Origin of the sequence: Virgibacillus xinjiangensis, assembly GCF_042643145.1 — a bacterium.
Lineage (GTDB): Bacteria > Bacillota > Bacilli > Bacillales > Amphibacillaceae > Virgibacillus_O > Virgibacillus_O xinjiangensis.
On sequence record NZ_JBHRSA010000058.1, the window covers coordinates 1 to 57,671 of the forward strand.

53 protein-coding genes, 1 pseudogene and 2 riboswitches (1 of these 56 running past the window's edge) are annotated in these 57,671 nt (G+C 46.2%); of the genes and pseudogenes, 44 read left to right on the top strand and 10 right to left on the bottom strand.

The annotated features are described in order from the left end of the window. Positions 1-116: 116 nt before the first annotated feature. A complete protein-coding gene (locus ACFOGI_RS16110; RefSeq protein WP_390274812.1) occupies positions 117-1,577 on the bottom strand; it encodes a SulP family inorganic anion transporter in 1,461 nt (486 codons plus the stop codon). 312 nt (positions 1,578-1,889) lie between these two features. On the opposite strand from ACFOGI_RS16110, the gene ACFOGI_RS16115 reads away from it, so the two are divergent. From ACFOGI_RS16115 to ACFOGI_RS16145, 7 genes and pseudogenes are all read left to right on the top strand, one after another. Further along, positions 1,890-2,072, top strand: a complete 183-nt coding sequence (locus tag ACFOGI_RS16115; protein ID WP_390274815.1) for a helix-turn-helix domain-containing protein — start codon at positions 1,890-1,892, stop codon at positions 2,070-2,072. Positions 2,073-2,216: 144 nt separating this feature from the next. Next, a complete protein-coding gene (locus tag ACFOGI_RS16120; RefSeq protein WP_390274817.1) occupies positions 2,217-3,806 on the top strand; it encodes a peptide chain release factor 3 in 1,590 nt (529 codons plus the stop codon). A 373-nt stretch (positions 3,807-4,179) separates the two neighbouring features. Then, on the top strand, positions 4,180-5,640 hold the full coding sequence (locus tag ACFOGI_RS16125) for a SulP family inorganic anion transporter (protein WP_390274820.1): 1,461 nt from the start codon (positions 4,180-4,182) through the stop codon (positions 5,638-5,640). Between the two features lie 37 nt (positions 5,641-5,677). Next, positions 5,678-6,093, top strand: a pseudogene (locus ACFOGI_RS16130) (universal stress protein). A gap of 136 nt (positions 6,094-6,229) precedes the next feature. Beyond that, positions 6,230-7,681, top strand: coding sequence for a SulP family inorganic anion transporter (locus ACFOGI_RS16135; RefSeq protein WP_390274823.1), 1,452 nt, complete (start codon positions 6,230-6,232; stop codon positions 7,679-7,681). A 12-nt stretch (positions 7,682-7,693) separates the two neighbouring features. Beyond that, on the top strand, positions 7,694-8,113 hold the full coding sequence (locus ACFOGI_RS16140) for a universal stress protein (protein WP_390274826.1): 420 nt from the start codon (positions 7,694-7,696) through the stop codon (positions 8,111-8,113). A gap of 348 nt (positions 8,114-8,461) precedes the next feature. Next, the gene (locus ACFOGI_RS16145) at positions 8,462-10,357 is read left to right on the top strand and encodes an LTA synthase family protein (protein WP_390274828.1); all 1,896 of its coding nucleotides are present in this window, start codon (positions 8,462-8,464) and stop codon (positions 10,355-10,357) included. A gap of 133 nt (positions 10,358-10,490) precedes the next feature. Here ACFOGI_RS16145 and ACFOGI_RS16150 read toward each other — a convergent pair whose 3' ends face one another. Together ACFOGI_RS16150 and ACFOGI_RS16155 are read right to left on the bottom strand one after the other, a co-directional pair. Then, positions 10,491-10,751, bottom strand: a complete 261-nt coding sequence (locus ACFOGI_RS16150) for a DUF3006 domain-containing protein (protein ID WP_390274831.1) — start codon at positions 10,749-10,751, stop codon at positions 10,491-10,493. A 15-nt stretch (positions 10,752-10,766) separates the two neighbouring features. Beyond that, positions 10,767-12,083, bottom strand: coding sequence for an MBL fold metallo-hydrolase (locus ACFOGI_RS16155; protein ID WP_390274833.1), 1,317 nt, complete (start codon positions 12,081-12,083; stop codon positions 10,767-10,769). A gap of 229 nt (positions 12,084-12,312) precedes the next feature. Here ACFOGI_RS16155 and ACFOGI_RS16160 point away from each other — a divergent pair, with 229 nt between their 5' ends. The 6 genes from ACFOGI_RS16160 to ACFOGI_RS16185 all read left to right on the top strand — a co-directional run bounded on the left by ACFOGI_RS16160 (position 12,313) and on the right by ACFOGI_RS16185 (position 18,502). Beyond that, a complete protein-coding gene (locus tag ACFOGI_RS16160; RefSeq protein WP_390274836.1) occupies positions 12,313-12,651 on the top strand; it encodes a DUF3006 domain-containing protein in 339 nt (112 codons plus the stop codon). A gap of 270 nt (positions 12,652-12,921) precedes the next feature. Further along, positions 12,922-14,094 carry an N-acetylglucosamine-6-phosphate deacetylase gene (gene nagA / locus ACFOGI_RS16165; protein ID WP_390274838.1) on the top strand — a complete coding sequence of 391 codons (1,173 nt, stop codon included), beginning with the start codon at positions 12,922-12,924 and terminating at the stop codon, positions 14,092-14,094. A gap of 1 nt (position 14,095) precedes the next feature. Continuing rightward, the gene (gene nagB, locus ACFOGI_RS16170; protein ID WP_390274840.1) at positions 14,096-14,818 is read left to right on the top strand and encodes a glucosamine-6-phosphate deaminase; all 723 of its coding nucleotides are present in this window, start codon (positions 14,096-14,098) and stop codon (positions 14,816-14,818) included. Between the two features lie 137 nt (positions 14,819-14,955). Continuing rightward, complete coding sequence (glcT, locus tag ACFOGI_RS16175) at positions 14,956-15,798, top strand: glucose PTS transporter transcription antiterminator GlcT (RefSeq protein WP_390274842.1); 843 nt, start codon at positions 14,956-14,958, stop codon at positions 15,796-15,798. A 198-nt stretch (positions 15,799-15,996) separates the two neighbouring features. Continuing rightward, positions 15,997-18,054: a glucose-specific PTS transporter subunit IIBC gene (gene ptsG / locus ACFOGI_RS16180; RefSeq protein WP_390274843.1), complete on the top strand. Its 2,058-nt coding sequence runs from the start codon at positions 15,997-15,999 to the stop codon at positions 18,052-18,054. 184 nt (positions 18,055-18,238) lie between these two features. Further along, on the top strand, positions 18,239-18,502 hold the full coding sequence (locus tag ACFOGI_RS16185) for a DUF1292 domain-containing protein (protein ID WP_390274846.1): 264 nt from the start codon (positions 18,239-18,241) through the stop codon (positions 18,500-18,502). A gap of 226 nt (positions 18,503-18,728) precedes the next feature. Here ACFOGI_RS16185 and ACFOGI_RS16190 read toward each other — a convergent pair whose 3' ends face one another. Beyond that, entirely contained in the window at positions 18,729-19,277 is a 549-nt protein-coding gene (locus ACFOGI_RS16190) for a LysM peptidoglycan-binding domain-containing protein (protein WP_390274849.1), read from the bottom strand. A gap of 179 nt (positions 19,278-19,456) precedes the next feature. Next, positions 19,457-19,559, top strand: a riboswitch (purine riboswitch). 182 nt (positions 19,560-19,741) lie between these two features. Between ACFOGI_RS16190 and ACFOGI_RS16195 the strand changes: the two genes are divergently transcribed. The 6 genes from ACFOGI_RS16195 to ACFOGI_RS16220 all read left to right on the top strand — a co-directional run bounded on the left by ACFOGI_RS16195 (position 19,742) and on the right by ACFOGI_RS16220 (position 24,969). Beyond that, positions 19,742-20,590, top strand: a complete 849-nt coding sequence (locus tag ACFOGI_RS16195; RefSeq protein ID WP_390275105.1) for a 5'-methylthioadenosine/S-adenosylhomocysteine nucleosidase — start codon at positions 19,742-19,744, stop codon at positions 20,588-20,590. A gap of 123 nt (positions 20,591-20,713) precedes the next feature. After that, positions 20,714-20,926, top strand: a complete 213-nt coding sequence (locus ACFOGI_RS16200; RefSeq protein WP_390274851.1) for a YjzC family protein — start codon at positions 20,714-20,716, stop codon at positions 20,924-20,926. Between the two features lie 137 nt (positions 20,927-21,063). After that, positions 21,064-22,086 (top strand): hypothetical protein, encoded by a 1,023-nt coding sequence (locus ACFOGI_RS16205; protein WP_390274854.1) that lies wholly within the window; start codon positions 21,064-21,066, stop codon positions 22,084-22,086. A gap of 175 nt (positions 22,087-22,261) precedes the next feature. After that, positions 22,262-22,370: riboswitch (SAM riboswitch) on the top strand. Between the two features lie 74 nt (positions 22,371-22,444). After that, positions 22,445-23,464 carry a methionine ABC transporter ATP-binding protein gene (locus ACFOGI_RS16210; protein ID WP_390274856.1) on the top strand — a complete coding sequence of 340 codons (1,020 nt, stop codon included), beginning with the start codon at positions 22,445-22,447 and terminating at the stop codon, positions 23,462-23,464. Continuing rightward, complete coding sequence (locus ACFOGI_RS16215) at positions 23,448-24,107, top strand: methionine ABC transporter permease (protein WP_390274858.1); 660 nt, start codon at positions 23,448-23,450, stop codon at positions 24,105-24,107. The genes ACFOGI_RS16210 and ACFOGI_RS16215 overlap by 17 nt, the downstream gene beginning before the upstream one ends. A gap of 28 nt (positions 24,108-24,135) precedes the next feature. Next, positions 24,136-24,969, top strand: a complete 834-nt coding sequence (locus tag ACFOGI_RS16220; protein WP_390274860.1) for a MetQ/NlpA family ABC transporter substrate-binding protein — start codon at positions 24,136-24,138, stop codon at positions 24,967-24,969. Between the two features lie 71 nt (positions 24,970-25,040). Here the strand turns inward: ACFOGI_RS16220 and ACFOGI_RS16225 are convergent, their stop codons facing one another. From ACFOGI_RS16225 to coaW, 3 genes are all read right to left on the bottom strand, one after another. After that, on the bottom strand, positions 25,041-26,213 hold the full coding sequence (locus ACFOGI_RS16225; protein ID WP_390274863.1) for a pyridoxal phosphate-dependent aminotransferase: 1,173 nt from the start codon (positions 26,211-26,213) through the stop codon (positions 25,041-25,043). Between the two features lie 74 nt (positions 26,214-26,287). Next, complete coding sequence (locus ACFOGI_RS16230; protein WP_390274865.1) at positions 26,288-27,076, bottom strand: carbon-nitrogen family hydrolase; 789 nt, start codon at positions 27,074-27,076, stop codon at positions 26,288-26,290. 178 nt (positions 27,077-27,254) lie between these two features. Continuing rightward, a complete protein-coding gene (coaW, locus tag ACFOGI_RS16235) occupies positions 27,255-28,061 on the bottom strand; it encodes a type II pantothenate kinase (protein WP_390274867.1) in 807 nt (268 codons plus the stop codon). A 265-nt stretch (positions 28,062-28,326) separates the two neighbouring features. Between coaW and ACFOGI_RS16240 the strand changes: the two genes are divergently transcribed. Beyond that, positions 28,327-28,971, top strand: a complete 645-nt coding sequence (locus ACFOGI_RS16240; RefSeq protein WP_390274869.1) for a 5-bromo-4-chloroindolyl phosphate hydrolysis family protein — start codon at positions 28,327-28,329, stop codon at positions 28,969-28,971. Next, entirely contained in the window at positions 28,968-30,134 is a 1,167-nt protein-coding gene (locus tag ACFOGI_RS16245) for a toxic anion resistance protein (RefSeq protein ID WP_390274871.1), read from the top strand. The genes ACFOGI_RS16240 and ACFOGI_RS16245 overlap by 4 nt, the downstream gene beginning before the upstream one ends. Before the next feature lie 77 nt (positions 30,135-30,211). On the opposite strand, the gene ACFOGI_RS16250 is transcribed toward ACFOGI_RS16245, so the two are convergent. Continuing rightward, positions 30,212-30,604 (bottom strand): YidH family protein, encoded by a 393-nt coding sequence (locus ACFOGI_RS16250; RefSeq protein ID WP_390274873.1) that lies wholly within the window; start codon positions 30,602-30,604, stop codon positions 30,212-30,214. 202 nt (positions 30,605-30,806) lie between these two features. Then, positions 30,807-32,186, bottom strand: a complete 1,380-nt coding sequence (locus ACFOGI_RS16800; RefSeq protein WP_449366819.1) for a tetratricopeptide repeat protein — start codon at positions 32,184-32,186, stop codon at positions 30,807-30,809. Between the two features lie 119 nt (positions 32,187-32,305). Here ACFOGI_RS16800 and ACFOGI_RS16255 point away from each other — a divergent pair, with 119 nt between their 5' ends. Further along, on the top strand, positions 32,306-33,160 hold the full coding sequence (locus ACFOGI_RS16255) for a Cof-type HAD-IIB family hydrolase (RefSeq protein ID WP_390274875.1): 855 nt from the start codon (positions 32,306-32,308) through the stop codon (positions 33,158-33,160). Positions 33,161-33,192: 32 nt separating this feature from the next. On the opposite strand, the gene ACFOGI_RS16260 is transcribed toward ACFOGI_RS16255, so the two are convergent. After that, positions 33,193-34,506, bottom strand: coding sequence for an FAD-binding oxidoreductase (locus tag ACFOGI_RS16260; RefSeq protein ID WP_390274877.1), 1,314 nt, complete (start codon positions 34,504-34,506; stop codon positions 33,193-33,195). A gap of 197 nt (positions 34,507-34,703) precedes the next feature. Between ACFOGI_RS16260 and ACFOGI_RS16265 the strand changes: the two genes are divergently transcribed. The 22 genes from ACFOGI_RS16265 to ACFOGI_RS16370 all read left to right on the top strand — a co-directional run. Then, a complete protein-coding gene (locus tag ACFOGI_RS16265) occupies positions 34,704-35,351 on the top strand; it encodes a GntR family transcriptional regulator (protein ID WP_390274879.1) in 648 nt (215 codons plus the stop codon). Between the two features lie 93 nt (positions 35,352-35,444). Continuing rightward, entirely contained in the window at positions 35,445-36,476 is a 1,032-nt protein-coding gene (locus ACFOGI_RS16270; RefSeq protein WP_390274881.1) for a DctP family TRAP transporter solute-binding subunit, read from the top strand. A gap of 59 nt (positions 36,477-36,535) precedes the next feature. Beyond that, positions 36,536-37,030: a TRAP transporter small permease gene (locus ACFOGI_RS16275; protein ID WP_390274884.1), complete on the top strand. Its 495-nt coding sequence runs from the start codon at positions 36,536-36,538 to the stop codon at positions 37,028-37,030. After that, positions 37,027-38,310, top strand: a complete 1,284-nt coding sequence (locus ACFOGI_RS16280; protein ID WP_390274887.1) for a TRAP transporter large permease — start codon at positions 37,027-37,029, stop codon at positions 38,308-38,310. The genes ACFOGI_RS16275 and ACFOGI_RS16280 overlap by 4 nt, the downstream gene beginning before the upstream one ends. 25 nt (positions 38,311-38,335) lie before the next feature. Beyond that, positions 38,336-39,514: an aminotransferase class I/II-fold pyridoxal phosphate-dependent enzyme gene (locus ACFOGI_RS16285; RefSeq protein ID WP_390274889.1), complete on the top strand. Its 1,179-nt coding sequence runs from the start codon at positions 38,336-38,338 to the stop codon at positions 39,512-39,514. A gap of 13 nt (positions 39,515-39,527) precedes the next feature. Next, positions 39,528-41,156, top strand: a complete 1,629-nt coding sequence (locus ACFOGI_RS16290; protein WP_390274893.1) for a M20/M25/M40 family metallo-hydrolase — start codon at positions 39,528-39,530, stop codon at positions 41,154-41,156. Positions 41,157-41,334: 178 nt separating this feature from the next. Further along, positions 41,335-42,078, top strand: coding sequence for a sulfite exporter TauE/SafE family protein (locus ACFOGI_RS16295; RefSeq protein WP_390274896.1), 744 nt, complete (start codon positions 41,335-41,337; stop codon positions 42,076-42,078). A 98-nt stretch (positions 42,079-42,176) separates the two neighbouring features. After that, positions 42,177-42,866 carry a GntR family transcriptional regulator gene (locus ACFOGI_RS16300; protein ID WP_390274898.1) on the top strand — a complete coding sequence of 230 codons (690 nt, stop codon included), beginning with the start codon at positions 42,177-42,179 and terminating at the stop codon, positions 42,864-42,866. Between the two features lie 233 nt (positions 42,867-43,099). Next, positions 43,100-44,014: a methylisocitrate lyase gene (gene prpB, locus ACFOGI_RS16305; protein ID WP_390274900.1), complete on the top strand. Its 915-nt coding sequence runs from the start codon at positions 43,100-43,102 to the stop codon at positions 44,012-44,014. Between the two features lie 120 nt (positions 44,015-44,134). Next, positions 44,135-44,995: a fumarylacetoacetate hydrolase family protein gene (locus ACFOGI_RS16310; protein WP_390274903.1), complete on the top strand. Its 861-nt coding sequence runs from the start codon at positions 44,135-44,137 to the stop codon at positions 44,993-44,995. Between the two features lie 315 nt (positions 44,996-45,310). Next, positions 45,311-46,174: an alpha/beta fold hydrolase gene (locus ACFOGI_RS16315; RefSeq protein ID WP_390274906.1), complete on the top strand. Its 864-nt coding sequence runs from the start codon at positions 45,311-45,313 to the stop codon at positions 46,172-46,174. A 72-nt stretch (positions 46,175-46,246) separates the two neighbouring features. Beyond that, the gene (locus ACFOGI_RS16320) at positions 46,247-46,885 is read left to right on the top strand and encodes a GntR family transcriptional regulator (RefSeq protein ID WP_390274909.1); all 639 of its coding nucleotides are present in this window, start codon (positions 46,247-46,249) and stop codon (positions 46,883-46,885) included. A 19-nt stretch (positions 46,886-46,904) separates the two neighbouring features. After that, positions 46,905-48,095 (top strand): acyl-CoA dehydrogenase family protein, encoded by a 1,191-nt coding sequence (locus ACFOGI_RS16325; protein ID WP_390274911.1) that lies wholly within the window; start codon positions 46,905-46,907, stop codon positions 48,093-48,095. Positions 48,096-48,197: 102 nt separating this feature from the next. After that, a complete protein-coding gene (locus ACFOGI_RS16330; protein WP_390274913.1) occupies positions 48,198-49,151 on the top strand; it encodes a VOC family protein in 954 nt (317 codons plus the stop codon). Positions 49,152-49,328: 177 nt separating this feature from the next. Continuing rightward, positions 49,329-51,176 carry a XylR N-terminal domain-containing protein gene (locus ACFOGI_RS16335; protein ID WP_390274916.1) on the top strand — a complete coding sequence of 616 codons (1,848 nt, stop codon included), beginning with the start codon at positions 49,329-49,331 and terminating at the stop codon, positions 51,174-51,176. Positions 51,177-51,443: 267 nt separating this feature from the next. Beyond that, positions 51,444-51,926 (top strand): flavin reductase family protein, encoded by a 483-nt coding sequence (locus tag ACFOGI_RS16340; RefSeq protein ID WP_390274918.1) that lies wholly within the window; start codon positions 51,444-51,446, stop codon positions 51,924-51,926. A 33-nt stretch (positions 51,927-51,959) separates the two neighbouring features. Then, positions 51,960-52,781 (top strand): riboflavin biosynthesis protein RibF, encoded by an 822-nt coding sequence (locus ACFOGI_RS16345; protein ID WP_390274921.1) that lies wholly within the window; start codon positions 51,960-51,962, stop codon positions 52,779-52,781. A gap of 23 nt (positions 52,782-52,804) precedes the next feature. Further along, positions 52,805-53,587: a 2-keto-4-pentenoate hydratase gene (locus tag ACFOGI_RS16350; RefSeq protein ID WP_390274924.1), complete on the top strand. Its 783-nt coding sequence runs from the start codon at positions 52,805-52,807 to the stop codon at positions 53,585-53,587. Between the two features lie 325 nt (positions 53,588-53,912). Further along, complete coding sequence (locus ACFOGI_RS16355; protein ID WP_390274927.1) at positions 53,913-54,866, top strand: VOC family protein; 954 nt, start codon at positions 53,913-53,915, stop codon at positions 54,864-54,866. Positions 54,867-54,929: 63 nt separating this feature from the next. Then, positions 54,930-56,306: an FAD-dependent oxidoreductase gene (locus tag ACFOGI_RS16360; protein WP_390274929.1), complete on the top strand. Its 1,377-nt coding sequence runs from the start codon at positions 54,930-54,932 to the stop codon at positions 56,304-56,306. A 32-nt stretch (positions 56,307-56,338) separates the two neighbouring features. Beyond that, a complete protein-coding gene (locus tag ACFOGI_RS16365; protein ID WP_390274931.1) occupies positions 56,339-57,205 on the top strand; it encodes an aspartate/glutamate racemase family protein in 867 nt (288 codons plus the stop codon). A 281-nt stretch (positions 57,206-57,486) separates the two neighbouring features. Then, positions 57,487-57,671: the start of an SDR family NAD(P)-dependent oxidoreductase gene (locus tag ACFOGI_RS16370; RefSeq protein WP_390274934.1), read on the top strand. Its footprint extends 592 nt past the window's final position; 185 of the gene's 777 nt are visible here — the first part of the coding sequence; its start codon is at positions 57,487-57,489; the stop codon falls past the right edge of the window.

Below are 57,671 nucleotides of genomic sequence, written 5' to 3' on the forward strand. Positions count from 1 at the left end.
CGGCTACAATGACCTTCACCGCTCGGGACTCGAACCCTAAAGCGTGCGCACATGCCGGGCACACAAAAAGTGGCTGTCACCTTTAGGTGACAGCCACTCGTTTATGGAGCTGTATTTTAGTGCCCGGATGCATTGGAAAGCCCGCCGATTTTACTCTTCAGCTGCTTACTTTCTGCATTCAGACCTGTGTAAGAGACTTTAATACCGTTTTGTTCAAATTTCATTTCAATCTTATCAAGTGCGCCAATCGCAGAATCATCCCAAAGATGGGCATTCGTCAGGTCAATCTCTACTTCCTTGACAGAATCGGCAAAGTCGAACTTTGCTGGGAAATCATTGACGGAAGCAAAGAAAAGCTGTCCATCTACGTAATAGATTTTCTTCTGTTCGGTCCACACGAGTTCCTCAGTCACCTTCACTTTGGATATTTTGGCAGCGAAGAAGATAGCGCTCAGAAGCACACCTGCGAGTACACCAATGGAAAGGTTGTGGGTGACAAGAACAATGACTACTGTAGTGACCATAACAGCTGCATCTGTTTTAGGAAGCTTCCCGAGGTTTTTCACGGAAGACCAGTCAAAGGTACTGATAGACACCATGATCATGACACCAGCCAAGGCTGCCATCGGAATCTGTACTACCAATCCGCCAAGAACAATAATCAGGAACATTAGGAAGACACCTGCGACCAAAGATGACAAACGGCCATTACCACCGGATTTCACATTGATAACCGACTGTCCAATCATCGCACAACCGGCCATGCCGCCAAAGAATCCTGCAACAATATTTGCGATTCCTTGCCCGCGGCTTTCTTTATTTTTGTTACTCTCTGTATCTGTCATATCATCGACTATATTTGCTGTCAGAAGTGACTCCAGAAGACCGACAATGGCAAGCGATAAGGAGTAAGGGAAAATGATCATCAGTGTCTCCAGTGAGAATGGAATGGATGGAATCAGAAATACTGGAAGCTGCTGAGTCAAGGCTCCCATATCACCAACCGTACCCACACCCAGGTTTCCAAAAATAGCAATTGCTGTTACGACAACAATAGCCACCAAGGTAGATGGAATGGATTTGCTTATTTTCGGGAAAAGATAGATGATTGCCAAGGTCAGTGCGACCAATGCGTACATGACCCAAGTTTCCCCGACAAAATGTTGCAGCTGGGAAGCGAAAATCATAATTGCCAAAGCATTGACGAACCCGACCATTACAGAGCGGGGTACGAATTTCATTGCCTTCGCCAGCTTAAAGATACCAAATAAAATCTGAATAATACCTGTAAGAATTGTGGCTGCAAGTAAATACTGCAGGCCATGGTCAGCAATCAGGTCGACCATCAACAGGGCCATCGCACCGGTAGCGGCAGATATCATTCCCGGTCTTCCGCCTACAAATGCGATAACAACCGCAATACAGAAGGATGCATACAGACCGACCATCGGATCGACACCGGCTATAATGGAGAACGCGATCGCTTCCGGAATCAGGGCCAATGCCACAACGATTCCTGCCAAAACATCTCCCCGAACGTTGCCGAACCATTGCCTTTTAATTGTTTGTAAATCCAATCAAAGCACCTCTCTTTAGTTTTTTTATAACAACTTTTACGCGTTGCAAAAGCATTCTTCAATTTGGATACACGAATAATACCACAGGCCTTGTTGATTGCAAAACGTCAAGAAAACGCGACCATTTGGTTTATACTCTAAATTACTGCGTAATTCTCTTGATTTCGGTGGTATTTCAAAAAATATACATTTAATTGAAAGGAGTATAATTACTTATAACTGAGTAAAAATGGGTGACGGCTGATAAGGTTATTAAAAAATAGGTAGGTTTATGGTATCATGAGGGTATGTTATGAATTTGGAGGCACTTTTATGGAAAGGGAAATCATGACGGTCTCGCAAGTCGCAGAATATCTGCAGCTTAGTGAAATGACCACTTATAAACTGGTGCAGGAAGGGAAAATTCCCGGTTTTAAAATAGGCAGGCACTGGAGAGTTAAAAAAGAAGATTTGAATGAATTCATTGAACGGCTGAAAAATGGTGAAAGGATATAACTAAAGACCGGCCCCCATTTGTATGGGGGTTTTCGTTGTGTCGTTAAGGCAAAGATCGCATCCACATGAAATGATGTTAACTTTGCCTGGAATCTGTCAAAAATCCTCTTAAGAGGACTATCATATATAGAAGGGATTTTTTTTATGAGTTTTAAGGATGAAGTCAGCCAGCGGAAAACGTTCGCCATTATATCCCACCCGGATGCCGGTAAAACAACATTGACGGAACGGATCCTGCTGTTCGGTAATCTGATCCGGTCGGCAGGTACGGTAAAAGGGAAGAAATCCGGTAAATTTGCAACATCCGACTGGATGGAAATTGAGAAACAGCGCGGTATTTCCGTCACCTCCAGTGTGATGAACTTCCGCTATGACGGGTACCGTGTCAATATTCTCGATACCCCCGGGCACGAAGACTTCAGTGAGGACACGTACCGGACGCTGACAGCGGTAGACAGTGTCGTAATGATCATTGATGCAACGAAGGGGATCGAGGCACAGACATTGAAACTATTTAAGGTGTGCCGCATGCGCGGAATTCCGATCTTCACCTTCATCAATAAATTGGACAGGGAAGGGAGAGAACCCCTGGAGCTTTTGGAGGAGATTGAGGAAGTGCTCGATATCGGCACATATCCAATGAATTGGCCGGCAGGGATGGGCAAGCGATTCCTCGGCATCTTTGACAGGGAGAACGAGCAGTTCATCCAATATAATGGGAATGAGGAGGAGACCTATATCCCATACAGCGAACTGGATCAACCGGAATATGAGAACTTGGTATCCCAAGGGACATACCAGGCAGCAGCAGATGAGTTTTCCCTTGTCGAGGAAGCAGGGGACGACTTCTCCCTGGATTCTGTGCTGTCCGGTGAGCAGACACCTGTATTCTTCGGCAGTGCATTGGCACCGTTCGGCGTGGATACGTTCTTTGACACCTTCATCTCCATGGCACCTGCTCCCGCCCCGAGAAGATCGACGGAAGGGCTCGTTTCCCCTGATGATCCTGATTTCTCTGGGTTTGTCTTTAAGATTCAGGCAAACATGAACCCGGCCCACCGTGACCGTGTTGCTTTCCTGCGTGTCTGTTCCGGAAAATTCGAGCGGGGGATGAGTGTGACCCTCCCACGGACTGGCAAGCAGTTGAAGCTCGCCCAGTCCCAGCAGTTTGTCGCCTCCTCCCGTGACACCGTAGAGGAAGCCTATGCCGGCGATATTATCGGAATTTATGATCCGAATATGTATCAAATCGGTGATACGCTGGCAGAGGGCAAAGGCGGCTTTGAATACAATGAACTGCCACAGTTCCCGCCGGAGCAGTTCAAGCGTGTGTCTGCCAAAAACGTCATGAAGGCAAAGCAGTTCTATAAAGGGATCGAACAGCTTGTACAGGAAGGAGCCATCCAGCTCTTCCACGGCAGCCGCGGCGGTTCGTATATATTGGGAGCTGTTGGCGAATTGCAGTATGAGGTGTTCCAATACCGGATGAAAAATGAGTATAATGTGGAAGTGCTACTCGAAACGATCGGCGACAGAATCCCCCGCTGGATGAAAGAGGAACAAGTCGACAATTCCCTGTTCGACGAGCGGAACATGCTTGTACGGGACCGGGAAAACAACCCCGTGGTCCTGTTCAAAAATGAATTCTCGCTCAATTGGTTCCGCGACAAGCATCCGGATATTGAATTGATTGATCTGTTTGAAGTGAATGCCTACGATCAGGCGAAGGAATGAAAATAACTACTTGAAGAGAAGGATTCTTCAACTACCCGAGATAATAAGTTCTGAAAAACTGCCTGTGGATTGTGCTATCAGTCCACAGGCAGTTTTTTGTTGTAGGGCGATAATTATTCGGATCCGTGTAAAGGGTTGAATTATACTCAGTTATAATTAATTATAATCATTTATAGTAAATTATATATTATGTAAAATGAGATAGGAAAAAGGAGATAATTTAAGTAAAATTAAGCATGTGGGTAATGATTGCGTTTACTTGCGGTTTTGCACCCGGGAATTCCTATGGTATGATTCGATTTGTTGAAGACGGAGCTTAACTTTTGTGAGAGTCGAAAGTTACTAGATTATAACAATTATAAGAGGTGATAAATTGAAAGCTGATCAATTAAAACAAGCATGGTTTGGTAATGTAAGAGGAGATGTACTGGCGGGGATCGTTGTAGCACTAGCATTGATACCTGAGGCCATTGCCTTCTCGATCATCGCTGGTGTAGATCCAATGGTAGGTCTATATGCATCCTTTTGTATAGCATTAGTTATCGCATTTGTTGGTGGCCGGCCGGGAATGATTTCGGGGGCCACAGGGGCAATGGCATTACTTATGGTGGACTTAATTGCTGATCATGGCCTGCAGTACTTATTGGCAGCGACGATTTTAACGGGATTCATTCAAATATTGTTTGGGGTATTGAAACTGTCCAAAATGATGAAGTTTGTCCCTCGTTCTGTCATGGTCGGGTTTGTCAACGCACTAGCCATCATGATATTCACATCCCAGTTACAGCATTTTGTTGGCGAAACATGGGTAATGTATGCTCTTGTCGGTTTAACCTTGGCGATTATCTATTTGCTGCCACGGATAACCAAGGCCGTACCATCTACCCTTGTAGCAATTGTGGTGGTTACAGCCATAGCTATATACGGAAATATTAATGTAGGGACCGTTGGAGATATGGGAACGCTGACACAGCAGCTGCCCGCATTTTTACTGCCGGATGTTCCCCTGTCATTGGAAACATTTATGATTATTCTTCCATATTCCTTCTCTTTAGCAATTGTCGGATTGATAGAGTCTCTGTTAACAGCCAATATTGTGGATGATATGACAGATACAGAGAGTAATAAGAATAAAGAAAGCCGTGGACAGGGCATCGCGAATATTGTTACCGGGTGCTTTGGCGGAATGGCCGGCTGTGCTATGTTGGGACAGTCCGTCATCAACGTGAAATCCGGCGGGAACAGCCGATTATCATCCCTAGTAGCTGGCGTAGTATTAATGGCCATGATCATGGTATTAGGCGGTGTGGTAGTTCAAATACCTATGGCAGCTCTGGCTGGTGTCATGATCATGGTATCTATCAGCACCTTTGACTGGTCATCTGTGAAAAATCTGGCTAAGCTTCCACGAACAGATGCGGCCGTCATGGTGACCACTGTAGCCATCGTGCTGGTGACGCATAACCTGGCTATTGGTGTTTTTGCTGGTGTACTACTGAGTGCTATTTTCTTTGCTTCTAAAATTTCCAAAGTGAAAGTGACAGAAGAGAATGTGTTAAAAGACGAGAAAAAACTCTATCGTGTGGAAGGTCAATTGTTTTTTGCCTCCGTTAGCGATTTTCCTGACAAGTTCAATTACGAGGATTCTGTAAAAGAAGTCGAAATTGATTTGACGAACGCACATCTTTGGGATGATTCCGCGATCGGGGCATTGGATAAGTTAGAGATGAAGTTTGCTCAGAACAATATAAAAGTAACTTATAGGGGATTGAATGCGGAAAGCAAGCAATTGAAGAGCCAAATAGGCGGCCTTTCCAATGCTTCCGGTCATTAATAAAATTCATTATAAAACTTACAGTGAGGTGGGATTTTTGTTTAAGAAATTACTATTAGCGGTAGATGGCTCAGAGAATTCCGTGCGGGCTGCCTACCATGCAATAGAACTTGCAGAAAAGTTTCAGGGAACAATTGACGTCGTTTATGTCGTCGACAGCAGTACAGCTAAAGAAGATGTTTTACATGCAGCGAATAAATTTGAAATTGAAAAAAGCGGAAAGAAAGACTGGGACCGATAAAAGATTTATTGAAGAATTCAGGAATGAATTTTCATCGCGAAGTACTCCATGGAGATCCGGGTCCGGAGATTGTAGAGTATGCAAATGATAACAAGTTTGACTGTGTGGTAATCGGAAGCAGAGGGTTGAGTGATCTACAATCCTTTATACTGGGCAGTGTCAGTCATAAGGTCGCTAAACGTGCAGAGTGTCCGGTCCTTATTGTGAAATGAAAATGGACAGAAATACGAAACGTGGGTTCAGTTTATAGAACTCACGTTTTATAGTCTGCGGAATATCTAATTTGTAAATGAAACATACTCCCCCTTTATTTTGCACATCCTATGGATGACTAAAGGGAGGATATGTATGGTTAAGTTTACTTATGCACAATCATGGTTTGGTAATATGAAAGCTGATATTTTGTCCGGGTTGGTGGTGGCACTTGCTTTAATCCCTGAAGCCATTGCTTTTGCAATAATTGCAGGAGTCGATCCTATGGTTGGTTTGTATGCTTCTTTTACCATTTCTGTAGTGATTGCATTTGTTGGTGGAAGACCTGCTATGATATCCGGTGCTACCGGAGCGATGGCCTTGCTGTTTATTGATCTGGTTGCAGAGCATGGGCTTCAGTATTTATTGGCAGCTACCATATTAACAGGTATAATACAAGTTATATTCGGTATATTGAAATTAGCGAGATATATGAAGTTTATCCCACGTTCCGTAATGGTAGGTTTTGTAAACGCTTTAGCTATTATGATTTTCATTCCCCAGTTGGAGCACTTTGTTGGGGAGTCATGGGTGATGTACCTGTTAGTAGCTGTGACACTGCTGATTATATACTTGTTCCCGTATATTTCAAAAACGATTCCATCCACATTAGTTGCGTTGGTAGTGGTAACATCCATTGCGATTTTTATGAACCTTGACATGCGCAGTGTTGGGGATATAGGATCCATCTCTCAAACGCTTCCTATATTCCTTGTTCCTGAGATCCCTGTGAACATAGAAACAATTTTAATCATTCTGCCCTATTCCCTTGCACTCTCTGTCGTTGGCTTATTGGAATCTTTATTAACCGCATCTATTGTGGATGATTCTACTGGGACAGAAAGCAATAAAAATGTGGAAAGCAGGGGGCAGGGCATAGCAAATATTGTAACTGGCTTCTTCGGGGGTATGGCGGGCTGTGCGATGATCGGCCAATCCATCATTAATATTAAGTCAAACGGCAGGGGCAGACTTTCTTCATTCGCAGCAGGGGTATTTCTAATGCTGCTGATTGTCATACTTGGAGATATAGTTATCAGGATACCGATGGCAGCATTAGCGGGAGTGATGATCATGGTCGCTATCAGTACATTTGATTGGAATTCCATACGGACCATCCATCTTGTTCCAAGAAGTGATGCCATCGTCATGGTGGTAACCGTTTTAACAGTTGTTCTGACGCATAATTTAGCGATTGGCGTCTTTGCAGGCATCATTTTGAGTTCGATATTTTTCGTATCAAAAATTTCGCAAGTACGTGTGGAAAGTTCTAGGAGCGGGGATAAAAAAGTATATAAGATTAGAGGAGAACTCTTTTTTGCATCTGTTACAGAATTAATTCCTCAATTCGATTATGAAGAAAAAGGCGTTGACCAGGTGGAGCTTAATTTAAAGCGCACCCATATCTGGGATGATTCTGCGGTTGCGGCTATGAAAAAAATCATCGACCGGTTCGAACAGAACGGGAAGGATGTGGAAGTTACAGGTTTGAATGAAGCCAGCACCGAATTAGTAGGTAAATTAGCAAATAAGCTGGAATCACATTAAGGGGGATTTTACGTGTATAAAAAGATATTACTTGCAACTGATGGATCGGAACATTCTGAGCGGGCTGCGGAAAATGCAATAAATCTGGCAAAATGCAATGCAGGGTCAAAAATCGACATAGTGTACGTTATTGATGCGAATAAAGCGAAGACAGATGTGTTGAATAATTGGAATACCATTGATGTGAATGATTCTCGCAAACAGCAAATGAGGAAAGCAGAAAGAATGGCAAAAGAGTCCGGTGTATCACATGAAATAAAAATATTGCACGGAGAACCTGGCCCTGTCATCGTGAATTATGCAAATGAGAACCAAATGGATGTTGTTGTCATTGGAAGTAGGGGACTTAATGGATTACAGGAGTTTGTGTTAGGCAGTGTCAGTCATAAAGTTGCCAAACGAGCCGACTGTCCGGTGCTTATTGTAAAATAACTTTAAAAAATGCATGAAGTGGTTTCTAATCAACCCATATTATAGTTTTATCAAAGGCAAAGTTGTAAGAAGGGACCTGACCATACCTTTTGTTTATAGGAGATTGTCGAATACTACTGTAAGCATGATACCGAATTGCTCCATGCATCATTCGGTATTTTTTTTGTTTTGAGTTTACGTATGAAATATAATTGACTATAATTATGTATATCTACTTATAATAAATTAAGTTTTGTTATAAGTGCCCAGCCGCTCCATTTACCATTGGTAACGTATCATTATCATTCGGGTTGGGTGCGGGTCAATTAATATGAAAATTGTAATAAAGATTAGTGGAGGTCAAGCTTGATGAAAAAGATGCATATCCCCTTGTTTGTAACAGCAACATTACTATTTGGACTGAAAACATACATTGTTTACAGATTCATACTCACTATTGAATTGGAGAACTCCATGCAGGAGTTGATCTTATTTATCAATCCCTTTGTATCGGCTTTTTTAATTTTCGGGCTGAGTGTATGGTTTAAAAAGCCAAAAACACAAATGATGTTTTTGCGTTATACTGCATTATTAGGCACACTGGTTATCTATGCCAATTTAGTATTTTATCGGTCATTCAATGACTTCATTACTATACCTCAACTCTTCCAGGCTAGTAATATGGGGGATTTGGGTTCAAGTATTCTCACATTAATTGAACCGTATGATTTACTGTTATTTGCAGATTTGGTGATTATTTGGTTGTTTAGTAAAAGAAGAGAAAAAGAAAAAGTCAGCTATCCAAAGGGCATAAAAGTCCTCACATTTGTATTTTCCCTTTTATTGCTCGTAGGCAACTTCTTTTTAGCGGAAATGGAGAGACCTCAGTTATTCACCCGTGGGTTCGACCGGGAGTATCTAGTAAAGAATATCGGGTTATTTAACTATCATATCTATGATATTGTCCAGAACACAAGAGCGGAAACAAAAAGGGTTTTTGCAGACGGAAATGAAATACCGGAGATTCAGGATTATGTTGAAAAGCATGTCACTAGTGATGGTGAGTCAGAGCTTTCTGGAATAGCAGAAGATAAAAATATCATTTTGATTAATGCTGAATCCATACAGAGCTTCGTTATTGACAATGAGCTGCATGGTGAGGAGATCACTCCGTTTTTAAACAGTTTAACGGAAGACAAGGACACCTATTATTTCGAAAACTTTTATCATCAGACCGAGCAGGGGAAATCATCAGATGCTGAGTTTATGGTGGATACCTCCCTTTATCCATTATCCAGTGGAGCTGTTTTCTTCACCCATGGGGGAAATGAATATCATGGACTGCCGGAGATCTTGAATGGCAACGGATATACAACAGCGACATTCCATGCAAATAATAAAAGTTTTTGGAATCGGACGCAGATGTATGAGAGCCTTGGCTATGATCACTTTTATGGTGAGGAGTCATACGAGATTAACGAAGAAAATTCGGTGGGATGGGGATTGAAAGATAAACCGTTTTTCGAACAGACTATTAAATATTTGGAGTCAATGGAACAGCCATTTTATTCAAAGATGATTACCCTGACAAATCATTTTCCATTTGAATTGGAAGAAGAAGACAGGTCGATTGAACCTTATGATTCCAACTCGGCTACTTTGAATAATTACTTCCTGACAACCAGATATATGGATGAGGCAATAGAAGAGTTTTTCACCCACTTAAAGGATTCCGGCTTATATGAAGAATCGATTATTGTGATCATGGGCGATCATGATGGGATTAGTCAAAACCATAATAGAGCGATGGCCCAGTACCTGGATAAAGATGAAATAACACCCTATGACTATGTTCAGTTGCAGAGGGTGCCATTATTCATTCACATTCCGGGACATGGAAAAGGTGAGGTGAAGACAGAGGTCAGCGGACAGATTGATCTTAAGCCAACCTTCCTGAACATGACTGGTATAGAAAAAGATGATGATGACATTCACTTTGGCAATGATCTGTTCTCTGATGATAGAAAAGGTTATATCGCTTTGAGAAACGGTGATTTTATCAGCGAAGACTATGTTTCCACAATGGGACAATGCTACGATCGCCAAACTGGTAAACCTATAGATGAAGAAAATGGTTCAGAAACCAATTCATCTGCATCAAATCAATGTACGGCAATAAGTGAAAAGGTAGAAACAGAGTTGCATTATTCAGATGAGTTAGTATATGGAGATTTGTTTCGATTTATGGACTCCGAAGAAAATTGATTAGGACTGTGCTTTATTAGAGGAACATGAAAATGAACCAAAATTAAAGAAGCTGTTTCCAACATAATGGAAGCAGCTTCTTCTCTTTGATATCTGTCTATCTTGTGCTAACAGTCCTAATGCATGGGTGGATCTACTTCTTCTTGAACTTGCTTCCCTTGCTTTTTGCCCGTAATTTGCTCATCAGGTCTGATGTTGTTCCGGACTGTTCATCGGTTTGTGCATCATCCTTTGCTATCACACGGTATTCGCCGTCCTGATCCTCCACCTGCACTACCGTATTAATATCGCTGCCGTCTGGAAGCTCTTCACGGTCGACAATCAGCTCTTCCTTAATTTCTTCCAGAAGAATCACAGCTTTAGTACCCTCGAAGCGGTCGACTATTCCTTTCATCTTCTCCCTCCTATTCTATGCACATGCTTTTCCTTCTTCTTTTATATCATCCACTCTGGCTGGGCCGATACCGTTGATTTTATCCAGGCCATCTACTGATTGGTATGGGCGGAGCTCGATCAGTTCATCGGCACGTTCCGGGCCGATATGGATGATCTCCTGGACGGCTTCCTTAGAGGCCTCATTGATGTTCACACATCCGTCAGTTGCATCCTGTCCGTTGCCGCTCTCTGCGACGTCTTTTGCCTTTTCCGTATCCTCTGAACTAGAGGGCTCTGCATCATCCGTGCTCTCCGGGCTGATGGTACCGTCTTCCCGGGTGGCAATACGGTACTCTTGGCCATCCGTGGTGATTACGATTGTTCCGTGAATATCTGTGCCATACAGATCACTATTCCTGTCCTGAATGAGGGATACGACCTCTGGGCTGGGATGTCCGTAGCTATTACCCTCACCAGCGCTGTAGACAGCTACTTCAGGATCGACGGCATCTATGAAAGATGGATCACTTGATGTGTCAGAACCGTGATGACCGAGCTGCAGGATATCAGCCTCCACACTGGTGCCGCTGTTCATCATGTATTGTTCGCCGTCTTTTTCTGCATCCCCAGTGAACAGAAATTCCATGTCCCCGTAAGTGAATTTCAGGGAAAGGGATTCTTCATTGCTGTTGCCGGTAATACTGGCAGGATAGAGGACATCGATTTCCATCGGCCCTACAGCATATTCATCACCTGCCCGCGGTTCCTCATATCCTGCATCACTTGCAAGCACCGCTTCCATCGCTCCTTGGAAGGTATCGGAGGTGCTTTCATTCCCGGTCATCCACACCTCTCCCACGTCATAGGTGCCGACAATTTCCTCCATCTGTCCGATATGATCTGCATCCGGATGGCTGATCGCCAGCACATCAATCTCAGCAACACCTTGACTGGATAGATAGTGGACCACATCATTGCCGCGCCAGTCCCCCGTATCATAAAGAATCGTGTATTTTTCCTCGCCATCCTGAAACTGAAACAGGGTGGCATCCGCTTGCCCAGCATCTATGAAATGGACTTTCAGGTCTGATAGTGCTTTTCCATTGCTCTTGGTGTTTTCATCTGATTCATTTTTTGCTTCATTGTCTGTCTCTGAGGGCTCCATCTCAGGAACCCCTTGTTCATGTGTTTCTTCTTCCTGAATGTCTTCTGTATTGGTTTTGACTGTGCTGTCTGTTGGATCCTGGGTCGTCTCTTCCCCGCAGCCTGCCAGCAGGAACAGAAGCATAAGGGATGTCAATAAATGGCGGTACAATGTCACTCCTCCGATCGTTGGTCGTGTATGTCTCATAGATTACCAAATTCTGTCGGCAGATTCTATGATGAAGGTAGCGCTCATATTTCTTAACTTATTTTTAAAACAAGTAAAAATGGTTTTTGCACTTGTTTGCACTCCATATTTACCAATTTCCTTGTACGGAAACTGGATTTTTCCATGGTTTTGCGACAAGCAAAACACTGTTTTGGCAAGGTGCACGGACGGTGAATTCCTGAAATAATAGGGGCAAGGAGGTGAAATGATGAGACACCATATAACAGGAAAAGTACTGCTGACTACTCTTCTATATGTATCTACCATGATGTTCGGTCATACAGTGGAAGGAGAAGGTACATGGACCGAAGCAGTGGTCGACCGCTTGGAAGGGGAGTACGCTGTCCTGCTGGTTGAACCGGATGAAGCAGAGTTGATGATCCCTATAACAGAGTTGCCAGAAGGAGTGAGGGACGGCGTCTGGCTTGATGTCCGATTGGAAGGAGACATGGTGTTGGATGCAGCCATTGACCAGGAACATACGGAAGAAAGAGAGCGGAAAGCGAGGGATCTTCTAGAAAGACTGAAGGCTAAATGGAATGAATAGCAGTGAAGCTTGATAGCATCATCTCTTTTCCATGAAACATATCCTCTCTTTCTATTAAATCATCCCCTTTTGTGCAGAAACTACAAATTTATCTCCTCTCGGTGACCACCCACCCGCTTCCCCCGGTCGTTTTACCCTCCCAGTCCATGCGAAAACCCCTTTGAATAAATAGGCGGTGATATTATCTGTCTCTCCAATCACTTGATAGAAATGTTACTCCGGTATAGACTTTAAGTAATAGGAATAGAGCGTGTTTGAAGGGAAGGGTGCATGCTGGTGGGAAAGCTGTTCATTCATAATACAACAATCCATTCGGAAAACGGAGTCATTGATCATGGTTCTCTCCTTTTGGAGAACGGCAGGATTGCCCAAATTTATCCGGAGGCACCTGCTGTGTTTCCAAAGGATGCCCACTTTATTGATGGTCATGGTTGGCATGCTATTCCAGGATTCATTGATGGACATATTCATGGAGCAAATGGAGCGGATGTCATGGATGCCACGGAAGAAGCATTCGACACCATGGCAGGTGTCCTGCCGGAAGAAGGTACCACCTGCTTTCTGGCGACGACCATCACCCAGTCCCCGGAAGCGATTGAACAGGCACTTGCTACCACTGCTTCCTATCGGACGAAGGCTGGGCATGCAGAAATGGCCGGTGTTCATTTAGAAGGTCCCTTTATCGACGGGGAACGGGCAGGTGCCCAGCCTGTGGAGCATATCATCAAGCCCGACATCTCCCTTTTCCGCAAATGGCAGAAGCTTTCCGGCGGCCGCATCAAAACAGTCACATTGGCACCGGAGCATGACCTTGACGGGGAATTTATCCGTGCGCTGGTGCGAGATGGTGTAAATGTCTCGGCAGGCCATACTGGAACAGACTTTGCCGGGATGAAACGGGCGGCCGAGGCAGGTGTCCGTCAGGTTACCCATCTATGCAATGCCATGTCAGGTATCCATCACAGGGACATAGGAGTGGTCGGGGCAGTATTTCTAATGAAGGAGCTCCGGGCGGAACTGATTGCTGACGGTATTCACGTAGCTCCCGAGATGCTGGAACTTATTTATCGAAATGCCGGAGCAGAGCGGCTGATGCTCATTACAGATGCAATGAGGGCGAAATGTCTTCCAGCAGGTGACTATGACCTCGGCGGTCAGCCGGTGAGGGTCGCCGATGACCGTGCGGTCCTGGAAGACGGTACCTTGGCAGGGAGTATTCTGAAACTGAAAGACGGGGCCAAAAGGATGCATGGACTGGATGGTGTGTCCATGGAAGATATCATTCAAATGGCATCCGTCAATCCGGCCAAGCAGATAGGCCTTTTCGATCGGAAGGGAAGTATTGCAGCTGGAAAGGATGCCGATATCCTGTTGGTGGATGACGGTTTGGATGTGAAATATACGATTTGTCGTGGTGTAGTCGGCTATCAGGGGGGCGGATAAAATGGAATGGATGGAAGCTGAAGATTATCAGGATATGAGTGAAAAGGCCGGTGAAATTGTCTTGGAAGAGATGAGAGCGAGGTCTCTTCCGACATTGGGACTTGCAACAGGATCAACGCCCGAGGGACTGTACCAGTATTTGATCATGCAGTACCAGCGGGGAAAGGTTTCTTATAGGAAGACCAGAACATTCAATCTGGATGAATATGTGGATTTGCCGTGGGAACATCCCAATAGTTATTATCACTATATGAAGGAGAAGTTCTTCAGCCATGTCGACGTCCAGGACAAGAATACCTATCTGCCGGATGGGATGGCGGAAAACCTCGAGAAGGAGTGTATGAAATACGAGTCGGAAATCGCCGCTGCCGGCGGGGTGGTGACGCAGGTGCTGGGCCTTGGAGGAAACGGCCATATCGGCTTCAATGAACCGGGTACTCCCTTTGACAGCAGGACCCATGTAGTGGATTTGAAAGAGTCCACACGCCGGGCGAATGCCAGGTTTTTCCCTTCCTTGGAGGAGGTGCCAAAGCAGGCGATCACGATGGGAATTGAGACCATAATGGAAAGCAAGCGGATTCTCCTGCTGGTTTCCGGCCGCAATAAAAGGGAGGCGTTGGCCCGATTGATGGAAGGCGAAGTGAGCGAAGAATTTCCTGCCTCCGTTCTTTGGCGCCACCCCAATGTCCAAGTTATAGCTGATCGGGAAGCATTGGGAAAATAACCATGAAAATCCGGAATTCGTTCCGGATTTTTTATATGCCTTCCATACGGAAGAGCCAGCAACCTGCTGGAAAAATCGCTTACATCGTGATACGATCAATCAGTAATCCGAGAGGTTCAATTAAGGGGACAAGAAACGTGAATACCTATACCATCAAGAAAGTGTTGAATAATAACGTACTGATCGCCGAGGATGAAGGCCAGCAGGAAGTCATCCTGATTGGCAAAGGAATCGGCTTCCATAAAAAAAGAAGGGATACCATCCGAGAGGAGACCGTTGAAAAGCTGTTCGTGCTCCGCAGCCAGAAAGAGCAGGAGCAGTACATGGAGCTGGTGCCGCAGATGGAGGAAGGGACATTGGATGCCATTATCGCCTCGATCGAGATGATCCGCAGACGGGCGGAAACCATGCTCAATGAGCAGGTGCATGTGGCATTGACCGACCACTTGATGTTTGCGATTCATCGGTTGAACCGTGGGTTGGAAATCAGGAACCCATTCCTCAAAGAGACCAAAGCATTGTATCCGGCTGAGTATGAGATTGCCTCGGAAGTGGTCGATTATATCAATCAATCCCTGGGAATTTCGCTGCCGGAAGGAGAGGTCGGCTTTGTGGCCCTCCATGTCCACAGTGCGATTGCCAATAAAACGATATCCGATATCAATCAGTATTCACAGCTTGTCAGTGAATTGATTGATTTGACGGAGAAACAGTTGGATATCACCATGGATCGTGAAGGGGTCGAATATGTGCGGTTGGTCCGGCATCTCCGTTATACGATTGAACGGGTCCTCCAAGGAGAAAAGCTGGAGGAGCCGACAAAAATAGCAAGCCTCTTGAAAACGGAATATCCAGTATGCTATAATTTGTCCTGGAAGCTGATTAAAGTGATGCAACAAGCACTCAAGAAACCTGTATATGATGCGGAAGCAGTATATCTGACCATGCATCTGCAGCGACTCAGCACTAAATTTGAATAATTACGTTCTTACGTGTAACTGATACGATCAGGCATGAGTGAGAAATCATCAATCACAGGATGCGGGAGAAGACTATCTCCTGTCCCTGCTGTTGACTGGTTTTTTACTCATGCCTTTTTATGTTTTCCAAGGGAAAACTCCTTAATCTGTGCTGTCTCATTTTAAGCGCTTACTACTCATCCATTGGAGGTTTTATTTATGAAAAAGGCTTTTGGCGTGCTTCAAAAAGTCGGTAAGGCATTGATGCTGCCAGTTGCTCTGCTGCCGGCTGCTGGTCTTCTACTCGGATTCGGTAATGCGGCCCAGCAGGACACCATGCTCAATTATCTTCCGTTTCTGGGAGCAGACTGGATCCAGCTGCTCGCTACGGTAATGGAAGACGCCGGCGGGATTATTTTTGACAACCTGCCGCTCATTTTTGCTATTGGTGTAGCAATCGGGTTGGCAGCAGACGGTGCAGCCGGGCTTGCTGCGCTCGTAGGCTACCTGGTACTCAACCAGGTAATGGGCTCCTGGATTGGAGTGACACCGGATATGGTGGCTGACGATCCGGGCTATGCAAATGTGCTAGGAATACCAACCCTGCAGACAGGGGTGTTCGGCGGAATCATCGCCGGACTGATTGCCGCATTCTGTTACCAGCGCTACCATGACATCGAAATGCCGTCCTTCCTCGGGTTCTTTGCCGGTAAACGGTTTGTTCCGATCATGACGGCGGCTGTATCGTTTGTTGTTGGCTTGCTGCTGATGGTCATTTGGCCTCCGATCCAGGAAGCTATGAACAGTGCATCCCATTGGCTGATGGAGGAAAGCACCTATCTTGCTGTTTTCTTCTTCGGGTTTATCAAACGCTTGCTGATTCCATTCGGTCTGCATCACATTTTCCATGCACCGTTCTGGTATGAGTTCGGTTCATATACTACTGCGGCTGGGGACATTGTCCGCGGTGACATGACCATTTTCTTTGCTCAATTGCGGGAAGGTGTAGAAATTACGGCAGGTAACTTCATGGCCGGTGAATTCCCGATCATGATGTTCGGTCTGCCGGCAGCAGCACTTGCCATGTACCATGCAGCACGTCCTGAAAGGAAGAAGGCTGTTGCCGGACTGCTTGGTTCAGCTGCATTGACCTCATTCCTGACAGGGATTACGGAACCATTGGAATTCTCATTCCTATTCATTGCACCGGTATTATTCTTTATCCATGCCGTTCTTGATGGCCTGGCATTCGTACTGATGGCCATGTTCGATGTGAATATCGGGTATACTTTCTCTGGTGGTGCGATCGACTTTGCACTATTTGGAATTCTGCCGGGTCAAGAACCATGGTGGATTGCCATTGTGCTCGGTCTCATCTTCGCGGTTGTCTATTATTTCCTTTTCCGTTTCTTCATTTATAAATTCAACTTGATGACACCAGGACGTGAAAAGGCTGATGAAGAGCAGGAGAAGGAAATGGAAGGAAAAGCAGGCAAAGGCGAACTTGCCTATAACGTTCTGAACGCGATGGGCGGGCAGGAGAATATTTCCCATTTAGATGCATGTATCACCCGTCTCCGTGTATCAGTGAATTCCATCGCTGATGTCGATAAAGCGGAGCTGAAAAACCTGGGAGCTTCCGGAGTATTGGAAGTTGGGGATAATATCCAAGCCATTTTCGGGCCTCGTTCCGAAACAATTAAAGGACAGATGCAGGACATTATATCCGGCAAGACACCTCGCCCGGTCGAAACGGATCAGCAGAAAGAAGTCCAGCAACAGGTAGAGGAAGTCAATCCGGGAGCATTGCAGAATGAATTCGTTGATGAAGAGATCATCTCTCCATTGAAAGGGAAAATCCTCCCAATCACTGATGTGCCGGACGAAGTCTTCTCCGGCAAAATGATGGGGGATGGCTTTGCTATCGAGCCTGTAGAGGGACAGGTCGTTTCCCCGGTCAATGGTAAAATAGTGAATGTATTCCCGACGAAGCATGCAATCGGTATCCAGTCCGATGGCGGCAGGGAAGTCCTTGTCCATGTCGGACTCGATACCGTCAACCTGAAAGGCGAAGGGTTCGAACTGCTGATAGAAGAAGGCGACTTTGTGGAAGCTGGTCAGCCGCTATTGCAAGCAGACTTGAATTTCATTGAAAAGAATGCCAAATCGATCATTACGCCGGTTGTGTTCACCAACCTGAAGGATGGCGAAAAAGTTGTTCTTCAACAGGAAGGTACCATCGACCGGAAGCAGAAAGATATTATCCGTATAGAATAGAAGGCATTCGAAGTTTGTTCATGACGCACGTGAATCACCCATGGAGATGTCCCACTCTCCATGGGTGATTTTTTGTTTGTCTTGTTTAAAAGGAAATCCGCCTTCCCTGCATGAAGCCCCCATTTTTAGGAAATATAAATAGTAGAAACTAAATGAAGATCTTTGAAAGGAGCAGTGATGCTGTATGGACAAGGAACATGTTGAAGTGGGAGAGATTTTTACTATTACGGAAGAAAGTGAGCAGGAACATCAGGCAGAAGTATTGGCAAAGCAAGATATAGACGGCACGCAGTATGTAGCTGTAGGATTTGTGGAGGACATCCAGGAAGAAAGTGATGAAGACATTGATATTTTCTTTTTAAAGGTCGATGAGGATGGAGACTTCACCCCTCTTGATAGTGATGAGGAATTTGATAAAGTTTCTGCTGCTTTCAGAGAAACGATTTAGTCCTACAGGATCAAAGAGGCTGGGTCAAAAATGATATAACCAAAGGAAATTCCGAACAAACAAAGGACTCGCTCCGAAAATAATTGATTGTTCATATTTGGAATGGAGCCCAGTCTTCAGGCTGTCGAAAATGTCTCGGCAGCCTGATTTTTTTCATAGTGGTTAAACTATTAGCCCGTTTTGCGGCCTGAGAGTCTTCTTTGCTCGTGGAAGGCCAGGAAGAAAATCAGCCATTCGTGTGACTAGGAGGTATGTAGATGATCTGGCCGGCATGAATCCTATTTGGATTGGTGATTTGCGGATTGATTCGCATGATTTCTTCTATTGTAGTGCCAAACCACAGAGAAATCTGGAATAGGCTGCTGCCGGGACGGACGGTATAGGGGATAATGGATGGTCTGGGTTCGCATTGTGCGCCAAGTGATGTCCATGTTTCTTCATCCACGACACCTGTCACATCCAATTCCTTGATGGAACGCTGCCACATCAGCAAAGCCTGCTGTGTCCTTAGGCCATAGAGGCCGTCAATGGCGCTGGTATATAATCCTACAAAGCAAAGCAGATATTGGAGCCTTCTGACGGAAGGTCCCCGATCCCCTTGCACCAAGAATGGACATAATGAAAGCGCGTTAGCGGGGAGGTTGATGAGTTGGCCAGGATAGATGACATCTGGATCCTGAATGTGAGGGTTGATGGAGAGAAGATGGCTGACGGTCGTACGGAATCTGCGGGCGATCCTGTACAGGGAGTCGCCAGGCTGTACGGTGTAATTCATGAAACCCACCTCAATCTTCATAGTTACCATACCATATTCGTACTAGGCGGTAAATGTGCTCATCTCCGCCAAATGAACCATAAGTTTTTCTGTAAAACACGAACATTATTTGAGTATAAGCAAAAAAAGTTCATATTTTCATTGATTTCCTCTACCTTGTCTGATATATTTGCACAGTAAAACAATTTACATTAAATACTCGTATATACTTGGTAATATGGTCCGAGAGTCTCTACCTGGTTCCCGCAAAAGAACCGGACTACGAGTTGAAGTACACGGTATTTTCCGGATATTGCCATCTGGATAGTGCTTCGTGTACTTTGACTTTTCAAATGGTCCTGAAGGTGGAGGCAACTCCGTACTTTCTGGACCTTTTTATATTAACGAGTAAATCAGACAACTGGGAGGAATACAGAATGGATCAGAAATGGAGGAAATCAAGGAATCATATTATTTTTGCATGCATGATGGCTTTAGTATTACTGATGGCCGCGGGCTGCAGTTCTGCATCCCAATCGGAAGCGGAAACAGAGGATAATGAATCACAACGGCCGATCATTGTTCAAGGACCAATGCCGATCGAGGCGGAGGAATTTGCAGGACGCCTGGAAAACGTAGAAGAAGAAACCTCTGGCAACTTTGTGTTTTATAAGGGTACGGTGGATGATTATCCTGTGATTGTCACCCAAACCGGCAAGGGAATGGAAAATTCAGCTGCAGCTACAGCAATCGCGATAGAGAAATTTAATCCAATCGCCATTATCAATCAGGGAACCTCTGGCGGACATGATCCTGAATTGAATGTATATGATATTGTGCTTGGAAAAAGAACGGTCAATATTGGAGCATTGAAAACAGGTGACCGGGACGAAGGCGAAGGAATCGAGGTAACCGAATGGATTCCGATGGATTTGATGGCCTCTGAAGGTAGCGCTGGGGAAGACCCTGACGCAGAAAAGGCCCGTTACTATGAAGGAGACGAGGATCTCCTGGCAGCTGCCCATGCAGTGAAAGATACCCATACAAAAGGGAAGGTCGTGGAAGGCACGATAGGCTCTGCGGACTTTTGGAACAATGAGGTCGATCGCATTGAATGGATTCATGAGAACTTCGGCACATCGGTAGAGGAGATGGAAACTGCCTCGGCGGCGCAGATTTCCAAGGCATATGATACAGCTTTCCTCGGTATCAGGATTCTCTCCAATAATAAAACCAACGGCGGGGAATATGATCCAAACACCGCTACAGCAAATCAGGACTATGTGTATGAGGTAGTGAGCGAATACATTTCCACCATTACAAGTGAAAAATAAATTGTACAAACGAACACTTCCGTGCGTATGGAGGTGTTCTTTTTCGTTGTATCGCTAGCCTTCCATTCATAATTATTCCTCCGGTAATCCATACTAAGGAAAAGTCCAGAAGGAGGAAATCAAATGGGTGAACAGTCAAGATTCAAAGCAGGAGATAAAGCACCGAATAATGGCATATATATAGAAAAAGGTGAAACGGGAAGCAACGTGGAAGACCCGCGCCAGTTGGAGATGGAAGCAGGCCAGGAGTTTCCTCAGAATACCAACCAGGACCGGGTGTGGATCAAGAAACGCGACCTTCATAAACCAGGTGTCCAGGGAAGAAGCAACAACTAGTGTCAGGCTGCTCTGTAAATGGAGCGGCTTTTTTATGGAGCAAGGTCTCCAATAAATAAATCACTTCCATTTTTAATCGATCGATCATGCAAACCAGGTACATAAAGAAGAAAACCCTACAGGAGGAGAGATGCTGAATGAATCCGTTATTTGTCAGTCAGGAGGAAGTTTTCAGCTTTTATAAGAATGGCGATAGGGTAGAGCAGAAGACAGAGGTGCGATTCGACCCGCTCACCGGGGAATCTTCCAGGTTGGTCGTTGATCCCGGGATGCAACCGGCTAAAACGGACTATTTCGAGGAAGGGGTAGAGACCGGCGGTGACCAATGCCCGTTCTGCCCCGAGAATCTGGAGGCATTCACGCCGGTATTCCCGAAAGAGATATCCCCGGAAGGAAGGATTCGGAAGGGAGAATCGGTCGTATTTCCAAATCTCTTTCCTTACAGCAAGCATAATGGGGTAGTCGTACTCTCCGAAGAACATTATGTCACCCTGAAGAACTTTACAATCCCAATGATGCGGGATGCATTCCAGGCAGCACAACAATATATTCAGCAGGTACTCCGGTCGGAAGAGGAAGTAATGTATGCTTCGATCAATTGGAATTACCTGCCGGAAGCGGGAGGGAGCATTCTGCATCCGCATCTCCATGTGGTCGTGTCGGAAGCAGCAACCAATTACCAGAGTCTATTTGACCGCAAGTCCAGGGCTTTTCAGGAAAACCATGGCATCGAGTATCTTGCCTGGCTGTATGATCAAGAAAAGGATGGAGAGCGTTGGATCGGGGAAAAAGGAAATACAGCATGGATGCATTCATTTGCTCCAAAAAGCCATTATGATTTTCAAGCGATTTTTAAAGGGCTGACAGACATTACTGAATTTAAGCAGCAGGATTGGGAGGACTTTGCTAGCGGCCTGCAGGCAGTATTTCTCACCTTGCAAGAAGAGGGACTGGCCAGTTTCAATATGTCGCTGACCTTTTCCAATGAAGGATCTCCGGCCCATGCCCGGGTCATCCCCAGACTTTCCTACAGCGGAGTTGGCACCAGTGATATGAACTTTTTCCACACCCTTCATCAGGAACCAATCGTTTATAAAAATCCGGAAAAGGCTGCTGCAAAGGTAAGGAAGAACTTCGAAGGAGACAATGCCCTTCCATGATCGGCAGGGAGTCCTAAATTATAGCTCTCCTGTATGACGTTTTATTCCTAGTACGCGCACGCCACTGCAAGAAAGATGCGATTTTGCGGAATTACACCATTAACTGTAAAATTCTAAAATTGTGTTGACATTGTTGTCGAACCCATATAGTATTAAGTCTATGAAAATTGTATACAGCTTATCAAGAGTGACTGAGGGAACAGGCCTGAAGACGTCACAGCAACCTTCCATGACGGAGTGGTGCTACCTCCTGCGGAATGAGTATCCATTCTGGAAGATAAGGTATTGAATCAGTAATCAACCTCTCTTTCACATATGGAAAGAGGTTTTTTTGTTTTAGGCGATATGGGGGAACAGCATGATTGAGCTGCGTAATCTGGAGAAAGTATTTAAAGTGAAGAACAAGCAGGTCACGGGTGTGGATCAGGTAGACCTGCGTATCGACCGTGGAGAGATTTATGGGATTGTCGGGTACAGCGGAGCAGGTAAAAGCACACTCCTCCGCTGCATCAATATTCTGGAGCGGCCGACAGCAGGGGAAGTGCTGATTGATGGTACCGATCTGCTAAAACTGCCGGCCAAAGAACTAAGACAGGCGCGCCAGTCGATCGGCATGATTTTTCAAGGATTCCATCTTGTCTCTTCCAAAACGGTGGCGGAGAATGTAGCGTTCGCCCTGAAGGCTGCAGGCCTTGGCAGGACAGAACAACAGAAGCGGGTGGCGGAGCTGTTGGAACTTGTTGGTCTAGCCGATAAGGCCGACACTTATCCAGCCCAACTCAGCGGGGGACAGAAACAGCGGGTGAGCATTGCCAGGGCGCTGGCCAACAACCCGAAAGTGCTGTTGTGTGACGAAGCGACTTCCGCCTTGGATCCAAGCACCACCAAATCGATTCTCCGGCTGCTGAAAAAGATCAATGAGGAGCTTGGAATCACGATTGTCATCATCACCCATGAAATGGAAGTCGTCAAAGAAATCTGCCACCGTTGTGCCGTGATGCAGGCTGGCAAAGTGGTGGAAGAAGGAAAGGTTTTCGATATCTTCGCGAACCCCAAAGAAGAATTGACCAAGGATTTCATTCAGACCGTCCTGCAATTTACATTGCCGGAAAAGCTTTTGAGAGAGTGCAAGGGCACCTTGGTAAAATTGCAATTCCGCGGGGATCTGGCCAAGGAAGCGGTGGTTTCCGATATGCTGCAGGCCTATCCGGTGAGCGGCAACATCCTTCATGGGAAAGTGGAGTACATACGGGACATGCCTCTCGGCGTGTTCATGATGGAACTAACTGGTGCAAAAGATCAGATTGACGGAGCGATTGCTTACTTGGAAGAACGAATTGAACAAGTGGAGGTGGTGCAGCATGGATCGGTTGATTGAACTGCTTCCGGAGCTGAATCAAGCATTCTTTGAAACTTTGTATATGGTAGGCATCTCCCTTGGAATCGCCATTCTCGTCGGACTGCCGCTAGGAATCCTTTTATTTGTCACGGATCGCGGAGTATTCCTGGAGAACCGCTTCGTAAAGGTGACAGCAGGGATCATTACCAACCTGGTACGCTCGATCCCGTTTATCATACTGTTGGTTTTTCTGTTGCCTGTTACAGATGCACTGCTTGGCACCACGATCGGGCCGACGGCAGCAGCAGTGCCTCTATCGGTGGCAGCCATTCCATTTTTCGCTCGGATTGTAGAAACGTCAGCAAGAGAGATTGACCAAGGTGTGATAGAAGCAGCTGTATCTGTCGGTGCATCCCCATGGATGATCATTAAGGATGTCATCCTACCAGAGGCAAAACCAGGAATCATCAGCGGATTGACCATCACGACCATCAGCCTGATCGGTTTTTCTGCAATGGCAGGGACAGTCGGCGGTGGCGGTATAGGTGATTTGGCCATCCGTTATGGGTATTACCGCTATGACGATTTGATCATGTATACGACAGTCATTGTCCTGATCGTGCTTGTCCAAGTTATCCAATATGCCGGCGACTTCATTGCCAAGGCAGTTAACAAACGCTAAAAAATACACCCACTGAGGAGGAAATTAAATGAAAAGACAACTGGGAATTATTCTTACATTACTCGCATTATTAGTATTGGCTGCATGCGGCGGAGGAGAAGAAAGTGCTTCAGGTGCCGATGAAGGTGGAAAGGACACCATACGCTTCGGTGCCACATCCGGACCGTACAGTGATATGGTCAATAAAGCGCTGAAACCATTGCTGGAAGAAAAAGGGTACACTGTCGAGAATACAGAATTCAGTGACTATATCCAGCCGAACAATGCCTTGCATAACGGAGATATTGATGCCAACCTGTTCCAGCACAAGCTATATTATGAATCGTTTGCAGAAGAAAACGGCATGGACTTGTCTGAAGTGAAAATCGTGCCGACTGCACCGATGGGACTGTATTCCAACACTTATGATTCCATCGAGGATATTGAGGATGGAAGCAACATCACGATTGCCAATGACCCTACGAATTTGGCACGTACACTGATCATGCTGGAAGATGAAGGGCTGATCACTCTCGATGAGGAGGTCGACCAGTTGCGGGCAAGTCTTGACGATATCGCCGAGAACCCGAAGGATCTGCAGTTCAAAGAAATTGAAGCAGGCCAATTACCACGTACAGCTGATAGTGAAGACTTGGCAACCGTGCCAGGCAACTTCGCCCTTGCTGCTGGTATGGATCTGCTTGACGCCCTCGCGCTGGAAGATATGCCTGATGACTACCGCAATCGTGTGGTAGTGAATACAGAGGATCTTGACAGTGAATGGATTCAGGATATCAAGGAAGTCATCGAATCACCAGAATTTGAAGAAATCATTGATGAGGAATTCAAAGGATTTGGCAAACCACAATGGATGACGGAATAAAGAAATGAAAGAGGCTGTGTTTCCCTTGGAGGGGGAGCACAGCCTTTCTATTGGATATATGGATGGGATTACTAGAACAGACCGAGTTTGCCAATCCGTTCTGCCGCTTCAGCAAGCCTTTCTTCGCTGTCGAGGAGGCCGACTCGAACATAACCTTCTCCCTGTTCCCCGAAACCATTACCTGGAGCGACCGCCACATGGGCTTTTTCCAACAGGAGGTCGGCGAATTGCTGGGAGGTATAACCTTCCGGAATGGGCAGCCAAGAGAAGAATGTACCTTTTGGTGCTTCCACCTTCCAGCCGATGGAATGAAGTTTGTCCACAAAAACATCTCTTCTTTTTTCATAGGTTTCCACCAGTTGATCGACTGCTGTCTGGTCAGCCGTCAGTGCTTTCTCTGCAGCCTGTTGGATGGAACTGAACAGACTTACATATAAATGGTCCTGTATGAGATTGATGCTCTCGATGACCGATGGATTTCCGACAGCGAAAGCGACACGCCACCCGGCCATATTATACGTTTTCGACAAGGTGTACATCTCGACACCGACATCCTTGGCACCGTCAAATTGAAGGAAGCTGAGGGGTTTTTTGCCGTCAAACCCGATGGCACCATAGGCAAAGTCATGGACCACACAGATGTTATGCTTGTTGGCAACCTCTATGGTTTCCTGGAAAAACTCTTCTGTAGCTGTACCAGAAGTCGGGTTGTTCGGGTAATTTAAAAACATCAGTTTGGCTTTCTCGAGATCCTCGTTACTCAATGCCTCGTAATCGGGTAAAAAGCCGTTCTCTGCCGTCAATGGCATGAACGCAGATTCAGCGCCTGCCAGGGCAATTCCTGACATATAATCCGGATAACCGGGGTCAGGCAGGAGAGCGGTATCCCCAGGATTCAACAGGCATTGGCTGATTTCCACCAACCCTGTTTTGGCCCCGGCCATGATCGCGACCTCACTCTCAGGATCCAGCTCCACTCCATATTCCCGCTGATAGAACTCAGCGATCGCTTTTTTCAGGAAGGGCTGCCCGCGGAATGGGGAATATTTATGGTATTCCGGAATCCCGGCAGATTGCTTCAGCTCTTCCACAATATGATCCGGTGTCGGCAAATCGGGATTTCCCTGCCCGAGGTTGATGACATCATGGCCTTGGTCTTTCAGCCGCTGTACTTTTTTAACCAAGCTGGCAAAAAACTGCTCCGGCAGCCGTTTCAATGTCTCTGATTGTTCGAATTGCTGCATGATTTCACTCTCCTAAACGGTGTACATGGTTCTTTTCACTTTCTATCATCATTCCTTTCAGGGGGGACTTGCCGTCAGTCATACATCTCTGGCACACGGCTATCGAATACAGGTACATCCTCCCTGATTTTTTCGACGGATGAAAGGTCCAGTTCTGCTCTGAGGGTCTCTATTCCGCTGTTGCTTCCAACAGCAAGTTCATTGCCCCACGGATCGGTGACCATCGAGTTCCCTGCAAAATCAGTTCCTTCGTGGGAGCCGACTACATTGCAGGAGACGACGAAGAATTGATTTTCAATCGCTCGTGCCAGTTGGAGGTACTTCCAGTGATCCGTTCTCGCTGATGGCCATTCCGCTACAATGTGCAGCACCTGTGCATCCAATAATGCCAGCTGACGTGCAAGCTCCGGGAAGCGGAGGTCATAGCAGATGATCAGTCCCATTTTCACGCCATCCAGTTCAAATGTCTGCACTTTTTCCCGTCCACCTGCCAAGTACTTCGGTTCATTCAACATCGGGACAAGGTGGATTTTATCATACTGATAGACCCGTTCCCCCGCACGATTGAAGACAAGGTTGGTGTTATAGAATCGACCGTCTTTTTTATTGCCAATGGAACCGCCGATGATATTGACCTGATGCTTTTTCGCCAACTCGCTCAGAAAAGATGCACTTGGTTCTTCCTTACGATCCGCCGTCTCTTCCAGCTTATCCAGCGCATATCCGGTATTCCACATTTCAGGAAGGACAAGTGTATCAGGATCCCCCCGCTTAACCGTCTCTGTCACCCACTCTTCTACACGGCGACGGTTCTCCTCAGGATCTGCCGCCACCACTTCCATCTGATAGATTGCGTATTTCATAAACCATCCGCCTTTCCATTCAATTGTTCAAGTAACTATGTAATAGTATCTTACTCGGGCGTCAATGCACCGCACTCGTGCCGCAACACGCTCACTCGGGCCCCAGCACCCGCCACTCGTGCCGCAACGCCGCATACTCGGGCGTCAATGCACCGCACTCGTGCGCCGCCAGCCCGACTTACACCAGCAAGCATCCGATAGCACCGGCATGTCCGCCGCGGTCAAGAAAGACCGGATCATATGGCAGCATGTCCTGAAATCCCGAGAGAACATTCTTCAGCGGGATGTTCCCGTTAAGCGTGCTGCCGGTGAAGACGATGGTTTCAACTTCCTGAGCGGCCGCTGCCTGGCCGGCGAGCATGATGAGCGTCTCTCCGACAAACTGGGTCAAACTGGCCATATGATCTGCAGGTGTGGCATCTTCCATGATATGCGCCTTGCCGAAATTAGCTGCGGTCAGTTCCCCGGAAATAGGCGGTGCCTCTCCACCGGAATAGATATCCTTGACCAATAAATCATTCCTGCTTCTGTCACCGTCTTTCGCAAGTTTCACCAGTTCCGGAAACTTCCGCTCACCCGTCAGCCGGATACTCAACCCATACCAGGTTCCGCCACCGATTCCACTGCCAAGCAGCCGTTCATAGCTATCAGGGGTCACCCGGAATATGGAAGTTCCGGTCCCGATGCTGACCAGGATGAAGTCTTTTATGGCATCCAGCTTCTCTTCTGTCAGCAAGTAGCGTGTTCCATCTGTCAATGCGGTGAATTCATCAACAGTTTCCACCTGGTGACCGGAATTCTCTTTGATTAGGCTGCTGTTCCCTCCGGTCACTACCAACCGGGTCTCGGGAAAGGTGAACTGCAGCCAGTGTAGGAGGCGTTCCATCTGCCCATTCGGGTAGGTTTTGACATGGATTCGCTCCTTTTCTTCATAGGCTACCTTTGTCAGTGTTCCTCCTGCATCAATGCCGATTCGGACAGCCATCATTCCACCTCCATGAAGAGTATAGTGGTCCATTCAGTTATTATCCATTTTAAAGGAATTTTCCGGATATTTATATGTTTTTCTCTGTCTGTTTCCGGAAAAACTGGATATAAGCTCGTACTGAGAAATTTGTTGGGGCTTTCGTCGGTTTGTTTTATAATAGAAGTGAAACCTTTTCCCTGTTTGCTCCGTATGAATAGGGGAAGAGGAAATTAAAGGAGAACACACCTACGTGTTTTATATACCCCACGGGAGTGAAGCGAAAATGAAGGCATTTTTCCAGTTTATGCTCCGTTCCACATTTGCCGCGTCTGCTGCGGTTCTCACTGCTCTGATCAGTTTCTTCGGCTTTGAGGCTGCAATGCTGATGTCAGGGGCATACGGGTTACTAGGCGGCGGAACCGCCTATCTGTCAGCCAAACAAATCACCGATTACCGCGGATTGAAGCGGCAAGGTCTGAGCCGGAAGGAATATAAATATATCAAAGAGAATTTGAAGGAAGCCAAACCGAAAATAGCAAGACTGCAACGGTCGCTTAAAAGTGTGCGCAGCATTGGACAGGCTAAGGAAAACTTGGAAATCCTCCTCACCGTCCGCAAGATCTATTCCAATACGAAGAAAGAGCCGAGACGCTTCTACCAGGCTGAATCATTCTTTTATAAGCACCTGGATTCCCTCGTTGCTTTAACGGAAAAATATGCCTATCTATCCTCCCAGCCGGCAAAATCGAGGGAGATGGTTCAATCGTTGAAGGAGACGCGCCGAACGGTTAGGGAGATGGGAGAGATGGTGAAAAAGGATTTGCATGTCATGCTGGATGATGATATGGATACATTGAATTTCGAACTCGATGTCGCCAGACAATCCTATAAACAGGTGAAGAAAAACGATAGGAGGGTGCTTAAATGAATCAGCCGGATAACAATAGAAGAGAGTCGCCAGAGATGGAGGACTTGCTCGCAAACCCTTTTGGAGCACAGGATGCTTCGGAGGATATCAGCACAAATGAACTGCAGGAGGACAAGCCTGCAAAACTGATGGACAGGCTGCCGGAAGAAAGCAAAGAAAAGGCACGCCAGATGGCACGGCAGATCGATCCGAACAACTATCAGGCCATCACCCAGTACGGGACAGAAGCACAGTCCAAACTGCTGGACTTCTCCCATGCGATGCTGGAACACGTCCAACAAAATGATGCCGGGGAAGTCGGCAGGATACTAGAAGATCTGATGAAACGGCTGGAACAAGTGAACCCAGATGAACTGCAGCCGGAAAAACGCGGGATTCTGGCTCGCATGTTTGGCAAAGTCTCAGGTTCTATTAATGAAATTCTTTCGAAATACCAGAAGACAGGTGCACAAATCGACCGGATCAGTGTGAAATTGGATCATCACAAAAGTACACTGACCAAGGATAATGAAATGCTCCAGCAGGTATTTGAGAAGAACAAGGACTATTTTGATGCCTTGAATATCTATATTGCGGCTGGTGAGTTGAAACTGGAGGAATTGGAAACCGAACTGATTCCCGAATTGAAACGGAAAGCAGACCATACCGGCAATCAGATGGATGTCCAGGCAGTCAATGACATGATGCAGTTTGCCGAGCGCCTGGATAAGCGGATGCATGACCTCAAGCTGAGCCGTCAAATCACGACCCAGAGTGCCCCGCAAATCCGATTGATCCAAAACACCAACCAGGCATTGGTAGAGAAAATCCAATCGTCCATTTTGACTGCCATTCCATTATGGAAAAATCAGATTGCCATTGCTATGACACTTCTTCGCCAGCGCAATGCTGTGGAGGCACAGAAGCAAGTTTCCAAGACGACCAATGAACTGCTTGTCAAAAACTCGGAAATGCTGAAAAGCAATTCAATCGAGACTGCCAAGGAAAATGAACGAGGGTTGGTCGACATTGATACATTGAAACAGACACAGGAAAATCTGATGTCTACCATTGAAGAAACCTTGCAAATCCAGTCGGAAGGTCGTCAAAAACGCAATGAGGCTGAAAAAGAGCTGCTCGGTATGGAGAATGAATTAAAAAATAAACTATTGGAATTGAAGTAACTTCATCCAAAACCATCCATCCTGTTCAGTACCATTTCACAAATTTAGTCGCCCAACTTCACCGAGTTGGGCGTCTTTCAATTCAACATCAAAAAATAAGCCGCAAATATCAAGGCAATAATAATTATCAATATGCCAGTCAGGACAAGGGTCTTCTTCGAGCTGTGGAATGTCTGGTCATTGATGGATTTCGCTTTTTTAATATATCCGAGCAAAGCGAGCACGATTGTAAACATGCCAAAACTGACAGAAGCCAGTCCGATGATGTTTGCCAACATATCTGTTCTTGGGGAATGTTGAACATCTGTCGCATAATGCATATTTGTGACCAGAAAACCGACCCCTATGATTGCTATGGCTGTTCGCAGCCAAGCCAAGTATGTACGTTCATTTGCCAGATGCTGTTGGATATACTTTGATTCCGAAGATTGTCCTTCTCTATTGGTCTGTTTTGTTTTCTGGCTTTTCATCCTATCACCTCTATATTTGAGAAAGCGTATAGCCAATAACGCTGATTTAGAACGGTTATTAACTTCGTAAAATAATGGTGCGTTAACCATTATTCCTTTAATGTCTCAAAATCATTATCCTTTATTATTCGACTCCTAGATCATTACGATACTTATCTCCTTATGATTAAAGAAAGCGGGCGAGAATGAACCCCATCCCTGACTATTTCTGTATCTGCCCCAGTAGCTGTTGATAGGCAGATGCTTCTTCTTTTTCACCTTTTTCCATACATATTTTCACTAAGTGGTGGACCGGATTGGGGTCTTTCGGGTACAGTTCCATCACCCAGGTAAAGCAATCCATTGCGTGATCTAACTGGCGGAAATGAAGGTATAATTCCCCAAGGTCATATTGCCGGTCCGGATCTTCCTCCAATTCCTGCATTCTCTTTAATTTTTGGATAGTCGTGATCTGATGGTCGGCCCGTTGAATCGGTTCCAGCCAATCAAGGATCTCGGTAGGGGAGTGATTTTCTAAAAATGTTGTGACTAACGGAGAAACCAATTGTTCCAGCAAATGGGGATCATGCGCACTTATCTCCAAAAGCCGGCTGCTGGGATGGCTTAGAATAGATAGAAGCACTTCATCATCTGCTTGTTCAAGTGCCTTAATAAGGAGAGGGATATGTTCTTGTTGGATGGGAATGTCGGTGGTCATCACATAATGGACGATTGTGTCAGGGGTGCCTGTTGTAAACAGGGAGCACGACAACTGCTCTGCCACTGCAGGGTGGGCACATGACTGATACAGGTCCATTACAATCTCCAGTTGCTGTGCTTCCGTAAAATGCTCAGTCAAATCCTGTACAGTAGAAAAGTTATCTTCAGAGAACTGGGTGCGGAGTAAGTGAATCCTTACAGCAAGTTCATCAATTCGGCGATTCTGCTGCTTATAGTAGAACAAGAGCTTTTCAGCCTTTCCAGCATCGGACATCCCATCAAAGCAGATGGCTTCGTACTGGAACGGATCCTTATCTGCAATCTTATCTAAATCATGATACATCTTTTCATAGGGTTTGAAAGCTAATTTATGGATCATATCCGAAGCAAATTTATCATTCGGGTCCCTTTGGACACTTAACAGGAGAACCTGGTAGGCCTTCAAGACTTGGCCTTTGCGTTGATAATGATAGAATGCTTCCTTGAGAAGGGAGCTGACTTCGCTGTCAGGTAAAAAGGTGTCGGAGAATGTGGCAATCAGAGCCGTTTCGATATGGGAGCGTGTTTCCTTGAGTTTTTCAAAACATAAGTGGGAGGGGATAAAGGGGTAGATGTTCCGTTTATGGAGCAGTTCGGCAGTAAGCGGATGAGAACCATCCAGATGGATGCCATGTTTCCATGTGCGATGAATATGGCTTCCCAGCTTGATGTGATCAGCAGATGCACCATGTAGAAATTGATCCTTATAAAACAATAAATAGTAATACCTTCCATTTCTATCAACTGCTTCTACCACTTTACTTTGTCTATAGTGAATCATTCGCTTGGCGATTAATGGAAATTCCTTCTTATTGACCTTTACTTGCATGGTTTGATCTGTCATTGTCCATTCCCCCTTTATTATTTATCCTATCATAAATGATCAATCACTATCATTCCATACAAGCCCTCAGGGATCTTTTGCGTTATAATCGGAAGATGAGTAAAGAGAGGTGGTATAGTATGCAATTGATTGCGATAGATTTGGACGGTACCCTGCTTTCCAGTGACGGAACGATCAGTACGGGTAACCGGCAAGCGATCCGGGATGCTCAGAGTCTAGGGCATATTGTGGTGATTTCCTCGGGGCGTTCGTTACATGATACAAAAGAACTTCTCGACCATGCAGGTCTGGATTGTCCAATTATCACTGGTAATGGAGCAGTAGCCTTTCATTCTGGTGAAGTGATCCAACACCTGCAGCTCCCGGTACATATTTCAGAGGAAATGATGGAGCTTGCAGAAAGATACCATCTCTATTATGAAGTCTATACCAATGAAGGAGTGTATATCGAAGAGAATGGCAGGAACTTCCTGGAACAGGAGGCTCGTCAGCTTTATGAAAAGACGGGAAAACCTGAACCGGACGAAGCGGCATATATCATTGATACCCAGCACAAGCAACGGGGGCTTTCCTATGTCCCTAATTACCGAAGCATCGATTATGATAACTTGGGAGTCTATAAAATCTTCGTCCTGACTTTTGACCCGGAAAAACTGAAAAATTTGAGGCAGGAGTTGTCCGGCCGGGTGGATATCTCCATCACTACGTCGGGTGTGCAGAAATTGGAGGTCGGCAACCCGCAATCAACTAAAGGTAATGCCTTGTCATTCATTGCTGATTACTTTGGTGTATCTCCAAGCGAAACGGTTGCTATTGGTGATAACTTGAATGATCTGTCGATGTTTGAAGTGGCCGGTACTTCCATTGCCATGGAGAATGCGGAATTGGAAGTGAAGGAAGCGGCAGACCATATGACCAAAGACCACAATCAGGATGGGGTGGCCTACGGGCTGTACAAATGGGTACTTACCTAAAAGCATGGGGCAGAGCACCCATGCTTTTACATTTATTCAAAGATCTTCCCCGGATTGAGGAGTCCTTCAGGATCCAACAATCCCTTCATTTCCTTCATTACTTCAAGTGCAGGACCATGCTCTTTCTTCTGAAACTTCCTCTTGCCTATACCGACCCCGTGTTCACCTGTACAGGTGCCACCGACCTCGATTGCTCTGATTGTCAATTTTTCGAGTATTTGTTCCGCTGCTTCCTGCTCCTCTGATATTTTTGGGTCGTACACGATCAACGTATGAAAATTTCCGTCCCCGACATGCCCAAAGATACCTGCCTTCATACCGGCTCTCTCGGCCAACTCCCTAGAATAGTCGATGAGATCGGGCAGATGGGAAATCGGTACACAAACATCCCCGCCGAGCACCTCTTTCCCGACAGTATGACGATAGGCATAGGAAAGTTCATGGCGGGCTTTCCATAGCAGAGCCCTCTCTTTGGAGTCCTCCGCGGTCTCCCAGTCACCGCAGCCGGCATCCGCCATCAATTCTTCTACTAATCCTGCCTGATGAACCACTGCCTTCCTTTCTCCTGCAAACTCCAAGAATAAGGAATGCTTCTCTGGAAAGTGGTAGTCACCAAACCGGTTCACTTCACACACACTTACTGCATCGACCAGTTCCATCCGCATGACAGGAATATCATGCAACAGCACCAATCTGGCTGCTTCTGCACAGGCCTTTGGGGTAGGGAAGGTGCATCTTGCTGAAACAGTATGTTCGGGAATGCCGTGAAGTTGCAGCGTTATTTCTGACACAATGCCCAATGTACCTTCTGATCCTGCTAGCAGCCCATTCAAGTTATAGCCGGATGAGGACTTCTTTGCCCGGCTGCCGGTATGAATGACTCTGCCATCGGCCAGTACAACTTCCAGGTCGAGAATCTGATCACGCATCGACCCATATCTGACTGCGGTCGTACCGCTTGCATTGGTGGAAACCATTCCACCGATTGATGCGTCGGCTCCCGGATCGATCGGGAACATCAACCCATGCTTATTGATGAAATGATTCAATTCCTTACGAGTCACTCCGGGGGCCACGGTTACTGTGAAGTCCTCCGGAGAAAAATCAATAATCTGCTTCATCCGCTCCGTATTCAAGACGATGCCTCCAGAAACTGGGATACTCCCCCCCTCAAGACCACTGCCTGCACCGAATGTTGTAACCGGAACTCTTTGCTGACGGGCTGTTTGCAGAATGCGTTCGATATCTTCGCGGTTTTCTGGAAAACAGACGATCGATGGATCTGCTGAAGGGTGGCAGGACTCATCCCGGCTGTGGCGGCTCAGCTCTGTGTCGTTTGTACTCACTTTGTCTGTGCCTATTATCCGTTTAAGTTTTTCTATAATGCGTAGGACCCCCTTTTGATATAATATAAATATTTATACAACAAAATCGATATTTATGCAGCAAATTTCGTCAAAATGTAAAGTTTTTATTTACAAATACTGTATCATAGTTTAAAGTTAGTGTATACAGTATACAGAAAATTACGAGGAGAGTGATTATGGGGAAAATTAAACAGGCGGAATCCCTTGCTGATCAGGCTTATCACTTGTTAAGAAACGAAATCATCTCCGGAGAGTTGCTGCCGGAAGAGGACCTGCCGGAAGAAAGGCTCGCTAAAGAACTGGGCATCAGCAGAACGCCGTTAAGGGACGCCCTGCGTAGACTGGAGATGGATGGCCTCGTCGATTTGAGGAAAGGAAAATCTGCGAGAGTGGCTTCTTTCACCATGGAAGATTCTTTACAATCAATGGAAATCCGGCGACTACTGGAAATACATAACATCGAGAAAACCGCCGCCAGATTCAATGAAGAAACAATGGCTAGTGTCCAAGCAATCATGGCTGCGCAATGGAAGGCCGTTGAACAGGAGGATTACCATACGTTCATTGAATTGGACAGGGAATTCCATTTGATGCTGGCTGCCCCTAATCCGAACAACAAGCTGAAAGAATTGATTTATCAAATGAACACAGGTGCCTATCGGGCATTCCTGATTTTATCCAATACACTGCATGAGAGTGCCGGATTGGCCTGTGAGGAACATGAAGATATCATAAAGGCACTGGCAAAACAGGATATTTCCTTGGCGGTGAAGCAAATGTCTGTCCATATGGAAAACATCGAAACCCGTATTTTGGCAAGATAAATGTCCAATCGACATGAAAGCACTTTATAAGGAGAACACGGCATGCTGCAGTTGCTCAGGCCGAATGTTCCATAAAAATTCAGGAGGCATACTATGAAGAAACTATTATTGATGCTGTTAGCAGGAATATTATTACTTTCGGCATGCGGTCGGCCGTCAGGCGGAGAGTCCGCTAGTGGGGAGGAAGGCAGTGAAGGGAGTTCCGAACAGTATACCATCAGGATTCCCCACCTAGTATCCGAAGAACAGTCCTCCCATATTGCTGCCGAGGAGTTCAAAAAGAAGTTGGAAGAAGAATCGGACGGCCGTTTAAAAGTAGAAATCTATCCAAATGGTCAGCTCTTCCCATCAGACAGGGAAGCCATTGAAGCAGTGCAGCTTGGGAATGTGGAAATGACCATCCCAGCGATTGCACCGTTGGCTTCTTTCAACCCAGACTTTTCCGTTTTCGATCTGCCATTCTTATTTGATGATTACGAAGCAGCCTATGCCGCACTTGACGGAGAATTGGGACAAGGACTTCTTGACAGTCTCGAAGAAGAAGGCATGAAAGGCTTGGTATTTGGGGAAAATGGTTTCCGCCATCTATCCAATAATGAAGGGCCGGTCACTTCCCTTGAAGATATCCAGGGGCTTAAAATGCGCACATTGGAAAGCCCGCTGCACACCGACACCTTCAAACAGTTGGGGATGAACGCGTCACCATTCGCTTTCGGTGAATTATACACTGCCTTGCAGCAGGGAACCTATGATGCGATGGAGGCTCCTATATCGCTCTTCTACACCAATAAATTCTATGAAGTTCAGGATTATCTGACACTTACCGGCCATGTCTATCAGGCTACGATTCTACTGATGAACAATGACTTCTATCAAAGCCTTCCGGAGGATCTTCAGAAGCTAGTGATGGAAGCTGCTGAAGAATTCAGGGAGGAGCAGCGTGAACTTGCTCAACAGCAGGACACCGAGTTCCTTGAGGATCTGAAAGAGAACGGCATGGAAGTTAATGAGCTTACAGAAGAACAGCGTCAGGAATTCATTGATGCCGTTCAACCTGTCTATGAAAAATATGAAGAAGAAATCGGACAGGATTTGATTGAACAAGCCCAGTCCGCAAATGAATAAAAATTGGGGAAACCAAGCCATTGGCTTGGTTTCCCCGTTCCTAAAAGGATGTGAACAGCATGGCGAAGAAGTTCGCTAGATTTGAAGAAATATTCCTGGTCTTTACCCTCGTGGCCATGGTTGCCCTCATTTTCGGCCAAGTGGTCGGCCGCTATATCTTCCAATCAGCTCCCAGCTGGACCGAAGAAATTGCCCGTTACCTGCATATTTTGCAGGTTTGGATCGGAGCAAGTTATGCCGTGAAGCTGCAGGAGCACATCCGTGTCGATGCATTCGTTACAAGGCTATCAGGTAAACCGAGGAAGGTGTTGGAATCTATAAATGTCATCATCTGGTTTAGTCTGGTTCTATTCCTCGCAGTCTTCGGAACACAGCTCGTCCTTCAGACCATCCAATTCGGTCAGGTTTCTCCGGCAATGCAAATACCGATGTGGATTCCTATGGTGGCTGTTCCGCTTGGGTCCATTGGCATGACTATCCGCCTGTTGTATCAGTTGAAAGAGGTTTGGAAGGGAAACTATGGCAAAGAGGATAGTGGGGGGGTTACAATATGAGTGTAGGACTGTTGTTTGGAACATTATTCATCTGTCTGCTGATTGGAGTCCCAATTGCATTTTCCCTTGGCGTCTCCGCATTGGTAGCCATCTACTTCGGTTCCACCCTGCCCCTTGATATTATCGTCCAAAAAGCTTTCACCTCACTCGATTCGTTTCCGTTGCTGGCAATTCCTTTCTTTATGCTTGCCGGGGTACTTATGGGAAAAGGCGGTGTATCCAAGCGGCTATTGGATCTGGCTACTGCCATGGTCGGATGGATGACCGGCGGTTTGTCGATGGTAACCATTGTGGCATGTATGTTTTTCGCGGCCATCTCCGGTTCAGGTCCAGCAACCGTAGCGGCTATAGGTGGTTTTATGATTCCGGCAATGATCGCCAGGAATTATGGCAGCGGTTTTGCCGCAGCTGTACCGGCAGCTGCCGGTTCCATCGGTGTCATCATCCCGCCAAGTATTCCATTTGTCATTTATGGAGTGACTGCCAGCGTATCTGTCGGTGATATGTTCCTTGCGGGCATATTTCCGGGTGTCATCATTACATTGGGATTGATGCTTACCGCTTACATAATTGCCAAGAAGAATGACTATAAGCCGCAGGAAGAGACAAAGGCAACCTTCAAAGATGTGCTCAAGGCCTTCAATGAAGCAAAATGGGCCCTGCTGATACCAGTCATCATCCTTGGGGGGATTTACGGCGGTATTTTCTCCCCGACTGAGGCGGCGGTAGTATCCGTTGTCTATGCGCTGCTCATTGGGGCATTCGTCTATAAAGAGTTGAATTTGCAGAACATATATGAGGCATTCAGGCAAACCATTGTCATCAATGCAACGACCATGATTATCATCGGGTTGTCTGTTTCGTTTGCCTATTTCATGACATTGGAACAAATACCCACACAGATATCGGCTTTTCTGACGGATTTGTCGTCGAGCCCGATTCTCATTTTGCTGGTCATCAATGTACTGTTGCTTGTGACAGGCATGTTCATTGATACCATTTCAGCAGTGGTGATCTTGACCCCTGTATTGCTGCCTGTCGTGACGGAACTTGGAGTGGATCCGGTTCATTTCGGTGTCATTCTGGTAGCCAATCTGGCTATAGGATTTGTTACTCCACCACTGGGTGTGAATCTGTTTGTAGCCTCTACGGTGGGGAAAGTGAAGTTTGAAAAAATTGTTACGGCAGTCATTCCGTTCATCATATCGATGATTATCTGTCTTCTGGTAATCACCTATATCCCAGAACTATCTCTATGGCTGCCGGAGCAGTCCGAGTAACTTTGAAGGAAAGAAGGGGAAACATATGGCATTATCTATTAATCAACAAGCAGAAAAGCTGGTAGTACCAGGGATCAGGCAATTCTCCAACCAGTTGGTGGATTATCCGGAGGCGGTGAATTTGACCATCGGACAGCCGGACTTTCCGACACCGGAATCGGTGAAAAGGGCGGGAGTAAAAGCGATTGAATCTAACCAGACAGGCTACTCGCATAACGCAGGGTTATTGGAACTGCGTCAAGCTGCCTCCAGATTCTTCCTGGATACGTATGGTTTCCGTTATGATCCCGAGACTGAAATAGTCATTACCAATGGCGCCAGTGAAGCATTGGACTCCGTGTTCCGTACGATTCTCTCAGATGGAGATGAAGTCATTCTTACAGCTCCCATCTATACAGCCTACGAGTCGAATATTGAACTTTGCGGGGCAAAGGTTGTATACTTGGATACTTCGGATACGGATTTTCTGCCATCCCCAGAACGTTTGGAAAATATGATAACGCCACGGACAAAAGCTGTTCTGCTCAACTATCCGTCCAATCCGACGGGGGTGACGATACCGCCACAGTTGATGGATCAGCTGGTGGAAGTGCTTGAGAAACATGATATATTTATCGTCAGCGATGAAATCTACAGTGAGAACACCTTTGCCGGACAGCATATGTCCTTCGCGGCCTACCACCAGCTTCGGGACCGTTTCTTTCTTGTTCATGGACTCTCCAAATCCCATTCAATGACCGGTTGGAGAATCGGGTTCCTCCTGGGGCCTGCCCAATGGATGAAACATGTACTGAAGGTTCACTTATATAATTCCATTTGTGCTTCCTTGCCGAGTCAATATGCTGGTATCGAGGCCCTGGATAACTGCCGTGATGTCCCTGCAGCCATGAACAAGGAATATATCAGGAGACGAGATTTTGTCTACCGACGATTGACGGAGATGGGACTGGACGCTGTCAAACCGAACGGTGCTTTCTACATTTTCCCATCCATCGAAAAGTTCGGGATTCCTTCTTTTGAATTCTGTACCAGACTCCTCAAAGAAGCTGGAGTCGCTGCAGTTCCGGGAAGCGCCTTTACTGATTATGGTGAAGGATTCATCCGTATTTCTTATGCTTATTCCATGGACATTCTGGAGGAAGGCATGAATCGTCTGGAGAAGTTTATCGAATCGTTGAGCGGCTCACCCATGGGCAACAGGTAAAAGGAGGTATTTGATGGGAAAGTTGATGTGGAATACACCGGAAGCGTTAAAAGACTTGCTGTATGAGCTGGTCAGTTGGCAGAGTCGGAGCCTTACGGAAGGAGAAAGGACATTCCCGGATAAATTGGAAGCAAAGTTATCCTGCCTGGAATATTTCAAGCAGCATCCGGAACAGCTTGAGCTTCAGGGAACAGGGGATGGCCGTCATGCGGTGACAGCACTGTACAAACATGAATCAGCTGTTGACACGGTTGTGCTGATCAGCCATTTTGATACCGTGAATACAGAGGAATATGGCCACTTGGAGGAACTTGCATGTGAACCTGCAGCTCTGACAAAAGCCTTGATGGATCACCGGAATGAATTGCCGGAAGAAGCACTCCGTGACCTCGACTCAGGTGATTACCTGTTTGGCCGCGGAACAATGGACATGAAGACAGGCCTAGCCCTGCATATGTCCCTTCTGGAGAAGGCAAGCACGGAAGACTGGCCGGTGAATCTTCTGTTGATTACGGTTCCGGATGAAGAGGTGGATTCTGTCGGCATGCGGGCAGTTGTGCCACAACTGGTCAGATTGAAGGAAGAATATGGCCTGGATTATCGTTTATTTCTTAATAGTGAACCGACTTTCCAGCGGCCTGGTGACGAAAATTATTACATATATACCGGGTCCATCGGCAAGATCATGCCTGCAGCTTTGTTGTATGGACAGGAGACTCATGTAGGAAATCCATTAAGCGGTCTGACAGCCAATTATATGGCTACTTTTCTGACCCAGCAAATGGAATGGAATCCGGCGTTCCGGGAAACGGATCTCGGGGAGGAAACACCACTCCCGATTTCCTTAAGGCAAAAGGATCTGATGACCATGGAATATTCTACCCAGACCCCTTACAGAGCGCAGATCTTGTATAATGTGTTTCTGATGCGGCGAAGTGCTTCGGAAGTCATGGATATTTTCCGTCAAGAAGCAGCGGAAGCAGCTGCGGAATGCAATCGGAGGTATCAAGCCATCTGCAAACGGGAGAAGGTGGAACCGGTTGGGGAGGTTCAAGTTCTCCTGTATGAAGAACTGATCGCCTATGCAGAGAAAAAGTTGGGGAAAGAACAGGTAATGGAATTCAGGCAGGATGCTCTCAGACATCCGGAGTGGGATGATCGGGAAACATCCATCCGGATTGTCGACAAGCTTATGCTGCACTGCCAGGAACTCGGACCGGCAATGGTTCTGCTGTATGCAACACCTTATTATCCACCGGTCAATTCGTCAGGGCACCAGACGGTCAAAAAGATCTTGGAAGTGATGAAGGGTTCAGCCAAGGAAAATCTGGATTTGGATGTGCATCAAGTCCATTACTTCAATGGTATTTCTGATTTGAGCTATGTCAATTACAAAGATGAACATGGGGACTGGAAGAGCTTTGAGAAAAATGCTCCTGTGTGGGGGGATGCCTATACCATCCCTTTCGAAGACATGTTGAAATTGCAGGCACCTGTCCTTAACATCGGGCCATTTGGCAAAGATGCACATAAACGGACCGAACGACTGCATAGGGAAAGCGCCTTTGTCCATCTGCCACATCTCTTGGAAACGGTCGTCCGACAGATGATGACAGGAAACACAGCAGCTGAAAAGCAATAGAAGACAAAAAACCGGCTATTTCCTGGGAAATAGTCGGTTTTTTACACGAAACGAGCGATTCTCATTAATGGAGCTCCTGTTAGGAACTGCCAATGATAATAAATATGTTTTTTGACGAATGATTTCCAGATGATGTCATGATGTTTTGAGAGTAATAATGGAAGCTAGGGGGATATAAATGTTTGAGCTAACTTTATTGGAATGGCTTACGGTCATTCTCTGCGCACTATTTATCGGTTTTTCCAAGTCAGGCCTGCCGAATATGGTTATCTTGGTCGTTACTGTTTTGATGTTTGTTTTTCCTGCAAGGGAGTCTGTCGGCATATTACTGCCTATGCTGCTTGCTGGAGATTTGTTTGCTGTGACCTATTACCGCCGAAATGTGGTCTGGAAATACCTGATTTCCTTGATTCCATGGGTCCTTGCAGGTATTCTGGCTGGATACTTTGTCCTCTCCTTCATTACCAGTGAGCAGCTCAAACCGTTGATCGGCATCATTGTTCTGGCAATGATCGGCCTTCATTTATGGCGGGATAGGCTGGGGGAGCGGTTTAATGAGATGCTGCCGACATCGAAGTGGTTCACCGCAGTAATGGGCATTCTTGGCGGATTCACGACAATGGTAGGTAATGCTGCCGGCGGAGTGATGGCCGTCTACCTGCTGGTCAAGGGACTGCCGAAAAAGGAATTCGTCGGTACAGCTGCCTGGTTTTTTCTGTTTGTCAATCTTATCAAAGTACCATTCTACCTCCAGCTAGGCTTAATCAATCAATCCTCTATTCTATTTAATGTATGGTTGGTGCCGGCTATTATTTTAGGTGCTTTGGCTGGTGTAAGGTTCCTTCCGCTGATTCCGCAGAAAGTCTTTGCGCGTTTGGTGCTCGGTCTAGCCGCATTGGGCGGTGTCAATCTGCTATTCTAGTTAGGGATAGTTGACAGCAACCTGATGAAGAGTGGTATGATATTAGTAATATTTTGAAAATAGTTGATTACTAACATTTTTTCAAGGAGCTAATAGGTATGCCTCCATATAAGAATCGAAGACTGTCCACCAAGGACTTTGTCTATTCGGAAATAAAAAAGCAAATCATTGAAGGAATCCTCGAACCGGAGCAGTCGATTAATGAAGGAAGTCTTGCCACGGAGCTAGAGATCAGCAGGACACCGATAAGGGAAGCTTTGCAGCGGCTGGAAATCGAGGAACTTGTCATCAGGCTTCCCAATGGACGCTTGAAAGTAGCTCCGATATCCATTGGGGAAGTGAAGGAGTTATTTACGGTCAGAAGTCTGTTGGAAGGACTGATTGTCAAGGAGTCTACGTTAAAAGCAAAACAGGAGGATCTCGAGATATTGAAGCGATATACACAGTTGATCATCGAGGCCTCGGAGACGGATCAATGGAAAGATGTCGTGTCTTATGGCAGCCAGTTCCACCGCCATTTATATGAAATAAGTCAGAATAGAACAGCTGTCAAAATGCTGAACCAAATTAATGACCACTTATCAAGATACCGAAGAATAGGCCCAGCTAATGACCGCTCCAGAAGCAAACAAGCGGCCACTGAGCATAAGGAAATGTTCGAAGCCATCCGTTCCCGCCAGCCAGATATCGCAGAAGAATTGATGAGGAAGCACATAGAACACAGCCTGAATACGGCCATCCATTCCATTGAAAGGCACCTGGCAGACAGTGAACAATCAGTACATTAGGGAAAGGCCTATCAATAGAATTGATAGGTTTCATTTTTTTATTTTTACTAAAAGACTGAATATTATATTGACTTTGGAGCACAGGTTCGTATACTATATAGGTAAATAATAAATGTATACAATTATACTATTTGAGCGCAGAGTCTTGTTAGAATCCTTCATTCATTCTGTAAACCAACAGTTCTCTGTATTTTTTGCCTGGCAAAGGAATCTCAATCAAAGGAGGAAAAACGATGTCTTGGATTGTGAACAAAGAATCGAGTCAACAGGAGTTGGCACAGCAGTTTATTGACCTGATGGAAGCTCCATCCATTTTGAAAATACCGGGTGCACATGACGGTATGGCGGGCCTGGTGGCGAGGAAAGTAGGATTTGAGGCCCTTTACCTATCAGGTGCTGCCTATACAGCGAGCCGCGGCATGCCCGACCTTGGAATGATCTACTCGGATGAAGTCGCTGACAGGGCGAGGGAAATTGTACGAGCAGCCGATCTGCCACTGCTGGTAGATATTGATACAGGCTACGGTGGAGTGCTGAATGTGGCTAGAACCGCAAAAGAAATGGTGGAAGCACGTGTGGCGGCTGTGCAGATTGAAGACCAGGATCTTCCGAAGAAGTGCGGCCATCTTAATGGCAAGAAACTGATCAGTGCGGAGGAAATGGCGCAGAAAATCAAGACCATCAAGGAAATCGCCCCTACATTGGTGATTGTAGCAAGAACAGACGCGTTGTCCGTAGAAGGGAAGGAAGCAACAATTGACCGTATTCGGACCTACGTGGAAGCTGGTGCCGATGCCATATTTACAGAAGCCTTCACGAAGAAGGAAGACTTCCTGGAGATGAGTCAACTGGTATCCGTTCCACTGCTGGCCAATATGACGGAATTTGGGCGGACTCCGTATTATACAGCGGAGGAATTCGAGGAATTCGGCTATCAGATGGTCATCTACCCGGTCACTTCTCTCCGGGTGGCAGCTAAAGCCTATGAAAAAGTATTCCAAGAAATTTACACCAATGGAAGCCAGAAAGGAATGCTAGATCAAATGCAAACACGGGAAGAATTATATGAAACCATTCATTACTACGAACACGAGGAGTTGGATGAGCGGATTTCGAAGACGGTTCTACCGCAGATCATGGACGAATAGTGCCGAAGAAGCAGGACATTGCTGACTGGATGTTGAATGAATACATTAGCAGCGCGTGACCTTGCCAGGAGAGGCAGCAGTCTCTCCCGGCCTGTAAGATGGAGGAGAGGATGAGGAGAAGTGAAGTTTTTTACATATTTTGAGGGGAAGGACCTGAAACCTGGAGTGAAGACGGCTGGAGGACTCTTGGATATCTCGGATATGGTGAAGGATATCAATGAGTTGATCCAGCTATATAATGATGAAGATAAATGGGCAGGATTTCAACATCGCCTCGAAGAAAAGGAAAGCGGGAAGGACGATTATCTCAATGAGACATCCATTCAATTCGGTCCATGTGAGGACAAGCCGGGGAAGATTATCTGTGTAGGGCTCAACTATCAAAGACATGCGGATGAATCAGGTATGGAAGCGCCTGAAGTGCCGGTATTGTTCAATAAATATAATAATACGTTGGCCGGATCTGGTGAGGCCATCACCATTCCTGAGCATGCCAAGAAGATAGATTACGAGGCAGAGTTGGCATTGGTCATTGGAAAACAAGCGAAAAATGTGGACAAAGATGCAGCGGGGGACTATATCTTTGGGTACAGTTCTGCTAATGACTTATCCGCAAGGGATTTGCAATTCCAGACGAACCAGTGGCTGCTTGGCAAAAATTTGGACGGCTTCTGCCCATTGGGGCCGTATCTTGTTACAAAGGATGAAGTACCAAATGCGAATGCGCTCTCCATTAGCTGTAAAGTGAATGGGGAAGTCAGACAACAGTCGAACACAAGTGATATGATCTTTGATTGTGAGGACATTGTCAGCTTCATTTCCCACCATATGACCCTGGAACCAGGCGATGTCATTTTAACAGGGACACCAGAGGGAGTCATTCTGGGGTATGAAGAAGACAAGAGAAATTGGCTGCGTGCCGGTGATGAAGTGATGGTAGAGATTGAAGGACTTGGCAAACTGCAGAATGTCCTGCAATAAATGGAATAGTCAACCTTCTAAATGGTAAGCTGCCGGGGATTCCCCGGCAGCTTTTTTAATTTGCAAAATAGGAGAAAAAAATTATTGACAATTCATAAAATAAAAACTAAAATTATAGTCAGTAAATAGAAAGCGATTTCATAAAGAAAACAAAGACAAAAGTCCTTAATAAACAGAATACTAAAATTTCAATAATGAGAATTGAAATTTTAGTCATAATTGGAGGTGGCAGATCGAGAGAATAGACGAGAGCCTATTCTAAGAGATGAAGACAGAAGGGTACACAGGAAATTGATCCAGGAAAGGAAGGTATGTATGGCGGTAAAAACAGAAAGTATTGAAACAAAAATGGTTCAGACAGGTGATTACAAAACGTTCGTGATGGAAGGCGGCAAGCAGGAGAAAGGTACAGATACACTGATTTTCCTGCATGGCAGCGGACCAGGGGTGAGCGGGAAAAGCAACTGGCAGAAAGTTCTGCCGGAATTCACGGAGAACTTTCACGTCGTAGCGCCGGATATGTTCGGGTTCGGGCGTACGGAGCATCCAGAAAACCCTCCGACGAACGGAGTTGTATGGCTTCGGGAACGTGTCAATCAGGTGATCAATTTAATGGATGAGATGAACATCGAAAAGGCTAACCTGGTAGGAAACTCTCTTGGAGGAGTCATTTCCCTGCATCTCCTCATGCATGCGCCAGAACGCTTCGGTAAGATCATTCTCATGGGAGCAGGCGGCGGATATTTCGAACCGACCCCTGAGTTGATGAAGTTACAGAACTTCCATAAGGACCCGGATCCAAAAGCCTTTGAAAATCTGTTGAGCTGGTTCCTCTATGATGAAAGCGTTCTGGAGGATGATTTGAAGGAAATCGTAGAAGAGAGGCTGGAGCTGTTCCTGCAGCCGGAAGTGCGCCGGTCCTATGAAGCTACTTTTACAGGAGCGACATTGTCTGATTTGGCCGTCCCGCCTTCCGCTTTCAAAAAGATGGACCATGAATTCTTGATGATTCATGGCAAGGAAGACCGCTTTGTGCCACTGGAAAGCAGTCTTTATATGCTGGATTACCTGGAAAACTCCCAGCTGCATGTGTTCAAACGCTGTGGGCACTGGGCCCAAGTGGAACAGAGGGACAGGTTCATCAAACTCAGCAAAGACTTCTTCACCGGAGAACTGTAGGCCATACTCGCGCTGCATCTCCTCCATTTGCTAGAATAGTAAGATGATTACAAATGAGGGGACGATGGGGCAATGAAAAAGGATCAAGCCTATAAATATATCAAACAACAAATAATGAATGGACACTGGCATACAGACAGCGCGATCAATGTCCATCAGATCATGGAAGAATTGAGCATCAGCCGGACACCTGTGAATAAGGCACTCCGTCAGTTGGAGTATGAAGGGTTCCTGAACATCATTCCCCAGGTCGGAGTATTTGTGAAACGGCCGGATGAGCAGGAAGTTTATGAGCGGCTGCTCGTCTGCGTCCGGCTGGATGCCTATATGACAGGAATTGGTGCTTCCAAGATCAGTGAGGAAAAAATCAGGGAGCTGGAAGAGCTCTTGGAGAAGATGGATGACCCGGGGATGGACAGTGACCAATACGCCAAATTGAATGTGGATTTCCATTCCGCCATTATTTACTCCTCGGGTCTTGACTATATGATCAAGATGACCAAGCAGCTATGGGACTATCTGAATTATGTAACGACTCCAACTGACTTGTTTATGGAAGAGGTACGCCGGAGATCACAAACAGAACATTGGATGATCCTGCAAACCTTGAAAGACAGGGATGTGGAGATGGCCACAAGGATAATGGAAAAGCATATGGGCAGGGTGGCAGAATTCGTGAAAGGTGCACTGGAAAATCTTCATACTACCTAAATAATAGGAGGTTTTGTATTTGAGCCAGGATACATTAGTGACAAGAGAGGAACTCGTCAGCCGGGCAAGCTCCCTTATACCAAACTTGAGAGAACGTGCGGAAGAAACCGAAAGAATTGGCAGGATGCCGGAAGCAACGTTGGAAGAATTGACCAAAGAAGGGATCATCAAGGTGTTCCAGCCAAAAATCTATAATGGTTACCAGGAAAATATGCGGACATTTGTTGATGTGGTGACAGAGATCGGCCGTGGGTGCGGATCAACGGCATGGTTCGTCTCCCTGACCAATATCAGAAGCTTCATGGCGTCCTATGCATTCGGCAAAAAAGCATTGGATGAGATATTCACCAAAGACAATCCAATCCTTGCTGGCAACTTCAAGCCGATAAAGATCGATATCGAAGAGACGGAAGGGGGATACTTCATCAAGGAAGCGCAGTGGCCGTTCGTATCTGGATGTCTGCATGCCGACTGGCTTTATTTCGGAGTACCGGTGGATGATGGTAATGGCGGAAAAGAAATGGCAATCATTATCGTTCCAAGAAAAGATGCGACTATCCTTGATGACTGGAATGTCATGGGGCTCAAGGGATCCGGAAGCAATAGTGTCCGCCTGGAAAATGTGTTTGTGCCAAAACACCGTGTCTCCCTTGACCGCCTGGCCAGCAAAGGACATTACACCGCACCGGAACTTAAGGACGTGCCTGTATACCGGACACCATTTGTTCCTGCTCTGACGCTATCCATTGTGGCACCTGCTCTCGGGATGGCCAAGGCAGCAATGGATATCCATATGGAAAGAGTGATGAAAGCTGGGATCGGCAACACCTATTATTCCAAGCAATCAGAGGCGACTGTCACCCATTTCCAGATTGCCAATGCCCAGCTGAAAATAGATTCAGCAGAACTTCATCTTCACCGTGCCGTTGATATGATGGATTCCTTTGCAGAGCAAGGGAAAAAAATGGAGCAGGCAGATGTCGTCAAAGTCAAAGCTGATTTCGGATATGTCAATCAATTGTGCAAGGAAGCAATTGATGAGCTTGTAGCTGGGGCTGGATCTATTTTTGCCTATAATAAGAACCCGCTGCAGCGAGTCTATAGAGACTATATGGCTTTTCACCTCCACGGCTTCATTACACCTTCAAGCTTGATCGAAACCTATGGAAGAGTATTATGTGACCAAGAACCAAATACGTATTTCCTCTAAGACCTACACAACCGCTGGACTTCAACGAATTAGACCTTGATTTATCGGAATCTTCAAATAATATTTGTGTCAATGGAGACACATAAAACAGGAGGAAAAAAGATGAATATACCAGAAATTGCCAAGCTGGGTCATGTCGCATTGGAAACAACGGATATGGAAAAATCCTTATGGTTCTTCAAAGAAGTCATCGGGTTGGAGGAGACAGAAGAAGTGGACGGTGTCGTTTATCTCCGCGCATGGGGGGATTTCGAACACCACACGCTTTCTTTGAAGGAAGGGAAAGAACCACGGGTCGATCATATCGGCTGGAAGGCAAAGCGAGCAGAAGATGTGGCACTCTTCGCCGAACTACTTGTGGAGACGGGAACAAATGTGGAATGGATCGAGCCTGGACAAGAGGCAGGACAGGGAAGCGCCATTCGATTCCAACTGCCAAGTGAACACACATTTGAAATCTATTTCGAGATGGAAAAAACAGCAGCAGATGACTCCCGTAAATCAATTCTGAAGAACCAGACTTATCAATCCTGGCGCAAAGGGGTGTCTCCAAGAAGGATCGATCATGTAAACATCCTTACTTCGGTAGATGCAAAGGTGATTACAGACTTCCTGGCCAATAAACTTGGTTTCAAGATGCGGGAGTATGTAAAGGCGCCGGATGAATCCCTGGTGGGAGCTTGGATGAGTGTGACCAACCTTGTCCATGATATCGCAGTAAGCCATGATCCTGAATCTCCGACACCAAATCAGATTCACCATATGTCCTATTGGCTAGATGACAGTCGTGATTTGCTGCGGGCAGCTGATATCCTTTCTGAAAACGGTATCAAGTTCGCCGGTCCGGGCAAGCATGGTATCTCCCAGGCCATGTACATTTACGTCATGGATCCGGGCAGCGGCATGCGCGTGGAGTTGTTCACCGGAGGTTATCTCATTTTTGAACCTGATTGGGAGCCGATTGAGTGGACCATTGATGAGATGGATGTAGGGTTCACTGTCTGGGGCGTTCAGATGGATAATAAGCTGGAGAACAACCCGACGATCAAGGCATAACCTCTTGGTACAGGACCATCATAGCAGGAGGCTGTCCGCTGAACGGGCAGGCTCCTGCTTTCAATTTTGTTTCCTCTTCTATTATGTCCCCGATGCTTAACTCTATATCTAAACAAGGAGACACAGCCCTGTGTTACCTATTAAAAATGTTCAAAATCAGATCAGGAGGTTGGTAGCATGATCTCGGAAAAAAATGACCCTGTTTCCATAGAAGCAAAAACCGCCGAGCTGGAAGAAGGGACCAAGGAGATCCTTTCCACGACGGAAGCATTTGGATTGCTGCGAAGGGAACTGATCGACAACCTGGGCGTAGATCGAGTGAAAGGCTTTCTGCTCCGTTATGGGTGGAGGCTTGGCGCACGGGATGCGGAGGAAGCCATGAAGAAAGATGATTCACTGGATTTCCTCCTTAAGCAGGCATCCCTTCTCCATTTGAATACAGGCCATGTGGGCGATATACAGTCGGAAAGACGGGTGGAAAGGGAAAATGACGACGATATCACTTCCTTTGAAGGGATCGGCAGGTGGATTGACTCCTTTGAAGCAAAGGAGCATATCAAGCATCACGGTGTTTCAGACAACCCTGTTTGCCATACATTGACTGGCTATGCCAATGGATATATGTCTACGGTGACTAGACAGAAAGTGTTGGTGGTGGAAACAAGTTGTGTTGGCAAGGGGGATGAAGAATGTATCTATGAAACGAAATTGCTGGATGACTGGGATTCCAAAACACAGCAGGAAAGAAAGTATTACGAAGAGAAGCCGATTGTGGAAGAGTTGGAATATACGTATGAACAGCTCCTGAAGGAACGGAATTATATTGACATGGTGGCGGATTTTCATAAGCGTCTGACAGAAAGTGTTTCCAATGGCAGCGGCCTGAAAGATATTGCAGACAGTGTCCATGACTCCCTGCATATCCCTGTGTCTATCGAAGACCTCAGCTTTGAGAATATATCCTTTTCAGGATTGGGTAAGGAAGAATTTTTACGCTTGGATAGCGAGTTCCAGGAAGAACTGGTAAGCAGGAAGAATGGACAGGCACTTCCTTGCTTCACCAAGACTAAGCAACTGGAAATGCCTGGCCATGTACGCCTGGTCAATCCTATCTTTCTGCAGAAAAAAGTGGTCGGATATTGCACTTTCGTCTATCCGGATTGCTTAGAGCGGAGTCCTGAACAGGATGTTCCATTTATTGAAAGGATGGCAAATGTGTGCTCTCTGATTCTGTTAAATGAAAAAACCAGCTTTGAAGCGTTGGAGAAGATGAAGGGAAACCTGCTGGAACAACTGCTGATGGGAGATTATGCAAGCAGGGATGAGATCATCAGCCGTGGACGTTACATGAATTTTGATTTTGAGCAACCGTACTATATTGCCGTCATGAACAGTAATACGCAGGATCAGGAGCACGTGCTGGAAACCATTTCAAAATTCCTTGATATACAAGGGCATAAAGCTCTTGTTGGCTTTTACGATAACCGGATCACCATGTATATTCCCTCAAGCACAAGGAAGAAAGCCGATGTCCTGAAGCTCCTTGAAAAGCTGCACCAGCATATGGAGCATGCTTTGCCTGACTTTTCCAGTAAGATTGCCATCAGCGATGAAGCGGAAGAAATTGGGGATATAGAGGAAAGCCGGGAGAAAGCGTTGATTACACTTAGAATGTCTGAGGGGTCAAAAATCGCTGATTATGAAGACCTTGGTATTCTAGGTGTACTCATCAATTCGAAAAACACCGGGATCGTCAAGGAGATGGCCAAGAAAGAACTAGGTCCTCTGTTTGAAGCGGACAAAGAGAAAAACAATGAATTGACAAGGACATTATATGTGTTTCTCTCCAATGGGGGCAACTTGCAGCAGACCATGGATGATCTTGCGCTGTCGATGAGTGGACTGACGTATAGGAAGAATAAGATAGAAAAATTGATTGGCAAGGATCTCCGTAATCCTGCGCAAAGTTATCAACTGCTTCTCATTCTTGATTCATTGATTGCGTTGAATGAACTTCAACTGTAATCATCCAGGTACCCCGATATTTTCGTAGGAAACCAATAAAATTTAACGGAAATTTCTGCGAAACACAACACTTTTTGTTCTAGAAAAGTGAGTATTTACTACGTAGAATAGAAAATAAGAAATATAGTTAAACTTTTGGAAATATTCAATTGGGTTGTTGGCCGACAGGATGTTAGCAGCAAGTATATTTTTAGGAGGAAATGTTAGCGCTTTCCAAAATGGGAGTAGGATGTAGGAACCTATAAATTATGAAGGAGGAATTCTATCATGGAAGATCGTCAGTTCCGTAACGCAATGGGGAAATTCGCAACAGGTGTCAATGTGATAGCGACAGAGGTGGATGGAAAGGCTCATGGAATGACAGCAAATGCGTTCATGTCTGTATCTCTGGACCCGAAACTGGTTGTCATCTCTATCAAGGAGGATGCCTCCATGCTGGATAAAATCAAACAGAGCCAAACATTTTCGGTGAGCATTCTATCTGCCGAACAGCAGAAGGAATCCATGATCTTTGCTGGACAGATCGAGTATGATCAAGAATTCAAGTTCGATCAATTGGATGGTGTCCCTGTAGTGCCTAATTCTCTGGCGCAGATTTCCTGTGAAGTTTCAGGAGAACACGTGGAAGGCGACCACACATTATTCATGGGAAGAGTAACCGATATTAAATTGGAAGAAGGCGAACCGCTTATCTTCTCTTGCGGCAAATACCGCCGGCTGGAGGAATTGCAGGTAGAGACTTCTGTATAGATGATAGAATCTGACCGGAGGGAGTGCGAATAAATGAAAACGATTTATTTGAATGAACAAAATCTTGAATACTGGCAGCAGCAATCTGACAAGAATGTGATTGCATTGGGCTTTTTCGACGGTATTCATAAGGGCCACCAAGAAGTGATTAAAACGGCAGGCAGGAAGGCGAAAGAAGAAGGGGCTGCTCTTGCGGTCATGAGTTTCTTTCCGCATCCAAAGACCGTCCTCTCCAAAGGGGAAGTGACGTTCGATTACCTGATGCCCCTGGAGGAGAAGGCAAAAGTGCTGCAGACCATGGGGGTCGACCGGTTCTATATTGTTGAGTTCAATAAATCGTTCGCTTCCCTCTCTCCGGAGGATTATGTGGAGCAATATCTATTGCGTTTCGGTACCATCCATGCTGTCGCAGGCTATGATTTTTCTTATGGCTTTAAAGGGGCAGGCAATATTGACAGCTTGGAGGAGCATTCCGGGGGAAGGATCTGTACCACAAAGGTGGGTAAAGTGGAATATCAGGGGAGAAAAATCAGCTCGACCTGGATACGTGAAGTGATCCATGAGGGGAATGTGGAGGAACTTCATCAGCTGGTCGGGAGGTTTTATGAAATAAAAGGGGAATGGAATGGAGATTCTCTGGAGGCCTTCTCCTGTTATATGCTCCCTTCTCCGGGGTGTTATACGGCTACCGTAAAAACGAAAGGCGATATAGTAATGATGAATGTGTGCGTGGAACATATGCAGGGACGCATCTACTTTCCAGGAGATAGCGGACTTAGTTGCCTGGAAGGGGAGGAGGTCTCTGTCACGCTCCGCCACAAGGTTAGAGAAGGAGCCGTCTACGCATATTCGTAAATTAGCAGAAAGCAGGTGGACAAATGCCAGTAACTATAGATGATGGCGTATTCTCCATATTGGATGCGGAAAAGACACGAAAACCGATTGAACCATTCACCTTTTCATCCAGAGGAATTTCTGTAGATGAAGCCTATCAGATTCAGCTTGGTTATGTACGGGAGAGAACGGAGAAGGGAGCAGCAATTGTCGGGAAGAAAATTGGTCTCACCAGTAAAGCCATGCAGGAAATGTTGGGGGTCGACCAGCCGGATTATGGGCATTTGCTCGATGATATGATTTATGAGAATGCCTCCCTCATTTCCATTTCCCCTTTCATCAAACCAAGAGTGGAATTTGAAATAGCCTTTATACTGAAAAAGGATTTGAAGGGACCCGGAGTCACTGCTGAGAATGTCATGGATGCCACTGACTATGTAGTTCCAGCAATTGAAATAATCGACAGCCGGATTCGCGACTGGAAGATCAAATTTGAGGATACAGTATCTGACAATGGTTCTTCTGCCGGAGCGATTTTTGGTGAAGGAACGTGTTCGTTGGATGCTATTGACCTGCCCAATGTAGAAATGAAAGTCTATAAGAACGACAAGTTCTTGGATGAAGCCACCGGAGCTGCAGTCATGGGAAATCCAGTTGCAGCGGTAGCTTGGCTGGCCAATGCTGTCGGTGAATATGATATTTCCCTCAAAGCGGGAGAGAAGATTCTTGCCGGTGCCCTTTCCAAGGCAGTAGACATAGAAGGCGGCGAAACATTCAAGGCTGAATTTTCCGGACTTGGAACAGTTACTGCTACATTCGAAAAATAGGATCATGTATGATAGATTCGACAGGCTATCTATCAACATGTGCAGGAGGGGTCATCATGTATTCAAGCATGGATGGCTCTTTTCTATTGAATACATGATCTTGACCCAATAGGCTCTTTCAGCTGGTCTACATCGACCTCTGAAAGAGCCTTTTTATGTGCGGTACGCTCGAAAGGAGTTTCAAGAAGAAACCAATAAAATTCCCTTGAAATTGGAACAAAGTTAAATGTTTTTTACTCTAGAATCAAATGAGTAAATTTTCTAAACTCTAAGTAAGATAACCTTTGGTTGTAGCAGTTGAAACCAAATTAGAGGAGGCACACAAATGACATTGCCAGAGATAGCTAAATTGGGCCATGTGGCACTGATTACACCTGACTTGGAGAAATCCCTTTGGTTCTTTAGAGATGTGATCGGCTTGGAAGTGACAGAAGAGAAGGAAGAAACCATTTATATGAGAGCATGGGGCGATTTTGAGCACCATACGTTTTCCCTGAAAGCAGGAGAGAAGGCGAGGGTCGATCATATCGGCTGGAAAGCAAAGCGGCCGGAGGATGTGCAAGGGTTTGCATTATTGCTTGAAAAGGCTGGGACAGATGTGGAATGGGTGAAAGCTGGAGAGGAAACTGGCCAGGGAGAGGCCATCCGCTTCAAACTGCCAAGCCAGCATGCTTTCGAGATCTACTATGACATGGATAAACCATTGGCAGAAGAGGATAAGCGTTCCGTCCTGAAGAACCAGCGCTACAAATCCTGGAGAAAAGGGATTTCACCAAGAAGGATTGATCATGTAAATATCGCTACATCGATGGATATTTCGCAAATCCATGACTATCTAGCAGATCAGTTGGGGTTCAAGCTGCGTGAATATGTCAGTGGAGAGAGTGAGCCGATGAAGGCAGCATGGCTGAGTGTTACCAATCTTGTCCATGATATTGCTTTAAGTCCGAGACCAAATGCGGCCACCCCTAACCAGTTCCACCATATTTCCTATTGGCTGGATGATTCGCAAGATTTGCTTCGTGCGGCAGATATCCTTAGTGAACAAGGAATCAAATTCATCGGCCCCGGCAAGCATGGCATTTCCCAAGCATTATATCTATATGTGATGGACCCGGGAAGCGGGTGCCGGGTGGAATTGTTCAGTGGCGGATATCTAATCTTCGAACCGGATTGGGAGCCGATTGTATGGACAGAAGAAGAACGAAGTGTAGGAAATACCTATTGGGGAGATACCGTACAGGATAAAGAAGAAAATCAATTGACCATTGAAGCTTAGGCAATTCAAATAATACCGCTAATTTTGTAACCGATTTCAAATGTGGCAGAGGATGTGATCGATATGGGGGAGTTTGAACTGGTGATCGTGGGAGGTGGCCTGGCTGGACTATGTGCGGCTGTGGAAGCAGGTGAACAGGGGGCTGATGTCCTGCTATTGGAAAAAGAGGAGGATATCGGTGGAAGCTCCGTCCTGAGTGGAAGATATATGGCTTTTGCGGGAACGAACATGCAACAGGACCAGGGGATGGAAGACAGCTCCAGCACCCTTGTCGAGGATATGCTGGAAGTAGGCGGAAGAGTAAATGATGAAAAACTGGTAGCAGCCTATGGGGAATTGCAGCTGGATACCTATAACTGGCTGGTGGATCATGGAATCCACTTCCTCTCCATTCAGGCAGTCAGCGGACACAGTGTGCCGCGGGGCCATACGATTGATTCCCACCAGGCCATTCAAGCACTCTATGGTCATGCTGCGGCCCTGCCGAATGTGACCATTGCTGTCAACTCTCCAGTAAGTCGGCTAGGAAGAGGAGAAACTGGCCAAGTGGATCAGGTCTATTATGAACAAGTGGGCAAGCCTCAGGCGGCATATGCAGACAAGGGGGTTGTTCTTACCAGTGGAGGCTTCTCCCATAGCAAAGAGTTGCTCGGACATTTTGCTCCCCACTTGAAACGGACCATCCGGATTGGAGGCCCTGGAAATAAAGGGGAAGGGATCAAGATGGCATGGGAGCATGGAGCCTGGATGAGGGATATTCCATATTTGAGCGGTACTTATGGATTTCATCCAACGGCAGAGGGTCCGGAGAAGTCCCAGGCCCTTGCTTTTTACAAAGGAGCAATCATCCTCAACCAGAAAGGTAAGCGTTTCGTCAACGAATCACTTTCCTACAAGCTGCTTGGAAATGCAGCTTTGCGCGAGGAAGAGGACTCTACCTATCAAATATGGGATCAGACAGTAATGGATCAAAGCGTTCCCGGAGATAAACTGTATGATTTCGATAAGCTTCTGAAAAAAGGGCTGATAAAGAAAGCCGACAATCTGCAAGAACTGGCAGCACTGATCGGCATATCCCCGGAAGCCCTTCAGCTTACCGTTACGGAATACAATGAAGGGATTGAGAAGGGAGAAGATGCATTCGGCCGTAATACACTCACCCATCACTTCGGTGAACCGACGCAAATCCGTACGGCTCCCTTCTATGCATTTGAAACGAAAGTGGCCATGCTGGCAACCTATGCCGGACTTTCCGTCAATCCAAGGGCAGAAGTACTGAACCCATATGGTGAGCCGGTGCCGGGTCTGTTTGCAGCCGGTGAAATTGCCGGAGGTTTTCATGGCGCAGGCTATATGACCGGAAGTTCACTGGGCAAGGCCGCTATTTTCGGCAGGGTTGCCGTTAAAAGCGCATTAGGCAAGACATTAACAAAACAGTAACAGACCAATGAATATTCCAGGAGGTGTATTGTTTGAAAATCTGGCATCAAAGCTTAACGACCATTGACCGTGTGCCGGCATACCGGGATGCCATCCTGAAGCATATTGATAAGATCGCACGACCAGATGTGGAAGTGGTCATGCACGGCATGGACGAAGAAACATATCCAACCCATTATCCAGGTCATTTCATTACCCATTCCTATCTGCAGAACCTGCACAGGGAACAATTCGTTCAGGCGGCGCTCATCGCTGAACAGGCAGGATATGATGCGATGTTCATTGCGACCATTCCCGATGTAGGACTGATGGAGGCTCGCACACTGGTGGACATTCCGGTTATTGGTTATGGGCAGGCATCCTTCCATATGGCTTCCATGTTGGGGGACAAGATCGGCATCGTCAATTTCCTCCGGCCTCTAGCGGAAGAACTGCAGGCCAATGCTGAGCGTTATGGATTGGGAGGAAAACTTGGACCGATCGTTCCTTTGGAATCCGGTTTCGATGATGTGCTCGCCGGTTTTGAAGATCCCGAGCCGATCATTGCCTCTTTCCAAGCATCGGCAGAACAGGCCATTGCAGAAGGGGCGGACGTGATTGTACCTGGGGAAGGACCAATGAATGTCTTCCTGGCAACCCATGGCATTTCCCGGATCGGGGATGTCCCGGTGGTAGATTCTTTTGCCTCAGGCATCAAAATGTGTGAATCACTTGCCGACTTGCGGAAGAATTCCGGTGTCTATATGACCAGGAAAGGATATTTCCATGCCAAACCGCCGGCAGAAGCGGTGGAAAGACTGCGGGAGATGTACGGGTTTGATGGAAGGCCAAGCGTTGAAAAAGATAAAGGCCTTGCGGTAAGGGAGACCTTGAGGAACCTTTCAAAGGCAGTGGATTAAAGACATAAGCGCCCGGTCAGCGACGTACGGACTGTGCCCGCGCATCGCGGGTGGATCGACGTTGTCGCGCAAAGCGGCGGTCTTAGTGATCGTCCCCGCAGGAGATAAAGGAAACACGACGACTGTAGAGAGTCGATGTTGACTTATCGTACGTAGGTGAGGGAAGTCTTCTAGTCGCTGGAGCTGGACTTGGCTATCCCTGCTTATGATTGGAATAACGGTTAAAATTCTATACCTTATCACTTGTTAAATAAATCCCTCAAAGATCGGGAGGAAGTATGATGTCGTCATTATTCGATTTAACCGGAAAGACAGCTTTCATTACTGGCGCAGGAATGGGCGGGCTTGGCGCGCAGTCGGCGATTGCCCTGGCGGAGGCTGGATGTCGGGTGGCTGTGGCCGATCTTCCTTCGAGGGAAGAGGATCTTCAACTGACGAAGAAAGCCATCGAGGAGGCTGGTGGGGA

What these genes read in the sequence shown, in the direction of transcription:
- ptsG (WP_390274843.1), top strand. Translation starts at nt 15,997, where the DNA reads ATGAAAAAGGCTTTTGGCGTGCTTCAAAAAGTCGGTAAGGCATTGATG.
- ACFOGI_RS16150 (WP_390274831.1), bottom strand. Translation starts at nt 10,751, where the DNA reads ATGAAAGGAATAGTCGACCGCTTCGAGGGTACTAAAGCTGTGATTCTT.
- ACFOGI_RS16200 (WP_390274851.1), top strand. Translation starts at nt 20,714, where the DNA reads ATGGGTGAACAGTCAAGATTCAAAGCAGGAGATAAAGCACCGAATAAT.
- ACFOGI_RS16295 (WP_390274896.1), top strand. Translation starts at nt 41,335, where the DNA reads ATGTTTGAGCTAACTTTATTGGAATGGCTTACGGTCATTCTCTGCGCA.
- ACFOGI_RS16250 (WP_390274873.1), bottom strand. Translation starts at nt 30,604, where the DNA reads ATGAAAAGCCAGAAAACAAAACAGACCAATAGAGAAGGACAATCTTCG.
- ACFOGI_RS16330 (WP_390274913.1), top strand. Translation starts at nt 48,198, where the DNA reads ATGAATATACCAGAAATTGCCAAGCTGGGTCATGTCGCATTGGAAACA.
- ACFOGI_RS16190 (WP_390274849.1), bottom strand. Translation starts at nt 19,277, where the DNA reads ATGAATTACACCGTACAGCCTGGCGACTCCCTGTACAGGATCGCCCGC.
- ACFOGI_RS16135 (WP_390274823.1), top strand. Translation starts at nt 6,230, where the DNA reads ATGGTTAAGTTTACTTATGCACAATCATGGTTTGGTAATATGAAAGCT.
- ACFOGI_RS16160 (WP_390274836.1), top strand. Translation starts at nt 12,313, where the DNA reads ATGAGACACCATATAACAGGAAAAGTACTGCTGACTACTCTTCTATAT.
- ACFOGI_RS16280 (WP_390274887.1), top strand. Translation starts at nt 37,027, where the DNA reads ATGAGTGTAGGACTGTTGTTTGGAACATTATTCATCTGTCTGCTGATT.
- ACFOGI_RS16220 (WP_390274860.1), top strand. Translation starts at nt 24,136, where the DNA reads ATGAAAAGACAACTGGGAATTATTCTTACATTACTCGCATTATTAGTA.
- nagA (WP_390274838.1), top strand. Translation starts at nt 12,922, where the DNA reads ATGCTGGTGGGAAAGCTGTTCATTCATAATACAACAATCCATTCGGAA.
- ACFOGI_RS16230 (WP_390274865.1), bottom strand. Translation starts at nt 27,076, where the DNA reads ATGAAATACGCAATCTATCAGATGGAAGTGGTGGCGGCAGATCCTGAG.
- ACFOGI_RS16120 (WP_390274817.1), top strand. Translation starts at nt 2,217, where the DNA reads ATGAGTTTTAAGGATGAAGTCAGCCAGCGGAAAACGTTCGCCATTATA.
- ACFOGI_RS16270 (WP_390274881.1), top strand. Translation starts at nt 35,445, where the DNA reads ATGAAGAAACTATTATTGATGCTGTTAGCAGGAATATTATTACTTTCG.
- ACFOGI_RS16215 (WP_390274858.1), top strand. Translation starts at nt 23,448, where the DNA reads ATGGATCGGTTGATTGAACTGCTTCCGGAGCTGAATCAAGCATTCTTT.
- ACFOGI_RS16800 (WP_449366819.1), bottom strand. Translation starts at nt 32,186, where the DNA reads ATGACAGATCAAACCATGCAAGTAAAGGTCAATAAGAAGGAATTTCCA.
- ACFOGI_RS16345 (WP_390274921.1), top strand. Translation starts at nt 51,960, where the DNA reads ATGAAAACGATTTATTTGAATGAACAAAATCTTGAATACTGGCAGCAG.
- ACFOGI_RS16285 (WP_390274889.1), top strand. Translation starts at nt 38,336, where the DNA reads ATGGCATTATCTATTAATCAACAAGCAGAAAAGCTGGTAGTACCAGGG.
- ACFOGI_RS16195 (WP_390275105.1), top strand. Translation starts at nt 19,742, where the DNA reads ATGATGGCTTTAGTATTACTGATGGCCGCGGGCTGCAGTTCTGCATCC.
- ACFOGI_RS16335 (WP_390274916.1), top strand. Translation starts at nt 49,329, where the DNA reads ATGATCTCGGAAAAAAATGACCCTGTTTCCATAGAAGCAAAAACCGCC.
- ACFOGI_RS16355 (WP_390274927.1), top strand. Translation starts at nt 53,913, where the DNA reads ATGACATTGCCAGAGATAGCTAAATTGGGCCATGTGGCACTGATTACA.
- ACFOGI_RS16265 (WP_390274879.1), top strand. Translation starts at nt 34,704, where the DNA reads ATGGGGAAAATTAAACAGGCGGAATCCCTTGCTGATCAGGCTTATCAC.
- ACFOGI_RS16275 (WP_390274884.1), top strand. Translation starts at nt 36,536, where the DNA reads ATGGCGAAGAAGTTCGCTAGATTTGAAGAAATATTCCTGGTCTTTACC.
- ACFOGI_RS16240 (WP_390274869.1), top strand. Translation starts at nt 28,327, where the DNA reads ATGAAGGCATTTTTCCAGTTTATGCTCCGTTCCACATTTGCCGCGTCT.
- prpB (WP_390274900.1), top strand. Translation starts at nt 43,100, where the DNA reads ATGTCTTGGATTGTGAACAAAGAATCGAGTCAACAGGAGTTGGCACAG.
- ACFOGI_RS16340 (WP_390274918.1), top strand. Translation starts at nt 51,444, where the DNA reads ATGGAAGATCGTCAGTTCCGTAACGCAATGGGGAAATTCGCAACAGGT.
- ACFOGI_RS16255 (WP_390274875.1), top strand. Translation starts at nt 32,306, where the DNA reads ATGCAATTGATTGCGATAGATTTGGACGGTACCCTGCTTTCCAGTGAC.
- ACFOGI_RS16205 (WP_390274854.1), top strand. Translation starts at nt 21,064, where the DNA reads ATGAATCCGTTATTTGTCAGTCAGGAGGAAGTTTTCAGCTTTTATAAG.
- coaW (WP_390274867.1), bottom strand. Translation starts at nt 28,061, where the DNA reads ATGGCTGTCCGAATCGGCATTGATGCAGGAGGAACACTGACAAAGGTA.
- ACFOGI_RS16315 (WP_390274906.1), top strand. Translation starts at nt 45,311, where the DNA reads ATGGCGGTAAAAACAGAAAGTATTGAAACAAAAATGGTTCAGACAGGT.
- ACFOGI_RS16185 (WP_390274846.1), top strand. Translation starts at nt 18,239, where the DNA reads ATGGACAAGGAACATGTTGAAGTGGGAGAGATTTTTACTATTACGGAA.
- ACFOGI_RS16155 (WP_390274833.1), bottom strand. Translation starts at nt 12,083, where the DNA reads ATGAGACATACACGACCAACGATCGGAGGAGTGACATTGTACCGCCAT.
- ACFOGI_RS16290 (WP_390274893.1), top strand. Translation starts at nt 39,528, where the DNA reads ATGGGAAAGTTGATGTGGAATACACCGGAAGCGTTAAAAGACTTGCTG.
- ACFOGI_RS16350 (WP_390274924.1), top strand. Translation starts at nt 52,805, where the DNA reads ATGCCAGTAACTATAGATGATGGCGTATTCTCCATATTGGATGCGGAA.
- nagB (WP_390274840.1), top strand. Translation starts at nt 14,096, where the DNA reads ATGGAATGGATGGAAGCTGAAGATTATCAGGATATGAGTGAAAAGGCC.
- ACFOGI_RS16245 (WP_390274871.1), top strand. Translation starts at nt 28,968, where the DNA reads ATGAATCAGCCGGATAACAATAGAAGAGAGTCGCCAGAGATGGAGGAC.
- ACFOGI_RS16145 (WP_390274828.1), top strand. Translation starts at nt 8,462, where the DNA reads ATGAAAAAGATGCATATCCCCTTGTTTGTAACAGCAACATTACTATTT.
- ACFOGI_RS16210 (WP_390274856.1), top strand. Translation starts at nt 22,445, where the DNA reads ATGATTGAGCTGCGTAATCTGGAGAAAGTATTTAAAGTGAAGAACAAG.
- ACFOGI_RS16115 (WP_390274815.1), top strand. Translation starts at nt 1,890, where the DNA reads ATGGAAAGGGAAATCATGACGGTCTCGCAAGTCGCAGAATATCTGCAG.
- ACFOGI_RS16320 (WP_390274909.1), top strand. Translation starts at nt 46,247, where the DNA reads ATGAAAAAGGATCAAGCCTATAAATATATCAAACAACAAATAATGAAT.
- ACFOGI_RS16225 (WP_390274863.1), bottom strand. Translation starts at nt 26,213, where the DNA reads ATGCAGCAATTCGAACAATCAGAGACATTGAAACGGCTGCCGGAGCAG.
- ACFOGI_RS16360 (WP_390274929.1), top strand. Translation starts at nt 54,930, where the DNA reads ATGGGGGAGTTTGAACTGGTGATCGTGGGAGGTGGCCTGGCTGGACTA.
- ACFOGI_RS16300 (WP_390274898.1), top strand. Translation starts at nt 42,177, where the DNA reads ATGCCTCCATATAAGAATCGAAGACTGTCCACCAAGGACTTTGTCTAT.